This window comes from Methylobacterium oxalidis, from assembly GCF_007992195.1.
GTDB classification, from domain to species: domain Bacteria; phylum Pseudomonadota; class Alphaproteobacteria; order Rhizobiales; family Beijerinckiaceae; genus Methylobacterium; species Methylobacterium oxalidis.
Genome location: NZ_BJZU01000027.1, coordinates 1 through 57,671, shown reverse-complemented (window position 1 = coordinate 57,671; position 57,671 = coordinate 1). Strand labels below are relative to the sequence as shown.

Sequence of the window (57,671 nt, the reverse complement as noted above, 5' to 3'; positions counted from 1 at the left end):
CCCTCGACCCGGCCACGCTGCGGCGGATGCCGGCGATGGCGCGCCTCCTCGCCCTGCCCGAGTGGCAGGGCCTGCTGCGCTACGTCTCGAGCTTCGACTGCGAGCCCGTGATCACCGTGCAGGCGATCCTCTCGCACGTGGCCGAGGGGCCGCCCGACCCGCAGACGAACTTCCACATCGACACCTTCCACCCGACCATGAAGGCCTGGCTCTTCCTCACCGACGTGGCGGCGGACGAGGGGCCCTTCACCTACGTGCCGGGCTCGCACCGCCCGACCAAGCGCCGCCTCGCCTGGGAGCGCCGCCTCGCCCGCGGCGCCGCCCGCGACCCCGACCGGCTCACGGGGCGCGGCTCCTTCCGGGCGAGCCGGGACCAGCTGAAGCGCCTCGGCTACGGCGAGCCCGTCGCCTTCGCGGTGCCCGGCAACACCCTGGTGGTCGGCGACACGGTCGGCTTCCACGCCCGCGGGCCCTCGCTCCGCCCCGCCGTGCGCATCGAGGTCTGGGCCTACGACCGGCACAACCCGTTCCTGCCGGTGCCCGGCCTCGACCTGTGGTCGATCCTCGGGCTCGCCCGCTGGCGCACCCGGCTCGCCTGGTGGGTTCTCGACCGGGGCGAGCGCCTCGGGCTTTCCCGCAACGTCTGGCGCCCGGTCGGCGCCGTCACCGCCGACGCGCCGCCGAAGCTCGGCTGACGGGCTGGAGAACCGCGCCCCGCGCCGCCGCGTTGGCCTCCGGACGCGGATTCGACGGGGATCGGGAGGGGACCGTGGAGGCTGACATCCGGGACGAGGTCGAGCGGCTGCGGGTGCTCGTGGGCGCCTTCGAGACCGCCCTCGGCCACCTGTTCGAGGCGAGCCCCGGCGGGAGCGAGGCGAGGGCGCGGCTCGCCGCGGATCTCCGCGCCCTCCTCGACAGCACGAACGAGCGCCAGCCGGGCTCGCCCGCCGCGCAGACCTACGAGGCCCTGCTGCGCCGCCTCGGCGCCGCCGCGCCCGGCGACCCGTCCGGCCTCGGCGCGGTGCCGACGCCGGAGCGGGGCCTGCCCCCGTCCGGCCCGGGGGCGTGAGGGCGCCCCCGGCGTGCCGGACCATCTGAGGATGCCGCGGTCTCGCGCGCGGAACCGGTCTGTCGCGCCGAGCCGGCGACCGCGGCCGCGGACCATGCTGTAGACCCGCTCCGATGCAGCCTCTCAAGATCCTCGCGGCGCTCGCGGTCTGCGCCCTCCTGTTCTGGCTCGGCCTGCGGCTCGCCCGCCGCGCCATCGACGCCGGCATCGCGCGGGGGCGGGCGGCGGAGGCCGAGAGAGAGGCGGAGGAGCGGGGGCGGGGCGAGGGGGCGGACCGGTAGGCGCCCGCCGTCCCGGGTGCCCGGATCTCAGGCCGTCGCCCGTCCCGTCGCCGTCCCGAAGGCCTCTGCCATCCGGGCGATCTCCCCGAGTTTGGCCTCGAAGGCCGACCAGTCGTCCCGCTCCGCGATCGGCGCCCAGAGCGCCTCGACCTCGTCGATCAGCATCGTGCAGGGGTGCGCCTGCGCGAAGTAGGGATGGTCGAGGCGGCGCGGCTCGGCCGCCTCCAGGGCCTCGAGGGCGTCGAGCACCGGCGCGAAGGTCTCGCCCCCGTAGAGCTCCGCCACGGGGCTGCGCGCCGCCCGGGCGCGGCTCGCGAGGCCGCCGTACCAGTCGAAGAAGACGCGCTCGAAGGGCGCGTGGCTGTCGGCGAGGAAGCGCCAGAAGGCGCCGACGAAGCGGTGCGTCGGTTCCTCGTCCGCCGGGGCGAGGCCGAAGCGGGCGAAGAGCGCCGCCGCGAAGGCGTCCTGCAGGTGCGGCCCGAATCCCTTCAGCACCGCCTCGAGGCGCGGCTGCTCGGCCAGCGGCAGCAGGCAGTCGGCGAGCCGGCCGAGGTTCCAGAACAGGGCCTCGGGCTGGCGCCCGAAGCTGTAGAGGCCCGCCGTGTCGAAGTAGGCCGCCGTGAAGTGCGGGTCGAAATGCGGCAGGAAGCGCCAGGGGCCGTAGTCGAAGCTCTCGCCGGTGACGTTGATGTTGTCGGTGTTGAGCACCCCGTGCACGAAGCCCGCCGCCATCCACTGCGCGCCCGTGCGGGCGACGCGCCGGCTCACCGCCTCCAGGAAGGCCACCGCCCGGTCGGTCCGGCCCGTCTCGCGGATCTCGGGCATGTAGGCCGCCACGCAATGGTCGATGAGGCGGGCGATGGAGTCGGGCTCGTCGAGGGCGAGCAGCCGCTGGAAGCTGCCGATGCGGATGTGGGAGTGGCTGAGCCGCACCAGCACGGCGGAGCGGGCGGGCGAGGGCTCGTCGCCCCGCTCCAGCGCCTCGCCGGTCTCGATCAGGCTGAAGGATTTCGAGGTCTCGACGCCGAGCGCCTCCAGCATGGCGGTGGCCAGCACCTCGCGCACGCCGCCCTTCAGGGTCAGGCGCCCGTCCGCCCCGCGGGAGAAGGGGGTCTGCCCGCTGCCCTTGGTGCCGAGGTCGAGCAGGCGCCCGTCGGCGCGGTCGTGGAGCTGCGCGAAGAGGAAGCCGCGCCCGTCCCCGAGATCCGGGTTGTAGGCGCGGAACTGGTGGCCGTGGTAGCGCAGCGCCAGCGGCTCCGGGAAGCTGCCGGGCAGGGGCTCGAACCGGCCGAAATGCCGGATCCAGTCCGCCTCCGAGAGGCCGCCGAGGCCGACCCGTCCGGCCCAGTCCCGGTTGCGGTAGCGCAGGATCGCCTGCGGGAAGCGGGCCGGCGCGACGACGTCGTAGAAGGCCGGCCCCAGCTCCGCGTGCCGGCGGGAGGGGCGGTAGGCGGGCTCGGGCAATAGCGTTTCGGTCAAGACGGCTCTCGAACGGCTCGGGTCGGGTTGCGCGGGCGCGCATCGTCCCAATGCCGCCGGCCGTGCAACCGTTTCACCGGCCGCGTGCCCGGCGCCTCAGCCGCCGATCTGGCTGAGCAGGGTCACGGCCCCGAATCCGAGGACGGAGAGGACGGCGACGGCGAGCAGGATGAGCGCCGCGCGCGACTCGCGAAGTTCCGGCGACATCCCGCCCTCCCTGGCTGGCCGGCGCCCGCGACGCCCCCACGGGCGCGGGCCGGCCTTCGCGGGGATTGTCTCACCCCCGCCGGGGCCTGTCGAGGCGGCTCACGATCCCCGCCGCGGCGAGGTTGAGGGCGAGCGCCACGAAGCCGACGTTGATGTCCTGCACGGGGCCCGGCAGGAAGGGGAAGAGGCCCGCGAGCGTCAGGCCGCCGAGGCTCGTCGCGGCCACCGCGGCGACGCCGACGAGGATGCCGGCCAGCGCCCCGCGGGCGGTGAGGGGGTTGGCCCGCATCAGGCTCGCCACGAGGGCCGGCAGGAGCTGCGTCACGAAGTTGTAGCCCATCAGCAGGAGCTGCACGATGGTCTCGCCGCCGTGCAGCGTCACGCCGACGCTCACGAGGGCGAGCACCGGCACGCAGAGCTTGGCGAGCCGCGCCGTCTCGGCCTCGGTGGCGGCCGGGCGCAGGGGGCGCACCACGTTGTTGGCCATGAGCGTCGCCCCCGACATCAGGATCATGGAGCCCGGCACCAGGGCGGTGAGCACGCCGGTGGCGCCGATCACGCCGACGAACCAGGGCGGGAAGCTCTGCAGCGCCAGCTTGAACAGGGCGAGGTCGACGTCCGCCCCCGTGAGCCCCGGCACCTGCAGCACCGCCGCGAAGCCCACCATGAGCACGAACAGCAGGATGAGCTGGTAGACGGGCAGCAGCACGGCGTTGCGCCGGAAGGAGCGCGCGTCGCCCGCCGTGTAGATCGACACGAAGACGTGCGGCCACATGTAGCCGCCGAGCGCCGTCAGCAGCGTCGTCGAGGCGAACCAGGTCGGCGACTGGCCGCGCTCGGGCAGCGCCAGGAAGCCGGGCTTGGCCGCCTCGATCGCCTCGAACATCGCGGCGAACCCGCCGTAGTAGTGCAGGGGCAGGTAGATCCCGAGGAACAGGACCACGAACAGGATCATCAGGTCCTTGATCACCGCGGTCCAGGCCGAGCCGTGCACCCCCGAGACCGTGACGTAGGCGGTGACCGCCGCGGCGCCGAGCAGGATCGCGAGCGTCGGCGGGACGGCGCCGTAGGAGGCCGTCGAGACGATGATGCCGAGCCCCTTGAGCTGCAGCACGAGGTAGGGGACGAGGGCGACGAGGCCGACGAGGGCCACCACGAGGCCCAGCGTCGGGCTCCCGTACTTCGCGGCGAAGAAGTCGGGCTGCGAGAACAGTCGGTGCTCCTTGGCGTAGCGCCAGATCGGCGGCAGCAGCCAGTAGGAGACGACGTAGAGAAGCGTCAGGTAGCAGAGGATGTAGTAGGCCGGCCCGCCCTTGCCGTAGGCCCAGCCCGAGCCGCCGAGGAACGTGAAGGTGGTGTAGATCTCGCCCGCCATCAGCAGGAAGACGAGCATCGTGCCGAAGCCGCGCCCGCCCACCGTCCACTGCTCCAGGCTCATCTCCCGGCCGGCGCGGGCGCGGATCCCGAGCAGGAGGGCGCCCACGAAGGCGCCCGCGATGATGAGGAGGGCGACGCTCATCGGGCGTCTCCCGTGCCCGCCCCGGTCCCCGCCCCGGCGCCGGCCCGGTCCGCCGGGTCAGCCGCCCGGTCCGCCGCCCGGTTCTCGGGGTCGCACAGGTAGATCACGCCCATGATGACCGAGGTCATCAGCACGCAGAAGACGAGCCAGGCGAGCAGCATCGGCAGCCCGAGGACGAGGGGCGTGACGCGGTTCAGGACGAAGGGCCCGCCGAGCATGCCGAGGAAGGGCAGGAGCGCCAGCCATCTCACCCACCTCATCCGCGATCCGCTCCGTCCCGTGCCCGGCCCTCCGCCGGCGCGCGAGAATGGCGGCAGGGCCGGCCGGCGTAAACCTCGCGTCCGCCCCCGATGCACGGGAGATGCACGGGATCCGCCGGCCTCACGCGCCGGCCTCAGGCACCTTGCCGGGCGACCACGACGGCGACCACCTCCGCGGCTTCCGCGGAGCGGACCTCGGAGAGCGCCCGCAGCCGCGTCGCCCGGAGCGAGTGCAGGCGGGCCTGCTCGCGCAGGGACGCGGCGGCATCCGCGTTGCCGTGCTCCTCGTGGACGGCGGCGGCGGTGCGCAGCGCGAACGAGATCTGCTCGTCGAGGCAGGCGGCGCGGTCGAGAGTGGCGGGGTCGCTCATCGGCCGGGGCCGGCGGGCGGGCGGGCCCGGCACGGGAGAGCGGCCCGTGGATCGCCGGAATCTCGATCGGAGCGCGGAGGGTCGGTCGGCACGGACGGCTCGCGGGAGAGGGGCGGGGAGAAGCGGGCAGGTTCGGGTTCGGGTAGAAGGGATCGCGGTCCCGCGGCGACGGGATCGCGACCAGGTCTCGTGTCGGCGCGCGAGGCTCGGGGCCGGGCTCGGCGCGGGCCTCAGGCGAGGTGCCAGCCCTCCTCGATGCGCGGCATCAGGTGGTTCTCCGCCTCCGGGCTGAGGGCGATGCCGACCGCCACCGCGGCGCGGGAGGCGCCGTCCTCGAGAGCCCGCATCCAGCTCGCGAGCCCCGCCTCCTCCGCGTGGCGGCCGAGCGCGTTCTCGTAGAGGCAGTCCACGAAGTCCTCGTCGGACAGGTTCGCGTACCGGGCCCTGTACTCGGCCGAGTCGAGGAAGCGCTCGGCCGCGGCGATGTCGGACAGGCCCGCCTTCATCGCGCCCGTCCAGGCGTCGAGGCCCCGCGCGTCGGGCGCCCGGTCGAGGAGGCCGTGGTAGAGCCGCGCCGCGTCGCTCGCGTCCGCGTCGGCCGTGAACACGCCGTGCTCGAATTCGATGCGGAGATCCTGGAGGTTCTCCTGCGAGAAGGCGAAGCCGAGCACCACGTCGGCGCGCGACATCCCGTCCTCGATCGCGTCCGTCCAGTAGGCGACCCCGCCCGCCTCGCCCTCGCGGCCGAGCGCGATGCGGTAGAGGCCCTCGACGAAGGCGCGGTCGTCGTCCATGCCGTGGTGCCCCCGGCCCTCCTCGGAATCGAGGAAGCCCTCCGCCATGTCGCGCAGGGACATCCCGTCCTTGCGCGCCTGCGTCCAGGATTGCTGGCCGCCCACGTCCCCGTCGCGGTCGAGCACGGCGTCGTAGAGGAGGTGGACCTCGCCCGCGGCGCTGTGGACCTTGTGGCTGACCTCGCCGAAATGCCCGCGGTGGTGCATCTGCGGCTGGCCCGCGTAAGGGTCGCCGTCGCCCGGCGCGCCGATATGGATGTCGTCCTCGCCGTCGGCGCTGCGGAAGATGTGCTCGGGCAGGTTCCGGAGGCTCGTGTTGCGGGCGACAATGTCGGAGAAGTTCTGGCCGTCGACGAAATCCTCGTAGAAGTCGAAGTTGTCGAACCGGTCGAGATAGTAGAACCGGTCCGCCTCCTGCAGGCGGTCGAACTGCTCGTGCAGCACCACCCAGAAGGTCTCGCCGACGAGGCCGTCGTTCACGTGCCTCTCGGCGAGGCCCCCGACCCAGAGGTCGACCCGGTCGATGCCCTTGACGACCTTGGCGCCGTCGGGGCCGTCGCGCAGGGCGATGTCGGGGTTGGCCGCCTCGAAGGCCGCGAGGGCGGCGGGCTCGCGCAGCACGAGGTCCGGGTAGGCTTGGCGGAACTGCGCGATCACGGCGTCGCTGAGGCCGTTCCGGTCCTGGAAATCCTCCCAGGAGGCGTAAGGGGTCAGGTTCGCGCGGCCGGCGAAGTCGACCGCCTCCCGCACGTAGGGGTCCTGCGAGCCCGCGAGGTCCATCCGCACCTGGTTCAGGGAGCCGAGGCCGACGTCGCGCCCGCGCGCCACGTTGAAGGCGAACAGGTCCGCGTTGATGCGCACGAGGTCGTTGCGGACCGCGTCCACGATGTTGAAGTCGACCTCCTCGGCCGCCTGGCCGACGATGCCGCCGAGGACGGCGCCGGCGCCGATCTGCTCGAAGCCGGGCTGGGGCACGTACCCGCGGGGCAGGGGGCCGGCGAAGGCGCCCGGATCGTTCGTCGGGTTGAGGAAGGCGTCGAAGAGCGGCACGTCCCGGGTGGTGCCGTCCGGGTTGAGGATCGTCAGGGTCTGGCCGATCAGCGAGTGGCCGACCCGGTACACGGCGGCGGCGAACTCGTGCGAGATGCTGGCCTCGGCCTCCGGGTTGTAGCCCGCGTGGCCGTGGCTGCCCGTGCCGCGGATGCCGCCGATCAGCATGTCGGCGAACTCGTCGAAGACGACGCGCTGGTACTCCGCCTCGTTGATCATCTTGGCGGCCTCGAACACCGCCTCGGGGCTGCCCGCGAAGCCCGCCGCCTCCAGCGTCTCGACGTGGAAATTGTGGTTGCGCGCCCAGATCGTGTGCATGGCGGTGAGGGAGACGTTCTCGTTCGCCCGCCCGTCGCCCGCCACGTAGTGGTCGAGGAGGTTCATGTAGGGGTTGGTGTCGAGGAGGAGCGGGTGCCCGCTGCCCATGAAGTTCGACACGAGCCCGTTGAGCACGTCCGGGTCGAAGGCGCCGGTCGCCTCGTCGAACAGGCTGCCCGTGGCCCCGCTCGGCAGGGCGTAGGCCGAGTAGTAGTCGCGGAACGACATGGCGCCGCCGGGCAGGCTCCCGGCGCGGAACAGGGTGTCGGCGTTCCAGTGGTGCTCGATCAGCTCGCGCAGCGTCGGCAGCAGCCGGAAGCCGGGGTCGGACGGGTCGATCCCGCCCGCCAGCAGCTTCGCGCCGAAGCCCCGCGCCCCGTCGCTCTCCCGCAGGAACTGGCCGACGAGGGCGGTCGAGCCGTAGGCCTGGTTCTGGTCGACGTAGGGCGAGGTCATGTTGAGGTGCTGCGGCACGCCCTCGGCGTCGGTGCCGCTCACCGTGCCGCGGGTGAGGTCGGCCGGGTTGTCGGTGCCGGGGGCGCGGCCGGAGCCGGGGCCGCCGATCTGGATCGTGCCGTTGCCGCCCTTGGGCAGGAAGTCGAGGCCGTGGTCGAAGTACTGGCCGAAGGCCATGAAGAAGATGTTCGCGTCCTTGCCGGCCTTCGGCAGCCCGGCCTCCTGGTGCCCGAGGATGTTGCTGATCGCCCGCGCGTCGAGCCCGTCGTAGAGGGGGTTGAGGGCCCGGTTGCCGGTGGCGGCCTCGGGCGCCCCGTAATGGGCCTCCGTCAGCCGGATGAAGGGCTGCTCGGCCGAGCCCCGGTCCGGATGGGCGTGGTTGTTGCCCGTGCCGAGGAGGTCGCGGGTGCCGGCGGCGCCGTCGGTGTCGTCGTCGTCCGCGTAGGCCCGGCGGCCCTCGACGAGGTTCCTGAGCCCGGCGAGGTCGCGGGCCGTGAGGAAGAAGGCCCCGGGCGCCCGCTCGTCGCTCTCGTCGAGGGGGCTCAGCGGAAGGTCCTGCTCGATCGAAGCCATGGCAGCCTCCTGACGGTTCGGGATGTCCCCCCGCGGCTCGGGCCTTCCCGGAGCGGGAGGCGGTACGGCTTGCGCGGGGGGCGGTGTCGTCGTTCTCAACGTATCGAAAGGATTAAAGGGACGTTAAAGCGAAGTATAGATGTATTTTCTGCCTAAATCCGAAATGCTATCTCGTATTAAATCCTGGTTCTAGTACCGATTTTTCTGAGAATTGCTGTGATCCTACACCCACGAATGCTGCGAGGCGGACGGATGATCCGCCCGCCTCGCAGGTTCTTCGTCGGACGCCTCGCCGGTCGGGTCCCGGCGCCGGTCGGGTCCCGGCGCCGGTCCGGCCGGCACCGGGGCCCGTCGGGCCCGCCTCAGATGAGCTGCCAGCCGTCCTCGATCTGGGAGAGCAGGCAGTTCTGGGCTTCCGTGCTGAGGGCGATGCCGGCCGCCACCGAGGCGCGGGAGGCTCCGTTCTCGAGGGCCGCGGTCCAGCTCTCCAGGCCCTCGTCCTCCGCGTGGCGGCCGAGCGCGTTCTTGTAGAGGCAGTCCACGAAGTCCTCGTTGGAGAGGTTCGCGTACTTGGCCTTGTACTCGGCCGAGTTGAGGAAGCCCTCGGCGGCGGCGACGTCGGACAGGCCCGCCTTCATGCCGGCGGCCCAGTCCTGGAGGCCCTTTGCATCGGGTGCCCGGTCGAGGAGGCCGTAGTAGAGCCGCGCCGCGTCGCTCGCGTCCTTGTCGGCCGTGAACACGCCGTGCTCGAACACCGACTTCAGCCCGTCGAGGTTCTCCTGCGAGAAGGCGAAGCCGAGCACCACGTCGGCGCGCGACATCCCGTTCCCGAGGGCACTGAGCCAGGCGTCGACGCCCGCATCCTCGCCCTCGCGGCCGAGCGCCGTGTGGTAGAGGCCCTCGATGAAGGCGCGGTCGTCCGCCACGCCGTGGTGCCCCTTGCCCTCGTCGGAGCCGAGGAAGCGCTCGGCGATGTCGTGCAGGGACAGTCCGGCGGCGCGCGCCTCCGTCCAGTACCCCTGTCCGCCCATGTCGGAGGCCCGGCCGAGCACGGCGTCGTAGAGGGCGTAGACCTCGCCCGCGGCGCTGTGCGCGTCGTGGCTGACGCTGCCGAAATGCTCGCGCTGGTGGTACATCGAGGGGTGGTCGTCGCTCGGGTCCTCCCACTCGGTCTCGCCGCGCACCACCGGGTTGCCGTCGGTCCCGTAGGTGACGCTGTGGCCGCCGCCGGACACCGTCTCGGTGCCGTCCTCGTTCTCCGTGGTCTCGCAGGTGTCGGGCGCGAGGCCCTCGGCCAGCTCGATCACGTCCTGCTGGCGCAGCGTGCCGACGACGCTGTCGTTGCCGCCGTTGGTGCGGAAGACGACCCGGTGCTCCGAGGTGAGCCCGGAGATGTCGACCACGTCGTCGTCCTGCGAGCCCTCGAGGGTGATGGTGCTCATCAGGAGGCTGGTGCCGACGAAGGTGCCGATCGGCGTGAACGTATCCCCGCCGCCGAAGCCGGTGATGACGATCTCCTCGATGTTGTCGAGCTCGGCGATGATCGAGGCGTTGTTGGTGCCGTTGCGGGTGATCACGATCTCCGTGTTGGTGTTGAGGCCCGTGATCCCCGCGTCCGTGGCTGCGGCTCTGGAGTAGACGCGGAAGGTCTCGGCCGAGCTGTCTCCCGCGATGTGGACGGTGTCGGTGTTGGTGCCGCCGTCCATGAAGTCCCGGCCGTCGCCGACCCGCCAGAGCAGGGTGTCGTTGCCGGCCCCGCCGTTGACGGTGTCGTTGCCGGCCCCGCCCACGAGCACGTCGTTGCCGCCGTTGCCGGTGAGCGTGTCGTTGCCGCCGTGGCCGAGGATGATGTCGGCGTTGGCGCTGCCGGCCGGCGTGGTGCCCGTGTTGGCCCCGTTGATCAGGGCGTAGGTGGTGCCGGCGAAGCGCAGCTGCTCGATCGTGGTGAGCGTGTCGACGCCCTCCGCGCCGGACAGGTCGGTGACGACGAGCTGGCCCGAGCCGTTCAGCCCGAAGGTGAAGCCCCGGACGTTGCCGGCGTAGACCGCCGTGTCGGTGCCGGCCCCGCCGTCGAGGCGGTCGTCGCCCGCCCCGCCGTTCAGGGTGTCGGTGCCGCCCGCCCCGTTGAGGACGTCGTTGCCCGCGTTGCCGTTCAGCGTGTCGTTCGCCCCGAGGCCGAAGAAGCCGCTGGTGCCGTTGGCGATGTCGTCGCCCGTCGTGCCGTTGAAGGTGTTCGACACGAGCGGGATCGCGTCCCAGCGGTCGCCGACGACGCCCGTCGGTGCGGAGAACAGCGTCTCCGAGTGGCCGTCCCCGTCCGTGAAGGTCACCCCGACGCGCAGGATGTTCCCGACCTGGCTGCCGAAACCGAGGACGCCCTCGTTCGGTGTGAAGGTCGCACCGGCGCCGGCGGCGCCGGTGACGGCGATCCAGGTGGCGCCGTTGTCGGTCGAGCGCTCCCACCGGTACGAGAAGGTGCCGAGGCCGTTCTCGTCCTGGATGCCCGCCGTGTTGACGCTCAGGGGCTGGCCCTCGGTCGGCGACACCTGCCCGTTGGTCGGGGTCGGGTCGACGATCACCGGCGCGCCGGTGGCCGGGAAGTTGACGAGCTGGCGCACCGAGAAGTCCACCGTCCCGCCGTTGCCGTTCGAGAAGCGCAGCGTCTCGACGTTCCAGAGCTTGTCGACGCCGTCCGAGATCACGATCCCGGCCGAGAGCACGTCGTGCGAGACCCGGATCGAGCCGTCGCTGTTGCGGCCGAACGAGTAGTTGTCGACCACGTCCGAGTAGACCGCGACGTCGTTGTCGAGGGTCCCGGCCGGGGTGCGGCCGTCGTCCTTGACCACCTCGCGGACGATGGAGAGCTGGCCCGGATTGAGGGTGCGGCTCAGCATCAGCGCGTCGAGGGTGGTGCCGCCGAACTGCGCCACCGCGCCGGGCTTGAGCACGCCCTCCACGAGGTCGCTCTCGAGGTAGACCTTCTTGGCCATGCCGTCGGCCGTGTAGCGCACGCCGCCCTTCTCGATGAGGATGCGGACGTTGAGCCAGCGGTCGCCGTCGATGACGTCGTTGCCGCCGCGGCCCTCGATGACGTCGCTGCCGCCGCCGCCGAGGAGGATGTTGCCGTCGTCGAAGGCGATCTGCGCCTCGCGGTCGCCCGCCGTGGGAGCCGTGACCCAGTCGCCGAGCACGGCGCGCAGGCCCGCGATCCGGTCGACGCCCGCCTGGGTCAGCTCGTGCTTGACCATGGTGTTCTCGGCCGCCGCGAGGTTCGGGTTCTCGCCGACCTCCGGCTCGGCGGCCGGGTCGGGCTCGCCGCGGTTGTCGCCCTTGAGCAGGTCGTTCTGGTCCCAGCCCGAGAGGGCCTCCACGGCGTCGAAGCGGTCGCGCAGGATGTCCTGCTGGTCGGTGGTGAAGATCGGCCGCGTCAGGTCGTCGTCGGCGCCCTGATTGTGGAACTTGTGGATCGCCCAGTCGAAGCCCCACATGCCCTCGTTGCGCATGACGGACTCGCCCTGAACCATGATGTCGTCGCCGGACTCGGCGTCGAAATCGTGCTCGTTCTCGCCCGCGAACATCACGTCGTGGCCGATGATGCTGGAGTTGAAGAACAGCTCCGAGTTGTCGCCGGCCGTGGTGTCGAAGCCGTTGCCCGCCTCGATCCAGTCGTCGCCCTCGTTGCCGAGCAGGAAGTCCGCGCCCTCGCCGCCGAGGATGAAGTCGTTGCCGGTGCCGCCGAAGGCCTCCTTGCCGTCCGGTCCGGTGATGATGAAGTCCTGGCCCTGGTTGCCGAACACGAGGGCGAGGCCGGAGCCGGCGTGGATGACGTCGTTGCCCTCCTCGCCGTGGAACATGTCCACTTCGCCGATGTCGGTGCCGCTGTTGGTGATGATGTCGTCACCCTTGCCGCCGTGGATCTTGTCCACGCCGTAGCCCGCCTCGATCCGGTCGTCGCCGTCCCGGCCCCAGACCGAGTCGTCGCCGCCGCCGGCGATGATGTGGTCGTTGCCGTTGGTGCCCTGGATCAGGACGTGGTCGTTGGTGTTGACGCGGATGTAGCTCGCGACCGCGCTGTCGGCGGGATCGACCGGGACGACCTTGCCGGCCGCATCCCGCACGAAGGTGCCGTCGGCGTTCTTCAGGTACTCGATCAGGTTTCCGGCCGCGTCGCGGCGCTCCACCATCGGCCCGAGAGCCTCGAGGAAGGGGTCGTCCTGCACCGGATCGGCGTAGCCGAACTTCGCCTGGACGTTGGCGTCCATGTAGAGCGTGTGGTCCGGCGTCGAGAAGATGTCGCCGGGCAGCGCGTAGCCGGTCTCGCCGAGGTCGGTGTTGTTGAGCACCATCTTGGCGAAGGAGTTGTTCTCCAGCTCGTTGAGGAAGTTCAGGCCCTGGACGCGCGACAGGTAGTAGAACCGGTCGGCGTTCTGGAGGTTCTCGAGCTGCAGCTCGAAGATGAACGAGAAGGTCGAGCCCAGCATGCCGCCGAAGGCCATCTTCTTCTCGGCCATGCCGCCGACCCAGAGGTCGACGTCGTTGAGGCCGCCGAGCTTCGCGTCGTTGGCGTAGGCGCCCCGGGCGTTGAGGAAGGCGGCGCGGTCGGCGTCGAACGCGATCTTGGCCGGGCCCGTCAGGGTCTCGTCGCCGAACACGAGCTTCATCGCCGCGTCGCGCTTCGCTTCCGAGTTGGTCGCGGCCGTGATCGAGGCGTGCGTGCCGTAGGCCGCGACGAAGTTCACGATCGAGGCCGGGTTCTTCAGGTTCAGGGCGAAGTCGGTCCAGCTCGTGTAGGGGTCGAGCTGGCTGTCGCCGTTGGCGGCGTCCCGGAACTGCGCGCGGGCGATGTTGAGCGGCGGGATGCCGGTGTCGCGGCCGCGGGCGATGTTGAGGGCGGCCAGATCGAGCGGGATGCCGACGAGCTGGTTGCGCAGCACGTGGGTGACGAACTCGTCGATCTCGTTGCCGACCTGGCTCGTCATGCCGCGCACGATGGCGCCGGCCGCGGTGTCGTGGTCGATCGTCTCGGAGCCGAACGCCAGCGGGTTCAGGAAGGCGTCGAACAGCTTCATCGGATCCTTGACGCCGTCCGCGTCGATCTGGTCGACGGTCTCGCGCAGCATCGAGTGGCCGAACCGGTACACGACGTGGGCGAACTCGGCGAAGATCGCCGGGTTGATGTCGATCGACGGGTTGAACACGAAGACGTCGACGTCCGGCTGGACCTTGCGGGCGAACTCCTCGAACACGAGGTGCTGGTACTGCATCTCGGTGGTGAAGCGCGCCGACTGGAACAGGCGCTCGCCGTCCCACTGCAGGGCGTCGATGGCGGCCTGCGTCGTGGGCATCGCGGTGACGTCGACCCGCAGCCACTCGTTGAGGAAGGCGAGGTCGCCCGAGGCGAGGGCGATGTCCTTGACCTGCTGCACCATGTGGTTGTGTTCCGAGTGGAACACGTGGTGGACGGCCGAGAGGCCGATATTCTCGTTCCCGCGCCCGTCGCCCGTGATGTAGTGGGCGTCGAGGAGCTCGTTGTCGTAGGCGACCTTGTTGCCGCGGGAGTCGAGGCCGATGGTGTTGCCGGCCACGCTGTCCGCGTCCGCCTGGACCGCGACCATCGCGGTGGCGGGGTTGCCGTCGTGGTCGTAGAGCGTGCCCGGGACCGCGGCGTGCGCGATGTCGTCGAGGAAGGCGTGGCCGGTCCGGACCGCGTTGGCGGTCGAGATCGGGTTCGCGAGGCTGCCCTCGACGAACTGGTCGGCGTCGGCGCCGGTGCCGCCGAACTTCCCGTCGGCGCCGAGCGAGACCACCATCTGCGGCAGTCCGTTCGGCCCGCGCACGAACTCGCCGTAGGCGTCCATCCGGAAGAGCGGGATGTTCGCGACGTCGGTGTCGGAGAGCTCGATGCCGAGCTTCATCCGGGCCTGCTCCTTCACGTCCGCCCAGGTGGCGAGGCCGCGGTCACCCTCCAGCAGCTTGCCGGTGGCGAGCGGCTTGCCGTCCACCATGGCGTACTCGCGCAGGAAGAGCTGGTGCGAGGCGCTCGACGTGTAGGTCTGGTTCTGGTCGACCCACGGCGTCGTCAGGTTGTCGGCCCCCTCCGGCGCGCGGGTGAGGACCATGAAGTTCGTGGGCGAGCCCGGCACGTAGAGCGGGTCGTCGGGCTGCAGCGGGATGTAGATCGTGCCGTTGCCGCCCTTGGTCACGAGGTCGAGGCCGTGATCGAAGAACTGGCCGAACAGCGTGAACCAGGAGTTGTAGGGAGCCGACAGGCCCTCGTCCGGCGAGACGTTCGGGATGACGACGGACTGGCCATCCATCGTGATGGCGTGCTCGGCGAGGAGGTCGGCGAGCGCGTCCTCCGCGGCCTCGACCGCGACCGTGGCCGCGCCGCTGGCGTTCTGCGCCTGCGAGAGGGCCTGCTGCGCCGCCACAAGGCTCGTGGCGGCCTGCGAGGCGGTGGTCGCCGCGGTGGCGGCAACCTGCGCCGAGGCGGCGGCCGTGGTTCCGAGCGGGGTGGCCGCGCCGACCGCCGCGGTCAGGTTCGCCTGCGCCGCGGCGACGGCGGTCTCGGCGTTCTGGATCTCCGTGGCCTGCAACGCATCGTCGGTGGCGTCGGTGCGGAGCGCCGCGAGCGCTGCGTTCGCCCCGGTGACCGCCTGCTCGGCCGCGGTGACGGCGAGAAGCGCGGTCGCGTGGGCCGCCGCGTCCGCGGCGGCAACCGACTGAGCCGTGGTCAGGGCGGCCTTCGCAGCGGCGTCGGCCTGCTGGGCGGCCGTGAGCGCGGCCTGAAGCGTGGCGATCGGCTGGCCCGCCGCGGCGGCGTCGGCCTTCGCCTCGTCGAGGGCTTCCTTGGCCGCGATGATCTCCTTGAGCGCCGTGTTGAGCGCGGCGCCGGAATAGCCCGAGTGGATCAGCGCCGCGTAGACGGCGGCCGGGTTGTTCAGCGTCTGGTCGACGATGAGGTTCGAGATGATGCGGGGGTCGGCGTCGACCACGGTGCCGCCGCCGAGGCCGCGGGTCGGGGCGGGGGGAGCCCCCATCTCGCCGTAGTTCCCGTCCGTGAGCACGGTGCCGGGCCCGAACACGAGGCTGTCGTCCGTCTCGTTGCGCCAGTACGGGTCGGTGATCCGCGGGAACGGGTTGTCGGCCGCGCCCCACTGGTCGCGGCCCGCGATCAGGTTGTTGTAGCTGCCGTCGACCGTGCGCAGCCCGTAGGGCGCGAGCGGGTGGCTGATGGCCAGCGCGGCCTCGGGCGCCGTGGAGGCGACGACGTTGCCGTTCGCGTCCACGTAGATCTGCGTGAGTGCCTGCGCCTGCGCGCCGGAATGGGCCTCGGAATTCGCCTCCGCGATCTTGATCTGCCGCAGGATGAATTCGAGGTCGTGCCTGACGAGAGCAACCATAACAGCCTCCCAGAAGAGTGTCCGGGCCGCACGGCAGGCGCGAGCACACGCGCGGTCTGCACGAGTGCTTCGATGACGTGTCGGCTGACGGACAGATTTCGCCGGTCTTTCGGCCTGGAATTGCTGTTAAAGAACTTTTAACTCAGCGAATAGACACAAATTGTACCTAAGACGACAACTCTATTACTATCTAGTCCTCCGGATTAGTACGAGAATTTCTCGACATTCGTCGGATTATCGGCCCGGACCGGACGTCAAACCATGAGGCGAGGTGCGTGCCGTGGCGGCGCGGTGGGCCGCTGCCGCGCGCGGGAGATGCCCGGGACGGCGGCGGCAGCGCCGGATTCGGATGCCGGGCCAGGGGTTTGTGCCGCCTCGTACCCGCCCGCCCCGCGGCCCCCGTCCCGCGCCGCCACGGGCAGGCCCGGGATCCCGGAGCGCCGCCGCGGGCGGGACGGTACGGTCCCGACGCTTCCGCAACCCGAGATTCTGCGCGCCCGAGCCCGGGACTGACGGGCCGCCCGGGCCCGCTCATCCTGCGTTAGCGTTAACGGGGTCAGAGATCGGGAGGGGCGGGGCCTCGCCAGGACGGTTTCCGGTCATGCGCGGGGAAGAGTCGCTCTTCGTCTCGCGCGCCGTCCTGTTCGCGGTCAGGCAGGTCGAATCGTCGCGATATCGGCAAGGTGAGGGCACTGTTCCGGGCCCGGGAAGACGCGTCGCGGCCCGAGATCATCTCGGGGGCGCGATTCCGTGATCGGGGAGGGCAGGGGTTCTGCTGTCCCCGGCCCGTCGAATCCTTAGCCGGCGGCGTCATGTGACCGTTACATGGCGCCTCTACCAGCGCGAGCATACCCGTCGGCGGGTCTCTGGGGCAGCCTCGCCCGAAGCCCGCCGGTCCGGACCCCCTCTCCCGTCTTCCCGCGCTCACGGCGGCGGACGCGCGCGCCGCGTCCCCCGTCGTCGCGCCGGCCTGCTTGCGAGACGCCCTGGATGCCCACGACGCTGACCGCCGGCGACATCGCCATCATCGGCTACGACGCCGACAACCCGGACGACTTCGCCTTCGTCGTCCTGCGGGACATCGAGGCCGGCACCGTCATCAACTTCACGGACAACGGCTGGCGGGCGGCGGGCGGATTCCGCCAGAACGAGGGGGTCTACGCCTACACGGCGCCGGCCGCGCTCGCGGCGGGCACGGTGGTCCACCCGACGACCGACACGGCGGGGAGCGCCCCCGTCTTCCAGGCCCCGAACTTCGCGCTGAACGCGGGCGGCGACCAGATCATCGCCTACCAGGGCACGGCGGCGAGCCCGACCTTCCTCTACGCCGTCGATCTCGCCGACGGGAACGCCGCCTTCGCGGACGACGCCACCGACGCCAGCACCTCGGCGCTCCCGCCGGGCCTGACCCTCGGCACCACCGCCGTGGCCCTGCCCGCCGACAACGGCCGCTACGCCGGCCCGAGCACCGGCGGGCGCGACGCGCTGCTCTCGGCGATCGGCGATCCCGCCTCCTGGAGCCTCGACGACGGGAGCCGGGTGGGAGCGCCGAGCTACACGAACTTCACGGTGGGGTCGGCAAGCCTCCCGACCATCACCATCGCGGCGACCGACGCGACGGCGGGCGAGGGCGCCCCGCAGGACACCGCGACCTTCACCCTCACCCGCACGGGCGACGCGAGCCAGCCCCTCACCGTGGCCTACACGGTCGCCGCCGCGGCCCGGAACGGCGCCAGCCCGGGCACGGACTTCACCGGCCCGAACGGCGGCCTCTCGGGCAACGTCACCTTCGCGGCGGGCGCCGGCACCGCCACGCTGACCTTCGCGGCGCTCGACGATTCCGCGGCCGAGGGCCGCGAGAGCTTCACGGTGAGCCTCGGGGCGGGCGCCGCTTACGCGCTCGGCGCGGCGGCCTCGGCGGCGGCCGCCATCGTCGACGACGAGCCGGGCCCCGCGGCGCCGGGCACGGGCTCGATCGCGATCCTGCCGCGGGCGGACTCGCTCGCCGGCTCGGCGACGGCCCCGGTCGGCACCGGCAGCCTCGACCTCGTGCGGCTCTCGACCTTCGCGGCAGGCACCGGCAACGCCGAGAGCGTGTCTTTCGACCCCGGCACCGGACAGCTCTACATCACGAACGCGGGCGGGAACCGCATCGACATCGTGCGGATCGGGGCGGACGGCAGCCTCGCCAAGACCGGCGAGATCCCCCTCTCGGGCCTGACCGGCTACGGCGCCGTCAACGCGGTGGCCGTGAAGAACGGCGTCGTGGCGGTGGCCTACGAGAACGCGACGCGCACGGACGACGGCTACGTCGCGCTCTTCGACGCCGCCGGCACCCTGCAGACGCTCGTGCAGGTCGGGCCGGTGCCGGACCAGCTCACCTTCACGCCGGACGGCGCGCGGCTCCTCGTCGCCAACGAGGCGGAGGCGATCTCGACCGCCCTCAACCCGAACGGCAGCGTCAGCATCATCAGCCTCGCGGGCGGGGCGGCCGGCGCCACGCTCGCCTCCGCGGTCACCTTCGAGGCGCTGAACGGCTCCGAGGACGCCCTGCGCGCGGCCGGCATCGCGATCTACCCCGGCACGGCGGCGGCGGCCGACATCGAGCCCGAGTACATCGCCGTCTCGGCCGACGGGACCCGGGCCTACGTGACGCTGCAGGAGGTCAACGCCGTCGCGGTGATCGACCTGACCGATCCGGCCGCGAGCCGCCCGATCGCGCTGCTGCCGCTCGGCGGCGTCGACCACGCGCTTGCCGGCAACGCCTTCGATCCGAACGACCAGAACGGCATCTCGCTGCGTAACGCGACCATCACCAGCGTCCTGCAGCCCGACGCGATCGCGAGCTACACGGTCGGCGGCGTCCGCTACTTCATCACCGCCAACGAGGGCGACGGGCGCGTCGGCACCGGTTTCGCGGACCAGGACGTCAACCGCCTGAGCAGCGCCGCGGTCGTCCTCGACCCGACCGCCTTCCCCGACGCGGCGGCGCTCAAGGCCAGCGACCTCGGCCGGCTCAACGTCCTGACCAAGTTCGGCGACACGGACGGGGACGGCGACCTCGACCAGCTCTACGGCTTCGGCGGCCGCGGCATCTCGATCTTCCGCGACAACGGCGACGGCACCATCACCAAGGTCCGCGAGACCGGCGGCGAGTTCGAGGCGATCACCGCCCGCGACGTGCCCGCGATCTTCAACCAGAACCAGGGCGCGGGCGTCCCCGACAACCGCTCCGACGACAAGGGACCGGAGCCCGAGGGCGTCACGATCGGCGTCGTCGACGGCCGCACCTACGCCTTCGTCGGCCTGGAGCGGATCGGCGGCGTCATGGTCTACGACGTCACCGACCCGGCCGATGCCCGCTACGTCGCCTACGAGCCCCCGGCCTCGGCCGCGGATGCCGGCCCCGAGGTCGTCACCTTCATCAGCGCCGCCGACAGCCCGACGGGCAGGGCGCTCGTTGTCTCGGCCAACGAGGTCGGCAATACCACGGTGCTCTACGAGGCGCAGGGCATCACCAGGATCCACGAGGTCCAGGGCTCGGGCGCCGCGAGCGCCCTCGTCGGCCGCACCGTCACCCTCGACGCCATCGTCGTCGGCGACTTCCAGAACGGCGACGCGGACGGGGCCCGCAACCTCGGCGGCTTCTACCTGCAGGAGGAGGGCGCGGACCAGGACGGCGACGCGGCGACCTCCGAGGGCGTCTTCGTCTACGAGGGAACCGGCAACTTCCTGTCGAACGTCGCCGAGGGTGACCGGGTTCGCGTCACCGGCACGGTGACCGAGTTCAACGGCGAGACGCAGATCACGGTCACCGCGGTCTCCGGCATCCAGATGATGCAGGCCGGCGCCCTGACGGGCGCCGGGGTGAGGGCCCAGGCCGTCGCGGTGCAGCTCCCGGCCGCCGGCACGGTCGGCACCGGCGCGACCGCCCAGCCGAACCTCGAAGCCTACGAGGGCATGCTGGTCACGCTGCCCCAGACCCTGACGATCACCGAGCAGTTCAACCTCGACCGCTTCAACGAGATCCGCCTCGCCGCGGGCGGCCGGGTCGAGACCTTCACGAACGCGTACGAGCCGGACGCGGCCGCCTACGCCGCCTACCTCGCGCAGAGCGCCGCCCGCTCGATCGTCTACGACGACGGCCTCAACAGCCAGAACCAGCCGATCGGCAACCTCGCGGGCTTCGGCCCCTACGGCACCGCCGCGGCCCCGCGCATGGGCGACACCGTGACGGGGCTGACGGGCGTCCTCGGCTACGGCCCGTCGAACGCCTACCGGGTCCGGGCGATCGAGGACGGCGACAACAGCTTCGTGCGGACCAATCCCCGCACGTCCGCGCCCGACGACACGGGCGGCACGCTCAAGGTCGGCAGTCTCAACGTCCTCAACTACTTCAAGACCCTCGACAGCGACGGCTCGGCCACCGGCGTGAAGACCGCGATCGGCCTCGACCCGCGCGGCGCCAACACGGCCGCCGAGTTCGGCCGCCAGACCGAGAAGCTCGTCAACACGCTGATCGCGACGGGCGCCGACGTGCTCGGCCTCACCGAGCTCGAGAACCAGTTCCGACCGGGTGACCCGGGCAACGCGCTCGAGTACCTCGTCGGCCAGCTCAACCTGAAGGCGGGGGCCGGCACCTACGCCTACGTGAACCCCGGCGCCCAGCTCGATCAGGGCCAGTTCCTCGGCGGCGACGCGATCGCGGTCGGCTTCATCTACAAGCCGAGCAAGGTCAGCGTGGCGATGAACACCACGATCGAGAAGCTCGACGACGCGGACGTCGCCGCCTTCGACCCCGCGCTCCTGCAGCAGAGCACGATCGGCGCCATCTTCAACGGCACCAACACCAGCCGCGCCTCGCTCGCCGTCACCTTCCACGAGATCGCGACGGGCGAGGATTTCATGGCCGTCATCAACCACTTCAAGTCGAAGAGCGGGGCCGGCACGGGCGCCGACGCCGACCAGGGCGACGGGCAGGGCGGCTGGCAGCAGCAGCGCGAGCTCGCCGCCAAGGCGCTCGCCGAATGGGTCGCGCTGAAGCCCACCGGCACGCAGGACGGCGACACGATCCTGCTCGGCGACTTCAACGCCTACCTCAAGGAGGACGCCCTCGACCTCGTGAAGGCCGGCGGCTTCACAAACCTCGCCGAGGACCGCCTCGCGGACCCCTACTCCTACGTCTTCGACGCCGCCTACGGCGCCCTCGACCACGCCTTCGCGAGTGCCAGCCTCAACGCCCAGGTGACCGGCGTCACCGAGTGGCACATCAACGCCGACGAGGCGGACGCCCTCGACTACAACCTCGATTTCGGCTGCGACCCCAGCTACTTCGAGGCCGGCGTCGTCGCCCGCGAATCCGACCACGATCCCGTGCTCGTCGGGCTCAGGCTCGACCAGGCCGCTCCGCGCCTCGTCTCGGCAACCCCCTCCGACAACGCGACCGCGGTCGCCGCGGGCGCCGACATCGTGCTCACCTTCAGCGAAGCGGTGCGGGCCGGCAGCGGCAGCATCACCCTGACGGACGGGGCAGGGGACGTCCGCACCATCGCCGTCACCGACGCCGCGCAGGTGGCGATCAGCGGCACCACCGTCACCATCAACCCCGCCGCGGATCTGCGCCCCGGCGCCGCCTACGACGTGATCGTGCCGGCCGGCGCCCTCACCGACGCCGCCGGCAACGCCTTCGCGGGCCTCGCCCAGGACCGGCTCGACTTCACCACGCAGGGATCGACCCCGATGCCGTACACGCTCCAGATCCTGCACGCCTCCGACTGGGAGGCGGGCCTCCTCGCGACGCAGCGCGCGGCGAACTTCGCGGCGATCGTCGACAAGCTCGAGGACTCGACGGCGAACTCCATCACGCTCTCCACCGGCGACGGCTGGATCCCGAGCCCGTTCTTCATCGCGGGCGCCGACCCGCAGCTCGCCGCGACCTACAACGGCATCTACAACCAGCTCTACGGGCTCTCGGGCGCCGCCGCCTACGCGCGCCTCGCCCCCTCGGTGGGCCGGGCCGACGTCACCATCCAGAACATCGTCGGCGTGCAGGCCGCGGTGTTCGGCAACCACGAATTCGATTCCGGGCCGACCGAGGTCGCCAACATCATCGGCGCCAATCTCGGCACCGCGGCGGGCGCGGCCGACGATACCTGGGTCGGCGCCCAGTTCCCCTACCTCTCCACGAACCTCAACTTCTCCCGCGAGGCCGCACTCTCCGGCCTCGTCAACCCGAACGTCTCGGAGGCCGGGTTCGCGGCGACCGGGCCGACCTCGACCCAGACCGGCACCGGCGCCGACAAGATCGCCAAGTCCACGATCCTCGTGGAGAACGGCGAGCGGATCGCCTTCATCGGCGCCACGACGCAGCTCGAGCCGCTCCTGACCTCGCTCGGCAACGTCACCGTCGACGGCTTCAACGGGCAGGACAACATCCGGCTGCTCGCCGACCAGATCAACGCCGAGGTCGACCGGGTGCTCGCGGCCAATCCCGGCCTCAACAAGGTGATCGTCGGCACGCACCTGCAGCAGCTCGCCAACGAGCAGGCGCTGGCGCCGCTCCTGCGCAACGTCGACGTGCTGATCGGCGGCGGCTCGCACACGCTGCTCGCCGACGGCGACGACCGGCTCCTGCCCGGCGACACCACGGGCGGCGGCTACCCGCAATTCTACACGAACGCGAGCGGCCAGACCCTCGCCCTCGTCAACACGTCCTCCGAGTACGCCTATGTCGGCCGCCTCACCGTCACCTTCGACGACCAGGGCAACATCCTCCGCGATTCGGTGAACCCGGCCACGAGCGGCGCCGTCGCGGTGGACGACACGACCGTCGCGCAGCTCTGGGGTTCGACCGCTGCCGCCTTCACCCCGGGCAGCAAGGGCTTCCTCGTCCGCGAGATGATCGAGGGCCTCGACGCCAACAACGACGGCGTGCAGGAGACCGTCGGCATCGCCGACATCATCCGCCAGCAGGACGGCAACATCCTCGGCCGCACCAGCGTGTACCTCGAGGGACGCCGCGGCGAGGTGCGCACCGAGGAGACGAACCTCGGCAACCTGACGGCCGACGCGAACCTCTGGTACGCCAAGCAGTTCGACGGTGCCGTCACGGTCTCGATCAAGAACGGCGGCGGCATCCGCGACTCGATCGGCTCCTTCTCGACCGCGGGCGGGAGCGCCGCGGAGCTGCCGCCGGCCGCCAACGCGGAGGCGGGCAAGCAGGCCGGCGACATCTCTCAGCTCGACGTCACCAACTCGCTGCGCTTCAACAACAATCTCGCCCTCGTCACCGTGACGGCCTCGGAGCTGGAGCGGGTCCTGGAACACGGCGTCGCCGCTGTGGCGCCCGGCGCCACGCCCGGCCAGTTCACCCAGATCGGCGGCATCCGCTACGCCTTCGACGCGACGAAGCAGTCCCAGACGCTCGACGCCAACGGCAACGTCACCCGCGAGGGCCAGCGGATCGTCTCGGCGGCGATCGTCGACGAGAACGGCTTCATCCTCGACACGCTCGTGCAGAACGGTCAGCTCATCGGCGACGCGAACCGGCCGATCCGGGTGGTCACCCTCGACTTCCTCGCCACCGGCACCGCGGCGGCGCCGGGCCTCGGCGGCGACAACTATCCCTTCCCGGCCTACGGCGAGAACAAGGTCGCGCTGCGCGACGCCGCCCCGATCTCGCTGCCCGACACCGAGACCTTCGCGGCCCAGGGCTCCGAGCAGGACGCGCTCGCCGAGTATCTGAAGGCGTTCTACGCGACGAACCCCTACGGCCAGGCCGATACCGGCCCGGCGGGCGACACCCGCATCCAGAACCTCGCTCTTCGCGCCGACACCGTCCTGCAATCGGGCGTCGCGAAGACCGGGACGGCGGGGGCCGACACGCTCCAGGGCACGGCCTTCGCCGACCTCCTGCGCGGCGGCGCGGGCGACGACACCATCGTCAACAGCGCGGGCAACGACATCCTGATCGGCGGCCAGGACGCCGACGGCTCGCCGGGCAACGACACCCTGGTCTTCAACTCGGCCCTCGCCGACGTGACGGTGACCCGCGAGGGCGCCTTCACGTTCGTGACCGGCCCCGAGGGCCGCGACGCGATCGCGGGCTTCGAGCGGGTGCAGTTCACCGACACCACCGTGGTTCTGCGGGACGGCGCGCCCGGCGTCGACGACCTCTTCTACCTCGCCGCCAACAAGGACGTGCTCCGGGCCGGGATCGACGCGGACGCGCACTACGCGGCGTTCGGCTGGCGCGAGGGGCGCGATCCGAACGCGCTGTTCTCCACGAACGGGTACCTCGCGGCGAATCCGGACGTGAAGGCGGCCGGTCTCAACCCGCTCCAGCACTACCTGCAGACCGGTGCCCGCGAGGGCCGCGACCCCTCCGTCGCCTTCGACAACGAGGCGTACCTGGCCAGGAACCCGGACGTGAAGGCGGCCGGCCTCAACCCGCTCCAGCACTACCTCGAGTTCGGCCAGGCCGAGGGCCGGACGACGTCCGAGGCGATCGGGCGCGCCTCCGGCATCCGCGGCGGCTTCGACGCCGAGTACTACCTGCTGGCCAACGCGGACGTGGCGCGCACCGCCTCGGCGGCCGGCGGCGACAGCTTCGCGTTCGCCCGCTCGCACTTCGAGAACTTCGGCTGGAAGGAGGGCCGCGACCCGAACGCGGTGTTCGACACCAAGGGCTACCTCGCGGCCTACGGCGACGTGAAGGCGGCGGCGATCAACCCGCTCTCGCACTACGACGCGTTCGGCTGGAAGGAAGGCCGCGACCCGGCCGCGGACTTCGACACCTCGTCGTACCTGTCCGCCTACCGGGACGTGGCGGGGGCGGCCGTCGACCCGATGCAGCACTACCTGCAGGCCGGCCTCTACGAGGGCCGCTCGGCCTTCGCCGACGGCAAGTTCCAGGTCGGCGGCATCGGCTGAGCCGGTTCCCCGCCGCCTCGACGCGGCCGCCGGCCTTGCGGGCCGGCGGCCGCACGCGTTTGGGCACACCGATGCACCGGCCGCCTGCCGGAAACCCGGGGCCGAACCGGGCGGGACGAACCTGTCCCCGAACCTCGGACAGCCCGGATCCCGCCGATCCTCATGCGATCCTTATAAGATCGGCCTCCTCTCCCTCTCGAACCCTCACGCGGTTCCCGTCCACATTCGGGCTCGGGCCGGCCAATCGCGGCAGAACCGCGACGGACCGGCCGAACGGGTACGGACGCATCATGCTCGATATCGCCTTCATCGCCGCGAGCCTCGCCTTCTTCGCGCTCGCCGCCGGCTACGCCTCGCTCTGCGAACGGCTCTGAGGCAGGCGGCCATGACCCTCGATCTCGCCCTCGGTGCCCTCGTGACCGCGGGGCTCCTCGTCTACCTCACCTACGCCCTCGTCCGCCCCGAGCGGTTCTGAGCGGCCTGACGGACCGATCTCCATGACACTCAACGGCTGGATGCAGATCGCGCTCTACTGCGCGGTCGTGCTGGCGCTCGTGAAGCCGCTCGGGGCCTACATGACCCGTGTCTTCAGCGGCGAGGGCACCGTCCTCTCGCCCGTGCTCGCCCCCGTGGAGCGCGGGCTCTACCGCGTCGCCGGCGTCGATGCCGGCCGGGAGCAGACCTGGCTCGGCTACGCGGGCGCGATGATCGTCTTCAACCTGCTGGGGTTCCTCCTGCTCTACGCCATCCTGCGCCTGCAGGCGGTGCTGCCGCTGAACCCGGCCGGGCAGGCGGCGGTCGCCCCGGACCTCGCCTTCAACACGGCCACGAGCTTCGTCACCAACACGAACTGGCAGTCCTACGGCGGCGAGACCACGCTCTCGTACCTGTCCCAGATGCTGGGCCTGACGCACCAGAACTTCGTGTCGGCCGCCTCCGGCATCGCGGTCGCGGTGGCGCTGATCCGCGGCTTCGCGCGGGCCTCCGCGAAGACGCTCGGCTCGTTCTGGGTCGATGTGACCCGCGCGAGCCTCTACGTGCTGCTGCCGCTCTGCGTGATCTACACCCTGTTCCTGGTCTCGCAAGGGATTCCGCAGACGCTGTCGGCCTCCGTCGAGGCGACCACGCTGGAGGGCGCCGTGCAGACCATCGCGGTCGGCCCCGTGGCGAGCCAGGTCGCCATCAAGATGCTCGGCACGAACGGCGGCGGCTTCTTCAACGCCAACGCCGCGCACCCCTTCGAGAACCCGACCGCCCTGTCGAACTTCGTGCAGATGGTCTCGATCTTCGTGCTCGGCGCCGCGCTCACGAACGTGTTCGGCCGCATGGTCGGCGACGAGCGCCAGGGCTGGGCGATCCTCGCCGCCATGGGCCTGCTCTTCGTCGCCGGCGTCGCCGTCACCTACTGGGCCGAGGCTAACGCCTCCGGCGTCCTGTCGAGCCTCGGCCTGACCGGCGGCAATATGGAGGGGAAGGAGATCCGCTTCGGGCTCAGCGCCTCGGCGCTGTTCGCGGTCATCACCACCGCCGCCTCCTGCGGCGCGGTCAACGCCATGCACGACTCGTTCACGGCGCTCGGCGGCCTCGTCCCGCTGCTCAACATGCAGCTCGGGGAAGTCATCGTCGGCGGCGTCGGCGCCGGCCTGTACGGCATGCTGGTCTTCGTGATCGTGGCGATCTTCGTCGCCGGCCTGATGGTCGGGCGCACGCCCGAGTACCTCGGCAAGAAGATCGAGGCGCGCGAGGTGAAGATGGCGATGCTCGGCATCCTCTGCCTGCCGCTGGTGATGCTGGGCTTCACCGCGCTCGCGAGCGTGCTGCCGGCGGGCCTCGCGGGCCCCGCGAATGCCGGCCCGCACGGCTTCTCGGAGATCCTCTACGCCTACACCTCGGCTGCGGCCAACAACGGCTCTGCCTTCGCCGGGCTCTCCGCCAACACCCTGTTCTACAACACCACCCTCGGCATCGGCATGCTGGTGGGCCGGTTCTTCGTGAAGATCCCGGTGCTCGCCATCGCGGGCTCGCTCGCGGCCAAGAAGCGGGTCCCGGCCTCGGCGGGCACCTTCCCGACCCATGGCGGCCTCTTCGTCGGCCTCCTCGTCGGCGTGGTGCTCATCATCGGCGGCCTGACCTTCTTCCCATCGCTGGCGCTCGGCCCCGTGGTCGAGCACTTCGCCGGTTCAGCCGGCCAGACCTTTCCGGCGGGAGGCTGAGATGCCGCGCGCCCTGCCCACCCGGCGCGTCCCGCGCCATCACCTGATGCCGCATCGGCCCGCCCAGCGACGTGGCCAGGCCGGCGCCCCGCCGCTGCGGACCTCCGACCTCGTGCTGGCGCTCCTCGGCGTGGCTTTGCTCGGCGGTCTCGCCCTCGCGGCGGCCCTCACCCTGGCCGCCGGCGCGACCGCCCCCTGAACCGGCATGGCCCGGCGCCGCTCGCCGGGCCACCCCGCCCCCCCGGACAATCGAACCCATGTTCCGCAAGACCTCATCGCTCTTCAGCGCCGCCCTCGTCGGGCCCGCGCTCCTCGGCTCCGTCAGGAAGCTCGATCCCCGCGCCATGATCCGCAACCCGGTCATGTTCGTGGTCGAGGTGGTGGCCGCCCTCACCACCGTGCTGTTCGTCCGCGACCTCGCCGCGGGCGGGGCCGACCTGTTCTTCTCCGGCCAGATCGTCCTCTGGCTCTGGTTCACCCTGCTCTTCGCCAACTTCGCGGAGGCCCTGGCGGAGGGCCGCGGCAAGGCCCAGGCCGACAGCCTGCGGCGCACCCGCACCGAGATGACCGCCAAGCGGCTCACCGGCCGGGGCCGCGATTTCGAGACCGTGCCCGGCACGAGCCTGAAGGTCGGCGACATCGTGCTGGTCGAGGCCGGCGACCTCATCCCCTCGGACGGCGAGGTCGTCGAGGGCGTGGCCTCCGTCAACGAGGCGGCCATCACCGGCGAGTCCGCGCCGGTCATCCGGGAATCCGGCGGCGACCGCTCGGCCGTGACCGGCGGCACGGAGGTGCTCTCGGACGCCATCACGGTGCGCATCACGGCCGCGGCCGGCTCGACCTTCGTCGACCGCATGATCGCCCTCGTCGAGGGCGCGGCGCGCCAGAAGACGCCGAACGAGATCGCGCTCAACATCCTGCTCGCGGGCCTCACCATCGTGTTCGTCTTCGCGGTGGCTTCCATCCCGAGCTTCGCCACTTACGCGGGCGGCTCGATCCCGGTGATCGTGCTGGTGGCCCTCTTCGTGACCTTGATCCCGACGACCATCGGCGCGCTCCTGTCCGCCATCGGCATCGCCGGCATGGACCGGCTCGTGCGCTTCAACGTGCTCGCCATGTCGGGCCGCGCCGTGGAGGCGGCGGGCGACGTCGACACGCTGCTCCTCGACAAGACCGGCACGATCACGCTGGGCAACCGGCAGGCGACCGAGTTCCGCCCCGTGAGCGGCGTGCCCGAGCAGGATCTGGCCGACGCCGCCCAGCTCGCCTCGCTCGCCGACGAGACGCCGGAGGGCCGCTCCATCGTGGTGCTGGCCAAGGAGCGGTACGGCATCCGCGCCCGCGACATGGCGGCCTTGAGCGCCAGCTTCGTGCACTTCACGGCGCAGTCGCGCATGAGCGGCGTCGACCTGGAGGGCTCCTCCATCCGCAAGGGCGCGGTCGATGCCGTCATCGCCGCCGTCACGGCCCAGCCCATGGCGAGCCGCGGCACCGGCGCGGCGCTCGCCTATCACCCGGCCGCTGAGACCGAGGCCGTGGGCGAGGTCCGGGCCATCGCGGAGGAGATCGCCAAGGCCGGGGGTACCCCGCTCGCCGTGGCCAGGGACGGCCGCCTGCTCGGCGTTGTCTACCTGAAGGACGTCGTGAAGGGCGGCATCCGCGAGCGCTTCGCGGAGCTGCGCCGCATGGGCATCCGCACCGTGATGATCACCGGCGACAACCCCATGACCGCGGCCGCCATCGCGGCGGAGGCGGGCGTCGACGACTTCCTCGCCCAGGCGACCCCCGAGGACAAGCTGGCGCTGATCCGGCGCGAGCAGGCCGAGGGCAAGCTGGTCGCCATGTGCGGCGACGGCACCAACGACGCGCCGGCGCTCGCCCAGGCCGATGTCGGCGTCGCCATGAACAGCGGCACGGTGGCGGCCCGCGAGGCCGGGAACATGGTCGACCTCGATTCCGACCCGACCAAGCTCATCGAGATCGTCGGCATCGGCAAGCAGCTCCTCATGACGCGCGGCGCGCTGACGACCTTCTCGATCGCCAACGACGTCGCGAAGTACTTCGCGATCATCCCGGCGATGTTCCTGACGCTCTACCCCCAGCTTCAGGCCCTCAACGTGATGGGGCTCGCCTCGCCGCAGAGTGCGATCCTCTCGGCGATCATCTTCAACGCGCTCGTCATCGTGGCGCTGATCCCGCTCGCGCTCAGAGGCGTGACCTACCGGCCGGTCGGCGCGGCCTCGCTCCTGCGCCGCAACCTCCTCGTCTACGGCCTCGGCGGCGTGCTGGTGCCCTTCGTCGGCATCAAGGCCATCGACCTCGCCGTCACGGCCCTGCACCTCGCGTAAGGTCCCAAGGAGACAGCCCATGTTGAGCCAGCTTCGTCCCGCCCTCGTCCTGCTCCTCGCCCTGAGCGCGGTCACGGGGCTCGCCTATCCCCTCGCCATGACCGGCATCGCCGGAGCGATCTTCCCGGCCAGGGCGGCCGGCAGCCTGGTCGAGCGCGACGGCAGGGTCGTCGGCTCCGGCCTGATCGGGCAGAGCTTCGCCGGCGCGGGCTACTTCCACGGCCGTCCCTCGGCCACGACCGCGCCGGACCCGGCCGACGCCTCGAAGACCGTCCCGGCGCCCTATAACGCGGCGAACTCCATGGGCTCGAATCTCGGACCCACGAGTGCGGCGCTCGCCGAGCGCGTGCGCGGCGACCTCGACGCGCTGCGGGCCGAGAACCCCGGACAGCCGGTGCCGGTCGACCTCGTGACGGCGAGCGGCTCCGGGCTCGATCCCGACATCTCGCCGGAGGCCGCCCTGTTCCAGGTGCCGCGCGTCGCCAGAGCGCGCGACCTTCCGGAGGACAGGCTGCGCGATCTCGTGGCGGGTCAGGTCCAGGGCCGCACCCTCGGTCTCCTGGGCGAGCCCCGGGTCAACGTGCTGGCGCTGAACCTCGCCCTCGACGCCCTCGCCCGGCGCTGAGCGCGCCGGTAGGATCGGGCATGCCCGAGACCGGCCGCGATCCCGAACGTCCCTCGCCCGACGCGCTGCTCGATGCGGCGCGCCGGGAGGAGGGCCGGCGCGGCCGGCTCAAGGTCTTCCTCGGTGCCGCGCCCGGCGTCGGCAAGACCTATGAGATGCTGACCGTCGGGCGCGCCCGGCTGAGAGCCGGCGCCGATGTCGTGGTCGGCGTGGTCGAGACCCACGGCCGTGCCGAGACCGAGGCCCTGCTCGACGGCTTCGCGGTGATCCCGCGCCGCCGGGTGCCCTACCAGGGCGCGGTCCTCGAGGAGATGGACCTCGACGCTCTTCTGGCACGCCGCCCGGCACTCGCCCTGGTGGATGAGCTCGCCCACACCAACGCCCCGGGCTCGCGCCACCCGAAGCGCTACCAGGACGTCGAGGAGCTGCTCGACGCCGGCATCGACGTGCTGACGACCCTCAACATCCAGCACGTCGAGAGCCTGAACGACGTGGTGGCCTCCATCACCCGGATCCGCGTGCGCGAGACCGTGCCGGACGGGGTGCTCGACCGGGCCGACGACATCGAGGTGGTCGATCTCAACCCGGACGACCTGATCCAGCGCCTCAAGGACGGCAAGGTCTACGTGCCGTCGAACGCCGCGCGCGCCCTGAGGCATTACTTCTCGCGCGGCAATCTCACGGCGCTGCGCGAGCTGGCGCTCCGGCGCACGGCGGACCGGGTCGACGACGAGCTCCTGAGCCATATGCGGGCCAACGCCATCGCCGGGCCCTGGGCGGCGGGCGAGCGCGTGCTGGTCTGCGTGAACGAGGATCCCCGTTCGGCCGGCCTCGTACGCTACGCCAAGCGGCTGGCCGACCGCCTGCACGCGCCCTGGACGGCGCTCTCAGTCGAGGGGACGCGGTCGGCCTCCCTGAGCGAGGCGCAGCGCGACCGGACCGCCGAGGCGCTGCGGCTCGCGGACCGGCTCGGGGGTGATGCCGTCACCCTGCCGGGCGGGCGGCGCATCGCCGACGACATCCTCGCCTACGCGCGCTCGGCCAACGTGAACCACATCGTGGTCGGCAAGGCGACGCGCTCCTGGTGGTTCGAGCTCCTGCACGGTTCGGTGGTGCACGAGCTCGTGCGCCGGAGCGGCGCCATCAGCGTCCATGTCGTGGCCGGGGAGGCGGCTCCGGCCGAGGGGCAGAGGCGGCGCGCGGTCGCGACCGCCGCTCCCGCACCGGCCTTCGACCTGCGCGCCTACGGCCTCGCCGCGCTCGTGACCACCGCCGGCCTGGGCCTTGCCCTGATCCTCGAGCCCTCTGCGGGCGTCGAGAACGCCGATCTCGTCCTGCTCACCGCCGTCGTGGCGGTGGCGGTTCGCCTCGGCCTCGGCCCCTCGCTCGCCGCGGTGGTGCTGGCCTCGCTCGCCTACAACTTCTTCTTCCTGCCGCCGATCTACACCTTCACCATCGCCGACCCGACCAACGTCGCGGCCTTCCTGCTCTTCACCCTGGTCGCGGTGGTGGTCTCGAACCTCGCCGCCCGCGCCCGCCTGACGGCGGTGATCAGCCAGGCGCGCGCCAGGTCCACGGAGCGGCTGTTCGGGTTCTCCCGCAAGCTCGCGGGCTGCGGCACCCTCGACGACGTGCTCTGGGCCACCTCCGCGCAGGTCGCGGCCATGCTGAAGGTCCGGGTCGTCCTGCTGCTTCCGGAGGGGAAGGCCGTCACGGTCCGGGCCGGCTACCCGCCGGAGGACAGGCTGGACGAGGCCGACCTCGCGGCGGCCCAGTGGGCCTTCGACAACGAGCGCCCGGCCGGCCGCGGTGCCGACACCCTGCCCGGTGCCCGGCGGCTGTTCCTGCCGATGCGCACCGGGCGCAGCACCCTCGGCGTGATCGGTCTCGACGCGGACGGCACGGGCCCGATCCTGACGCCGGAAGGGGGCCGCCTTCTCGACGCGCTCGCCGACATGGGCGCCCTCGCGATCGAGCGCGTGCGGCTCGTGGAGGATCTCGACCGCGCCGAGCGCGCCGCCGAGACCGACCGGCTGGCCCGGGCATTGCTGACCTCGATCAGCCACGACCTGCGCACGCCGCTCGCCTCCGTGCTCGGGGCGGCCAGCACGCTGCGCGACCTCGACGCGGCGCTGCCGCCGGAGGCCAAGGCGGACCTGCTGGCGACCATCATCGAGGAATCCGAGCGGCTCAACCGCTTCATCGCGAACCTCCTCGACATGACGCGCCTGGAGGCCGGGGCGGTGGCGCCGAACCTCGCGCCGCAGGACGTCTCCGAGACGGTCGACACCGCGCTCCGACGGCTGGACAAGGTCCTCTCCGGCCACACGGTGGCGGTCGAGGTCGAGCCCGGCCTGCCGACCCTCCGGCTCGACCCTGTCCTGTTCGAGCAGGTTCTGGTCAACCTCCTCGACAACGCCGCCAAGTACGCGCCGGGCGGCTCGACCGTGACGGTCCGGGCCCGCCGGGACGGCCGGTCCGTGCGCATCGAGGTCGTGGACGAGGGCGACGGCCTGCCGGAAGCCGACGTCGAGCGGGTGTTCGACAAGTTCTACCGGGTGCGCAAGAGCGACCGGGTCCGGGCCGGCACGGGGCTCGGCCTCGCCATCTCGCGCGGCTTCGTCGAGGCGATGGGCGGCACCGTGACAGCCGCCAACCGGCCCGGCCGGAACGGCGCCTGCTTCACCGTCATCCTGCCGCTCCCGCCCGGGACCGCGTCCGAGGACATCGCCGCATGAGCCCGACCATCCTCGTCATCGACGACGAACCCCCGATCCGCAGGCTGCTGCGCACCGGGCTCACCACCCAGGGCTACGCCATCCTGGAGGCGCCCGATGGCCGGACCGCGCTCGAGTTCCTGGCGCGCCAGAAGGCGGACTTGATCATCCTCGACCTCGGCCTGCCGGACATGCGGGGACACGACCTGCTGCGGGCGATCCGGGCGGGATATCCCGATCTGCCGGTGGTCGTGCTGTCGAGCCGCGACGACGAGGGCGGCAAGGTCGAGGCCCTGGACCACGGCGCCGACGACTACATGACCAAGCCCTTCGGCATGGGCGAGTTGCTGGCGCGCCTGCGCGCGGCGCTGCGCCACCAGTTGGCCGCCCGTGGCGAGCGCCCGATCTTCCAGGTCGACGGCCTCAGCGTCGACCTCGTCCGGCGCATCGTGAGGGTCGACGGCGCGGAGGTGAAGCTGACACCCCGCGAGTACGACTTCCTGCGGGTGCTGGTTCTGAACGCCGGCAAGGTGATGACCCACGCGCAGCTGATGCACACGGTCTCGACGTCGTCCGACCCGCAGTACCTGCGCGTCTACATGCGCCAGCTGCGCCAGAAGCTGGAGGCCGACCCCGAGCGCCCGCGCATCCTTCTCACCGAGACCGGCGTCGGCTACCGCCTGCGGGCCCCGGACGACGAGCCGAGTCTCAAGTCGCGGGCGGCCAGCGACACGGCGCCGGCCGGCTCGGAGACGAGCCCCTGATGCGCATCCCGGCATGTCGCTGGCCGCCGCGATGACCATCGACGAGATCCTCGACTCCGCTCGACGGTTCTGACGCCGGAGGAGGCAATCATCGTCGCTTTCCGTGGGCACACCGCTGCCGCTGGACGGATGTCTCTGCGGCCTTCAGCCCACGATCCCGCACCTGACCCGCTCGAGCCTGCACCGCTGCCTGGAGCGGCATGGCAACAGCCGTCTGCCGGACGTCGATGGCGACGAGCCTCGGAAGAAGCGCTTCGCTCACTACCCGATCGGCGGCTTCCACATCCACATCGCGCCGATCAGCACGCAGGCAGGCAAGCTGTCCCTGTTCGGGGCCATCGACTGCAGGTGCACATTTCTCCGGCGGTGTCATCGCTGGTGCTCTCTTCGGCTGGGCAGCGGAGGCGGCAGCCAACACGCCCACGGCCCGCACAAACGCGCTCACGGAAGAGCCCAGCGGAGTCCTCAAAGGAGCTGCCGGAACGGAAGGGCTGCTCTCAGGGCAGCGCTCCGGAGAACCGGCGCGCATGGCGGAGGCCCTCGGAGGCGTGCCATGAGGGCTGCAGCCGGGCGGTTGGACGAACGGCAGATCAGTGGAGCCGCGATGTCAGCCCTAATGTTCTCCGTGCGCGCCGCCGAGGGTGCCGATGTGCATCGGATGGAAGCGACACGCACGAGCCGCGGCGTGCGCTTCACCTGCACCTGCTCGGACGGCACCGAGGGCCGCCATTGCGAGCACCGGATCGCGCTGCTCCTCGGCGACGCATCCGCGCTGGTCGAGGTTGACCAGGAGGCAGTCAAGGCGTTGGGAGAGATGACGAAGGGCTCGCACCTGCTGCATGCCGTTCACATGCTCGCTCAGGCCGAAGCCGCCGTGGCGGAAGCCGAGCTTGACCTTGAGCGGGCCAGGCAGGTCATCGCCACGATCCTGAAGGGTTGAGAATATGCCCCGCTGGCTCCCACTCGTGACCACCGCGCTCGTCGCCATCGTGGCGGTGATCGGCATCGGTCTCTGGGTCTCGAACGCGCGCGACCAGCGGCGGGCGGAGAACGGCGGGAAGCCGGCCATCCCGGCCTGCGAGCCGCAGAACACCGTGGGCAAGGTGATCCTGCCGGACTGTCCGAGCCCCGCGTTCCCGACGCCGAGGACACCGTGATGGGCCGCTCGCTTCCTCTCATCGCCGTCGCGCTGTTCGTGGCCGTGGCCGTTGGCGTCGCGGTGTTCTGGGGCTTTGGGCTCTTGAGGAGTGCTCAGGATGATGCCCCTGGCAAGCCACCTGTCACTGCCTGTGATCCGCCCGGGTATGACAAGGGACCACGCCCCGCGGAATGCCCGCAGGCAGTCCCGCCAACGCAGCGCGCGCCCTGAGCGTGCCGGAGCCGCGTTCACGCGGCCTCGACTCCCGGCAGGCCGAGCGGCGTGAGGCGCGGGAGCGGAGGTTTGCCGTCCCGCGGGCGGAGGAGGTCCAGGCAGCGGCGCTTGAGGTCGACGAAGCCCGGGTCGGTGACGAGATCGCGCCCGCGGGGACGGGCGAAATCGAGCGGGATGTCCTCGAGGATGCGGCCCGGCCGCGCGGACATCACCAGCACCCGGTCGGCGAGGAACAGCGCCTCGTCGATGTCGTGCGTCACGAACACCACGGTGGTGGGCAGCCGCGTCCAGATGTCGAGCAGAAGCTCCTGCATCATCAGTCGGGTCTGGGCGTCGAGCGCCCCGAAGGGCTCGTCCATCAGGAGCACCCGCGGCGCGTTGATGAGGACCCGCGCGATCTCGACCCGCTGCTGCATGCCGCCCGACAGTTCGGCCGGGTAGCGCTCGGCGAAGTCCGCGAGACCCACCAGCGCGAGGAAGGCGCGCGCCTGCGCGAGCCGCTCACCCCGCGCGAGCCCGCGCATCTTCGGCCCGAAGGCGACGTTGTCGAGGGCCCGCTTCCAAGGCAGCAGGGTGTGCTGCTGGAAGACGATGCCCCGCTCCGGGTGCGGCCCAGCCACGGTCTCGCCGTCGAGGCTGACCCGGCCGCGGCTCGGCGCGAGGTGGCCGGCGAGGGCACCGAGCAGGGTCGATTTCCCGCATCCCGACGGCCCGAGGAGGCAGACGAACTGACCGGCGGGGATCGTGAGACGAACGTTCTCGACCACGTCGAAGGCGGCCTCGCCCTGTCCGAGGCGGATCGCGACGTCGGCGAGCTCGATGCGGCCGGCCCGCCCGGCTTGCGTGGCGCGGGCGGTCATGAGCGCACCCCCGCTCGGGCCCAGGGCATCGCGAGGCCGCCGGCGGCGCGCACCAGGGCGCTCGAACCCATGCCGAGCAGGCCGATGAGGAGCATGCCGACGACGATGTCGTCGTAGTTCTGCAAGGTGTAGGACTCCCAGGTGAAGTAGCCGATCCCGTACTGGCCCGAGATCATCTCGGCGGTGACGAGGCAGAACCACGCCGTTCCCATACCGATCGCCGCGCCCGTGACGATGCTCGGCGCCGCGGCCGGGATCACGACCTCTCTCAGGATCGCCGACCGGCCCGCGCCGAGGCTGCGGACGGAGGCCACGAGGCGAGGGCTGGCGCCCTCCGCGCCGTGCACGGTGTTGAGGAGGATCGGGAACAGGGCGCCCGTGAAGGTGATGAAGACCATCGACAGCTCGGAGGACGGGAACATCAGGATCGCCAGGGGGATCCAGGCGACGGCCGGGATCGGGCGGAGCACCTCGAGGGGCGGCAGCAGCAGATCGCGCGCCGTGCGCGAGCGGCCGATGGCGAGGCCGAGCGCGACGCCGGCGGCGAGCGCCAGGAGGAAGCCGCTCAGGACCCGCACGAGGCTCGCGCCGACATGGGCGCCGAGCTTCGGCGACTGGGCGAGCGCCGCGGTGGCCCGCGCCACGTCGAGCGGCGTCGGCACGTTGCGGAAGGTCACGAGCCCGAGGTCGAGCCTGTAGCTGGCGGCGAGGTGCCAGGCGAGGAGGCCGAGGCCGAGCGCCCCGGCCCGCAGCGCGAGGCGCCGGACGGGAAGGCTCGGTCGAAAGGTCCCGGCCGGGCGCCCCGTTCCGCTCCGGGCCGGCAGGGCCGGAGCGGCCGCGTCTATCACCGCGCCGCTCATCGGGCGCTCAGCCGGGCCTCGCCCGCGCGGGCGGCCGCGAAGTCGATCACCTCGCCGCCGTGCGCCCGCGCGAAATCCTCCGCGTCACCCTTGAGCAGGAAGGCGCTGAGGCGCCGCTCGCGGTCCCGCACGTACCAGGCCTGCGCAGCGAACAGCTTGATGCCGCTGTTGCGATCCTGCGCGTAGACGACGCGGGCGCTGCCGCCGGCCTTCTCCAGGTCCGCGAGCGCGGCGAGCGCCGCCTCGGGCGAGGCGTAGGGACGGACCTTGCCTTCGCCCTTCACCCAGAGCTCCGCCACGCGGGACACGTCGGCGATCGGCCTGCCCGCCGCATCGGGCGCGCTCAGGGGGGACTGGGCGTAATCGGAAAGCCGCGCGGCGTAGTCGATTCCGGCCTGCGCAGAGGCGGCGCGGATGAAGCGGTCGTCGACGAAGCGGTCGACATCGATGTCGCCGTCGGCCTTCTTGAGGAGCTTCAGGGTCTCGATCGACGTCTTCAGCGCCTGACGGTACTCCGGCTTCCAGGTGAGATCGCGGGTCTGCAGACCGAGCGGTCCGTGGAAGAGGTAGGCGACCTCCGCCTCGATGCCGGTCACGCGCTCGATCAGCTCGGAATATGTCTCGGGCTCGGCCGCGATCAGGCGGTCCGCCTCGATGGCGGCGCGCAGGTAGGCGGTGACGATCTCGGGGTAGCGCTCGGCGTAGGCCGCGTCGGCGAGGGCGCCGTGGAAGGTCGGCGCATCCGCCTGCGAGCCGTCGTAGATCTTTCGGGCGATGCCGCGCCAGGGAAAGAGCTCCGCGAAGGGCACGAAGTCGGCGTGCGCCTCGATCTTGTTGGCCTTCAGGGCGGAGCCCGCCACCTCGGGGGCCTGCGTGATGATGGTGACGTCGCGCTCCGGGTCCCAGCCCTGCGCCTTGACGGCGCGCAGGAGCAGGCCGTGCGCCGTGGAGGCGAAGGGCACCGAGATGGTCTTGCCCTTGAGATCGGCGAAGGACTGCACGGGGGAGGCGGTGGGCACCACGACGCCGTTCCCGCTGCCCCGGACGCTGCCGGACAGGACGCTGATGAACAGGCTCCGGCGCCCAGCCTTGGCGAAGGCGGCCCCGTTCAGGGAGCCGGGGAAGTCCGCCATCGCGCCGAGATCGAGCTTGCCGGCGACCATCTCGTTGGTGAGCGGCGCGCCGCTCGTGAAGTTGCGCCACTGGATGTCGTAGGTGACGTCCTTGTACCGGCCGTCGCGCGGCAGAAATTTCTCCAGAAGCTTCAGCTCGCGGATCAGGAGGCCGCCGGTCGCGCAGTTGATGGTCGTGTCCTGGGTGCCCACGGCGACGCGGATGGTCTCGGCGCGCGCCGCATCGATAGCGGAGGCGGCGAGTAGGCCGGAGGTCGCCAGCAGGGCGGCGGCGAGGCGTCGGAAGGGGATCACGCGGGGACTCCGTCGGCTGGGGGATGGCCGTGGCAGCGGGCGGGAGGCGGCGCGCCGCGCTGCCGGCACGCCTCGAAAGTCGTCCGCGGGCAGCGTTTGAGACCAGCAATTAATTGCATTCTGCGAGTAAAGCCGGCCTCTGACATGCAATGACAATCGTGCTTCGGAACAAAGATCTCTGGTTAAAAGCTTGATCGGAAGATTATTCTTCCTGAGCGTCCGGATTTGGAATGGCCCGAAACGGCTGCCGAGCGATAATGAAGCGCTCCGTGGACGGGGCCGGATCTCACGCGGCGTTCCGCCCGACCTGCATCAACCCCGGACCGCAGCCTCCCATGCCGCCGACGCTCGTCGCCCTCGCGCCCACCCGCACGCCGGCGCCGCTGATCGCCAGCGCCCTGTTCCTGAGCGAGAGCGGCGTGGGTTTCGACGACGGGGCCGCTTTCCTCGACCGGCTGACGCCCGGCGAGGCCGCGCGTTTGCGGGAGGCCGGCCGATCACTGAGCCTCGTGCCGGGGCAGAGCGTCTTCGAGCAGGGCGAGCCGCATGCGGGCATCTTCCTGATCGAGGAAGGCCGCGTGCGCGTCTTCTACACCGGCCCATCGGGGCGGCAGATCACCCTGGCCTACTGGACGCCGGGTCACTTCATCGGCTGCCCGAGCCTGACGGGAGGCGGCAGCCACCAGTGGTCGGGGCAGGCGATCGAGCCCTGCCGCGTCCTCGCGCTCTCCGCGGCGACCCTGCGGAACCTCGTCCGCCAGATGCCGAACTTCGCCCTGTGCCTGATCGAGGCGCTGGAGGCGAAAGGGCGCTGCTACACGGCGATGGCCCAGATGCTCGGGACGCGCTCGGTGATCGAGCGCCTGGCACAGCTCCTCCTGACCCTCGGCGACCTCTACGGGCGGCGAGAGGGCGCGGCGGTCGTGATCGAGCGCCGGATCACGCACGACGAGATCGCGGCGCTTGTGGGATCGACCCGCCAGTGGGTGACCATGATGCTGCGGCGCTTCCAGCAGGAGGGCGTCGTCGCTGTCGACAAGGCCTGCATCCGCCTGACCAGGCCGTCCCGGCTGCAGGACATCGTCCAGGGCGAGAGCTGAACGGGGCGGCTCGCGCGCAGGGCGGGCGCGCCGCCCGGCGGGATCCTCACGGCGAGAGACGCAGCTGACCGCCCGCGAGAAGCGCGAGGGTGGCGCCCGCGAACATGGCGGCACCGAACACCCAGCCGGAGACGGCGCCGGTCATGAAGCCTGATAGAAACGGGCCGACGCTGCAGTCGAGGCCGGTCATCGCCCCCGGCCGTGGTCTCCGGCGTGATGGATCGATGGACGCGCGACGCGTGTCCGCCGTGCGGCCATGCTTCGGTCACCGAACTCTCGCGATGGGCGCTGCTGCGGAACCTGAGCAGATCCGCAGGACGTCCGAGCTGCCTCAGCGCCCGGGCGAAGCCCCTCACCGAATGCAGGTCTCAAGCTATCCGCGGACCGCAGATTCATTATCGTCAAGGATAGCGCCGCGCGTCAACGGAGCGGTATTCTGTCCTGCTGGAACGGCGGGAACGAACGCCCTTGGAATTCAGTGACGATGCGGAAGATTATCTTGCAGGCGAGTCCGCGCCGGAGGGGCGGGCACTCGATGGGCGGGTGAGCAGGCGATGGGCCGCCATGCCGGCGAGCATCGCACCGACGAAGACGAGGACCGGGAGCGCGCCCGTCGACAGGGCGGCGACCGCCGGTCCCGGGCAGAAGCCGGAGAGGCCCCAGCCGATCCCGAACAGGACGGCGCCGCCGATGAGAGGCTGGTCGATCCGCCGTCCAGTAGGGATTGCGAAGGCTGGCGCGAAGGTTGGCGCACGGAGCCGGCGGGAGACCGCGTAGCCGAGAGACGAAACGGTGACCGCGCCGGCGAGCACGAAAGCGAGACTCGGGTCCCAGGTGCCTGTCACGTCGAGGAAGCCGCGCACGCGGGCAGGATCGAGCATGCCCGACAGGGACAGGCCGAACCCGAAGGTCAGGCCGGCGCCGAGCGCCGCGAGGATCTGGGCGGTGGGCCTCATGGGACGATCCCTTTCGCGAGGACGACCGTGAGCATGCTCGAGGCCAGGAAGGTGAGCACGGCCGCGATCGAGCGCGGCGACAGGCGGGCGAGCCCGCACACGCCGTGTCCGCTGGTGCAGCCGGACCCGAGGCGGGTGCCGAACCCGACGAGGAGGCCCGCCACCGCGAGGAGCGGCAGCGACGCGTCCAACCGCATCTCGGGCCAGTGCCCGGCGAGGACGGCGAAGGCGGGCGGCCCGAGGATCAGGCCCACCATGAAGGCGAGATCGGCGGCCCAGCGCGGGTCCGATGGCCGTCCGAGACCGGCGACGAGGCCGCTGACCCCGGCGATGCGCCCGTTGAGGAGGAGCAGCATCGTGGCCGACAGGCCGATCAGGACGCCGCCGGCCAAGGCAGGAACGTAGGCACCCATGACACCTCCTCCGCTCGCGGCGCGGCCCGCGCCGCGCGACCCGAAACATGTCCGGCGTAGCGCCACGGAGGGCCGGGAACAAGGCTTGCCAACGCTCGCCAGGTCTGTAATTATTCAGTAATAGCAATGACTTAGTGGCTTTTTCTCTGTAGAGCCTCCTCCGCGACCGAAACCTTCTCCCTCGGTCGCGGGCACCCGGAAGTCCCTTCTCGCCGGCCTGCCCGGCCCATCCCTCACCCCCCTGCAGACGATTCGGCCGAGCCCCTCGGCCCGCTTCTCAAGGACGATCCGATGCCTTCAGCGACGATGACGCGCGGCGATCAGGTGGTGTTCGAGCGGCTCGACGTCGCCGAGGTGCTGGGGATCTGGCGCCATGCCAGGGGCCGCATCGTCAGCATCCACGACCAGGGCGGCCGCCCGCGGACCGTCGACGTCAAGTTCGAGGGGCACGAGATCCTGAGGCGCTACCTGCCGGACCTGTTCCGGCGGGTTCAGTAATCGAATGCCGCGCCGATCCGATCCCGCCGCCAGGGTCGGGATGCGAGCCGGCGGGCTGCCAGGGCCCCGACCGTGATCGCGGCGATCGCGATCCAGCCGCCGCTGCGCGCGACGAGCCGCAGCACGGCGGAGCAGGACGTCTGGGCGGAGCTTCGCGCCGAGGCGGAGGCCGCTCTGATCGAGGAGCCGCTCTACGCGGGCATCATCCAGGCGACGGTGCTCGACCAGCGCAGCCTCGCCCAGGCCCTGGCTTACCGCCTCGCGCACCGCCTCGGCGACGGCGACCTGGCCCGCCTCGCCATGCGCGACCTCTGCCTCTCCGCCTTCGAGGCCGATCCGCTCGCGAGCGGCCACGCAGTGCGCGATCTCGTCGCCATCCGCGAGCGCGACCCGACCTGCCGCCGCTATCTCGACCCGTTCCTGTTCTACAAGGGGTTCGCCGCGCTCGAAGGCTACCGCGTGGCCCACTGGCTCTGGCATCAGGGCCGCGCCACACTGAGCCTCCACGTCCAGAGCCGGATCTCAGAGGTGTTCGGCTGCGACATCCACCCCGCCGCCCGGATCGGCTCGGGCGTCTTCATCGATCACGCCACCGGCGTCGTCATCGGCGAGACGACGGTGATCGCCGACGACGTCTCGATCCTGCAATCGGTCACCCTTGGGGGAAACGGCAAGGAGAGCGGCGACCGCCACCCCAAGATCGAGCGCGGCGTGCTCCTCAGCGTCGGCGCGAAGGTGCTCGGCAACATCCGGGTCGGCGAGGGCGCCAAGGTCGCGGCTGCGGCCGTGGTGCTGCACGACGTGCCGGCGCACACGACCGTGGCGGGCGTCCCGGCCCGCGTCGTCTCCCGCCTGCCACTGGACGAGGAGCCGGCGCTCAGCATGGATCAGTCCTTCGGCTTCGGCGACGGGATCTGAAGCTGCGTCCGGGCGGGGAAAAAATATTCTCCGCGCGATCCGCCGAGATTCTTCCTCTCGCGAGAGCGAGGCGGAGATGAATATGCCGGATGAACTCACGACGACAGTACACAACTCTGCTTGCTCGTGAATTGATGCTCAATAATTCCAAGAAAACTCAAATATTTGGAAATTACGTTCATTGACCGCTCGGTCGAGCCGAGGATAGACCGTCTTAACACGAGATAAGGTTTGGCTCGGCCGAGCTTGGCGCAAGATGATCGGTGCGCTTCATCGGGTACGTCACGGTTGCAATCAGTTCCGGCGTAGTCGCTCGACTGAGCCGGTCTCGATCCATGCTTGAATGACCTTCCCCGCGCCTCCGGAATCGTCGGGCCAGTCGCCCGGTCCGGGGACGCCGAAACCTGCCCTGAGCAAAACGGAGACGACGGACGATGAGCGGACCGGGTTTGAGCGTGAGCGCCTCCGCGGCACGCAATCTAGCGACGGCGACAGTCACCTCGGTCCAGAACGCGGCCAACACCCCGCGCTGGCTCCTGCGCCTGCTGCCCTTCGTCGACGTGCCGGGCGGGGTCTATCGGGTCAACCGCCGCGCCGTGGTGCTGGCCAAGCCAGGCCGCATCGACTTGGCGCCGGAGGAGGCGGGCCGGGTGATCCGGCCCGGATCCCTGCGAGCCGTGCCGCTGTTCAGCCGGCTCGGCGACGCCGAATTGGCGACCCTCGCCGGCAAGTTCACCGAGAGCCATCATCAGGCCGGCGAGGTCATCCGAGAGGAGGGCTCGGGCGACCGCAGCCTGACGATCGTCGCCAACGGCACCGTCGAGCTCAGCCTGTCGGGCCCCTACAAGGGTCGGGTGCGCCAGGGCCTCGCGACGCGCGGCGACTATTTCGGTGACAGCGCGCTCGCCGGCGAGGCCGGGCCGGCTCCGGCCGTGAAGGCGCTCTCGGCGGTGACGCTCCTGACCCTCGACCGCGCCGCCCTCGAGGACGAGGCGATCCGCTCGCGCATTGCCCAGCACGTCGAGGAGCGCGACCGCCTCAAGGGCCATACCAACGCGTACGGCGAGCAGGGCATCGAGCTTCTGGCGGTGCATGCGGGCGAGCCGCGCCTGCCGACCACCTTCGTCGACTACGAGCTCGACCCGCGCGAGTACCATCTCTCGACGATCCAGACGATCCTCAACACCCACACGCGCGTCACCGACCTCTACTCGAACGAGATCGACCAGCTTCGCGAGCAGATCCGCCTCACGGTGGACGCCATGAAGGAGCGCGAGGAGTGGGAGCTTCTGAACAACTCGCAGTTCGGCCTGTTGCACGAGGCCGGCTCGCGCCAGCGCATCCCGACCCGCGGCGGCCCGCCGACACCGGACGATCTCGACGAACTTCTGACGCTGGTCTGGAAGAAGCCCGCCTTCTTCGTCGCGCACCCGCGCGCGATCGCGGCCTTCGGACGGGAGGCGACCCGCCGCGGAGTGCCGCCGGTGGTGGTGCACCTGTTCGGCGCGCCCTTCATCACCTGGCGCGGCGTGCCGCTCGTCCCGAGCGACAAGCTGCCGATCGACACCGATCCGGTCACCGGCGCGCAGACCACCTCGATCCTGCTGCTGCGGGTCGGCGAGGGCGAGCAGGGTGTGGTCGGCCTCCAGAAGTCCGGGGTCACCGGCGAGATCGAGCCCGGCCTGTCGGTGCGCTACATGGGCACCAACGACCACTCCATCGCCTCGCACCTCGTGACGCGCTACTTCTCGGCCGCCGTGCTGGTCGAGGACGCGATCGCCCGCCTCGATAACGTGCTGCTGGGCAACTACCATGACTATGCCTGACGCGTCGGCCTTCGGCCTGCCGACGGGCAGCCCCGGCGAGCTGGCCCACGCGGATCTCGTCGGGCGCCTTGCCCGCGAGATCTACGGGCAGGGTCAGGCGGCGAGCCAGCCCTTCGCGCCGGAGCTGCCGGGCGGCCCCCAGGTGCCGCAGGGTTTCGAGAGCCTGCGGCAGGGACCCGGCGGGGCAACGCTGCCGAGCGCCGACCTCGGCGTCCCATCCGCGCCCGCGGCCGGTCTGCCGCAGGGCCTTCAGCCGGACGCGTCCGCGCTCGCCGCCCGCTCCTTCGGAGCGCCACCCGTCGGCCTGCCGGGGGGGACGGGGGCCTCCGCGCCGAACCCCGCGCCCGCGGGTCCGGTCTCGTTCGACGCGGCGGCGATCCCCTCGGTCCATCCGCTCTCCGACCCGTTCGGCTCACGCCGGACCCTGCCCGAATTCTCCGTGCCGAGCGTGCCCGAGGTGGCCGCCGCGCTGCCGGGCGGCCGCGACCTGCACCGCCAGATCGCGGCCGATCACCCGCGGGCGAACGCCTTCGCGCAGGCGCTCGCGCCGCAGCTCGTGCCGGCCGGCCCGTCGCGCCGCGGCGTCGACGCGGCGCAGGAGAGCTTCGGGCGCACGGGACGCCTCTCGCGGGCGCCGGAGGCTGCGCCTGCCTCCGACTACTACTTCCTGGCGCCCGCCACCGCGCGGCCGCCGCGGACGACGCCCGCGCGAGCCCGCGTCGAGCCCTCGCGCCATCCCGCACCCGCCCCGCGCGTCACCTCGCACGGATCGAGCCCCGTCGCCGCGCCCTTCGACGTGGAGCGGGTACGCGAGGATTTTCCGGCCCTCCACCAGAGCGTCAACGGCCACCCCCTCGTCTGGCTCGACAACGCCGCCACCACCCACAAGCCGCAGAGCGTGATCGACGCGACGAGCGAGTTCTACGGCCGCCACAACTCCAACATCCACCGGGCCGCGCACACGCTCGCCGCCCGCTCCACGGACCTGTTCGAGGGCGGCCGCGAGAAGGTGCGCCGGTTCCTCAACGCACCCACCAAGGATGACATCGTCTTCCTGCGGGGCACGACCGAGGCCATCAATCTCGTCGCGAACTCGTACGGGCGCGCCCATATCGGCGCGGGAGACGAGATCATCGTCTCGACGATCGAGCACCACGCCAACATCGTGCCCTGGCAACTCCTCAGCCAAGAGACGGGCGCGACCCTGCGGGTGATCCCGGTCAACGATCGGGGCGAGATCATCTTCGAGCAGTTCGCCGCGCTCCTGTCCGGCCGCACGAAGATCGTCTCGGTCACGCACGTCGCCAACGCACTCGGCACGATCAACCCCGTCGCCGAGATCATCCGCCTCGCCCACGCCTACGGGGTGCCGGTGCTCGTCGACGCGGCCCAATCCTCACCGCACATCCCCCTCGACGTGCAGGCGCTCGACGCCGACTTCCTCGTCTTCTCCGGCCACAAGGTGTTCGGGCCGACCGGGATCGGGGCACTCTACGGCAAGACGCACCTTCTGGAAGCGATGCCGCCCTGGCAGGGGGGCGGCCACATGATCGAGGACGTCACCTTCGCGCGTACCGTCTACAAGGGCGCGCCCGAGAAGTTCGAGGCCGGCACGCCGGACATCGCGGGCGCCGTGGGGCTCGGCGCCGCCCTCGACTATCTGGAGAGCGTCGGGCTGCCCGGCATCGCGGCCTACGAGCACGACCTGCTCGAATACGCGCAGGACGGGCTGGCCGAGGTGAGGGGCCTGCGCCTGATCGGTTCGGCCCGGGAGAAGGCCAGCGTGATGTCCTTCGTCATCGAGGGTCACGAGAACGAGGCGGTGGCCCACCACCTCGACGCGCACGGCATCGCGGTGCGCTCAGGGCATCACTGCGCCCTGCCGGCGCTGCGCCGGTTCGGCGTCGATCAGTCGGTGCGCGCCTCGCTCGCCTTCTACAACACGCGGCAGGACGTCGACGCCTTCCTGCGGGCCCTGCACACGCTGCCGCACCGATAGCGCGCTCTCCCGCGCGACCCGGGGTGCGGGCCGCGCGAGGAGGCCCCGTCCGCACCCCGCCGGATTCCGGGCAGGCACCGGATAAGGACACCGCGGCAGAGACAGGCTCCGATGCCCGCAGACGAAACGACTTCTGCCGGCGCAGGCCGCCTGAACGTTGTTGTTCAAACGGGACCAAATACAGGACTTTTTTCTCTCGGACGCAGGCTACCTTCGGTTGTGATCGTAGGCGCGGAAGGCGCGGGGACAGGCGGACGACATGGCGAGAAACGTCGACAGGCGCGACTTCCTGAGAGCCTCGGCAGCGTTCGCCGCGGGTGCGGCGGCCGGCTTCTCCTGCATCGAGATCGCCAGTGCCGCGCCCATCGAGGTGCCGACCGTCGACAGGCTGAGCCTGCGCGTCCTGATCGACTCGGCGCACGACCAATTCCTCAAGCCGAGCACGGTGCAGGGCGTCCTCCACCAGCCGCCGGGCAGCGGTCGCGGCAGCGATTACCGCAAGGTCCTCCACAACCAGTGGGGGCTGTCGCTCTTCCTGGAATCGCAGCGCGCCGAGGAGGCCCGCACGATCCTGCTCGATTTCGGGTACAGCCCGGAGGCTCTCCTCAACAACATCGAGATTCTGAAAGTCGATCCGTCGAAGGTCGATGCGCTGATCGTCAGCCACGGCCATCACGACCATTACGGCGGCCTGACCGGCTTCCTCAACCGCTACCGGAGCACGCTCGCGCCCGACCTCACGCTCTACGCGGGTGGCGAGGACAATTTCTGCCACCGGCTGAGTCCCGCTGGGGTGCCGGGCCAGTTCACCGATTTCGGGCAGCTCGACCGGCGGGAGCTGGCGGCGCAGAAGATCCGGACCGTGCTGTGCGAGACGCCCACGGTCGTGGCCGGGCACGCCTTCACGACCGGGCAGATCAGGCGCACCTCGATCGAGCGGATCCTGCCGAACACCTTCGTGGAGCGTGGCATCAAGGAGGGCCTCGGCTGCGACGCCACGCACTACTCCCCCGCCGAGCTTCAGGGAAAGGTCATCCCGGACGAGCACGTCCACGAGCACGCCACCTGCTTTCACGTGAAGGGCAAAGGGCTCGTCGTGATTAGCTCCTGTGGCCATGTCGGGATCGTGAATTCGGTCCGGCAGGCGCAGGAGGTCTCGGGTGTCGAGAAGGTCCACGCCATCGTCGGCGGCTTCCATCTCGGCCCGGCGCCCAAGGACTACTTGACGCAGGTCGTCGCCGAGATCCGCAGGCTCGAACCCGACGTCGTCGTCCCGATGCATTGCAGCGGCCTGAACTTCGCGCTCGAGGCGCAGGCGCAGATGCCGGAGCACGTCATCGTCCCGACGACCGGCAGCCGGCTCACCTTCGGTGCGTAGGTCCGCCGCGCTCGTCCTCTCGGGTCTGCTCGGCTGCCTCTGCATACCCGCCGCGCGAGCCGAGGAGGCGCCGAGCCGCTCCGCCGCCGAGCTGATGGATGTGCTGATGTGGAACCGCGAGCCCGTCGGCGGCCCCTTCGCCCTCATCGATCAGGACGGGCGCACCCGCAGGGACAGCGACTTCCGCGGCAAGCTGCTCCTCGTCTATTTCGGCTTCACGTCCTGCCCCGACGTCTGCCCGACCGATCTCCAGGAGATCGCGCGGGCCGTGAACATGCTGGGTGCGGCGGGGGATGGGATCCAGCCGGTCTTCATCACGCTCGACCCTGAGCGCGATACGGCCGCGCTCCTGGCGGAGTACGTCCCGAATTTTCACCCGCGCCTGATCGGACTGACGGGGCGCCCCGAGGCGATCCGGCAGGCTGCCGACGCCTACAAGGTCTTCTCCGAGCGGGTCGCGCGGCCCGACGGCAGCTACACGATCGATCACTCCGCCTTCGTCTACCTGATGGATCGCGCCGGCGGCTACCTCGGGTTCTTCCCGCCCCGCACCTCGGCCGAGCGGATGCTGGCGATCATAGGGCCGCATCTGTCGAGGGCGGCCCTCGACCTCACCCAGACGGCACCGTCGAGCGAGGGGCTGCTCGACACCCGCTTCTTCGAGACGGCACCGGCCGAATCTCGACGAGCCGGTAGGCTTGGCGCTGGAGCGGCCGCTCCTTGACCGGCTTGCCGCCTCCCGCCGCGAAGACGGCCAGGAGGTCCACCGGCTTGTAGGCGCTCGCGGCGCCCGTCCGCCCCGCGAGCGCCCGAGTTCCAGGCTCCCGACATACGACCAGAGCGACAGGAAGCCGAAATCGCACTCGATCTCGGGGGCCGGATCGGATGCGCTCACGCGGTTGAACCCTCGCGGCCGCGGGCGGCATCAGGCTCCGCGCGCGAGCTCGGTGGTGATGTGCTTAACCGACGGCGTAACGATTGCCACGAACTGCGCCTCCCGCAGGCGCCGGAACGCGTCCGCGCCCTCCAGGTAGCCGCGCGCACCGAACTGGAGCATGGCGGACTGCGCGGCCTCCAGCGCCAGGAAGGACACGTCGAGGCGCAGGCGCAAGGTTTCGAGGAAGGCTGCGCGGTCGGTCGCCTCGTGGGTGCGGGCGGCCGCCGCGACCCGCTCGCGCAGGGCCGAAGCCCGCGCCTCGATCGCCTCGGGCCCGAGGGGCAGGAACTGCGCCTTCACACGTCCGGCCGCATCCGCGCGCATCAACGCGGCGGCGCCGCGGGCGAGCCCGAGTCCCATGCCGGTCTGCAGCAGCACGAAGCCGTTGCGGATGCGCGGCACGAAGGCGCCCGCATCGTGCGCGATCACCTCCGCGTCGGGCAGGTACGCGTCGCGGATCATCACCGTGTAGGTGCCGGTGCCCTCGAGCGCCACGAAGCGGGCATTCGCGGCGATCGAGACTCCCTCGCTGCCCGCCTCGAACAGACCCATGGCGCGCTTGCCCTCGGGCAGGGAGAAGATGCCGGCGAAGCGATGGCGAGGGCCGAGGTTCGAGACCCAGGGCAGGCGCCCGCGCACGCGGTAGCCCGCACCCTCCCGCACGCCCTGGAGCGCCAGCGGCTCGATACCGGAGAGCGCCTTCATCGGATTCGACAGGCCGGTGCCGCCGAGGCTGTCGCCGGCCGCCGCCGCGGCGAGGTGGCGGCGCGCGCCGGCCTCCCCCGAGCGAGCGAGGTACCAGACCAGCGCGTCCTGGCACCACATGCAGAAGGCGGTGGAGAGGCAGGCTTCGCCAGCCTCCGCCATCGCGTCGACGGCGCCGAGCAGTCCCTCCGGTCCGCCCTCGACATGGCGGTCGTAGGCCCCGGCCGCGCCGAGCGCGCGCAGGACGCCCGCCGGATAGGCGCCCGCGTCGATCGCGCCGACCTGGGGGCGAAGATCCTCGCGCACCACATCCGAGACGGCACGCGGAGCGTCCGCGATGCGGGCGGCGGCGGTCGCGGCCATCGCGATCTCAGGCCCGCGCCAGGGTCACGGGAACGGGGTTCCTCACGGTGTTGAGCACCGGAGACCACTGGGCGGCATGGGCCACGAGCTCGTCGAGTTCGGCCGGGCTCGCCCCCTCGATGTCGAGATGGGCCTTGAGCCGCACGGCGGTGAGCCCGACCGGCTTCTCCGAGAGGTCGCCGGTGCCCCAGACGGAGGTGATGTTGATGTCGCCCTCGCTCTCGACCTCGATGCTGCGCACGGTCCAGCCGCGAGCCACCGCGTTGGCCTGGAGGCCGACGGCGACGCAGGTGCCGAGTGCGGCGAGCAGCGCCTCGGTCGGGTTCGGGGCGGTGTCGTCGCCGAGAAGCGCCGGCGGCTCGTCGACGATGTGGGCCTCGAGGTTGCGGACGTAGTTCAGGTGGCGGAAGCGGCGGCCCTCCGCGACGGTGCGCGCGCGCACGGTCTTCACCACGCTCGGGTCGGCGCGGCCCCTCTCGGAGAGAGCCTTCAGGGCTCCGGCATCGATCGTCTCGAAGGTCTGCACGATCTCGCGGGCGGTCTCTCTCGCGGCTTGAGCGCTCATGGTCGGTCTCCTCAGGTGGCAGGGATCCAGCGGGCCCGGGCCGCGAGACGGCCGAGGGCGGCGTCGAGGGCGTAGCCGATCAGGCCGATCAGCAGCACGAGCGCGGCGAGGCGGTCGTAGGAGAGGGTGTCGCGGGCGTCGTTGATGGCGTAGCCGAGGCCGCTCGTGACCCCGAGATACTCGGCCGGCACCAGCACGATCCAGGCCACGCCGAGCGCCAGCCGCAGGCCCGTCAGGATGTCCTGGGCGACGGCCGGGATCACGACGGACCGCAGCGCGCTGAGCCGGCCCGCACCGAGATTGCGGGCGAGGGTCAGCCAGACGGGATCGACCCGCTTCACCCCGGCCGCCGTCGCGAACAGGACCGGCCAGATCGCGGCCGCGGCGATCAGGAACACGATCGCTCCATCCCATGTCGGGAAGGCCAGCACCGCGACCGGCATCCAGGCGAGCGGCGAGATCATGCGCAGGAGCTGGAACGGCGGCTGGAGGGCCCGCTCCAGCAGCGGGGAGGAGCCGATCAGGAGCCCGAGCGGCGCGCCGAGCAGGAAGGCGCAGGCGAGGCCCTGGCCGATCCGAGCGAGGCTCGGGCCTGCGGCCCGCCACGCCTCTCCTGTGGCGATCAGGTCGCGGAAGGTGGCGAGCGCAGGGCCCGGCGCGAAGCCCGCGAAGGCGGCATAGGTCGGCACGCTCTCGAGGACGAGTCCGGCCGCGTACCAGAGCCCCAGAAGGCCGGCGAGCCCGGCGAGCGGCGCCAGCCGGTCCACGGCCGGGCCGAGCCCGCGCTCCGGCGCGAGGCTCTCCTCGACGGCGAGAGCCGCCTCGATCGCGCTCCCGCTCACAGGCTCAGGATCTCCTGGCGGGTGAGCGCGGCGGCATCCCCCGCGCCGGCCCATTCGGGGTAGCGCTTGAGCGCGGCCGCCACGAAGCGGTCGTCCACGAGGTCGCGCGCCACGAAATCCGGGTCGAGGCCGTTCAGGAAGGTCGCGTCGCCCTCGACCACGGTCCGGCCCATCGCCTCGACGATGAGCTTCGTGGCGGACGGGTAGGGCCAGGGCTGGAAGTCGATGCGGGAGGCCGACCACTCGGGGTGGCGGATCGCCCCGCTCGCCTCGTAGGCCGCGCCGTAATCGGTCATGGCCTTCACCACCACGTCGCCCGGCATCGGCAGGTAGCCGCGCCCGTCCTTCGAGATGAGGCGCGCGACCTCCTCGCGGTTCTTGGCGCAGTAGGCCTGCGCCCGCACGATGGCGTCGACCGCCTTGCCCGTCCATTCGGGGTTGCCGGCGACCTGCCGCTCGTGCGCGACGACGACGCAGCAGGGATGGTTCTTCCAGATATCGCCCGTGAAGCGCAGCATCCGCGCGCCGGCCTTGATCTCGCCGAGCGCGTTGAAGGGCTCGGCGACGATGTAGCCATCGATCTTGCCGGCCGCGAGCGCCGCCGGCATCTCGGGCGGAGGCAGGATCTGCAGGGCACACTCGCCCGGACCGGCCTCGCCGCGGATCACCGGCGTGACGCCGGATTCCCGGAGCGCGAATTGCAGCACGACGTTGTGCATCGAGTACCAGTAGGGCACCGCGACGCGCCTGCCGGCGAGCGCGCGGAAATCGGTGATGCCGCTCTTTCCGCCCACCACGATGCCCGAGCCGTTGGTGTGGGCCCAGGCCAGGATCTTCACCGGGAAGCGGTTGTTGTAGCGCATCCAGACCGGGATGGGCTTGAGCAGGTGCGCGAGGTTGAACTTGCCGGCAGCGAACCCCTCGACCAGGAACGCACCGGCGTCGGCTCGGCGACCTTCAGCCCCGCCTCCTCGAAATAGCCCTTGGCGTGGGCGACGAGGAGCGCGGTCGCATCGGTGATCGGGAGATAGCCGATGCGCACGGTGTCGTCGTCCGCCGCGTGCGCGGCGCCGGACGAGCGGGCGAGGCCGGCCCCGCCGAGGAGCGCGGCCAGACCGCCGCGCGCCAGCGCGTCCAGGGTGGCGCGGCGCGTCCAGTCGGCGCGCGCCCATTCGTGCATCCACAGGGCGGAGAGGTCGTCGGGAGCGGTCATCGTCGGAGCTCGGGGGTTGGGTCTCAGGCCGCAGCGCGGCTCGACGGCACCTGGGAGGGGCCGAGGCGGCGGCGCAGCTCGGCCTGCGCGTCGACACCGAGGGGGAGGTCGGCGACAACCCGCGCGGGCCGCCCGCCCAACACGACCGCCCGCTCGGCAAGCGCCTCGACGTCGGCGAGGTCGTGGGTGACGAGGATGAGCGTCAGGCCGCGCTCCCGCGCGAGCCGCAGCACGTCGGCGCGCAGGTTCGCCCGCATCTCGGCGTCGAGGGCCGAGAAGGGCTCGTCGAGGAGCAGGATCCGCGGGGCGCTCGCGAGCGCGCGGGCGAGCGCCACCCGCTGCTGCTGTCCGCCCGAGAGCTGGTGCGGCTTGGCCGCGGCGCGCTCGCCCAAGCCGAGTTCGTCGAGGAGGCGGCGCGCTTCCGCCGTGCAGCCGGTCCGATCGCGCCCGAAGCGGCCCGTGAGCCGAGCGGGCAGAAGCACGTTGTCGATGACGTTCGCCCACGGCAGCAGCGCGGGGCGCTGGAACATCACCGTGCAGCCCGGCACCGGCCCCCTCACGATCTCGCCCTCCACCTGCACGCGGCCCGCGGAGGGTGCGACGAGGCCGGCGAGGATCTGCAGCAGCGTCGACTTGCCGACGCCGGAGGGGCCGAGAATGCCGACGCGCTCGCCCGGCTTCACGGCGAGATCCACGCGGTGGAGGACCGGGCTTGCACCGTACCGGTAGGCGAGGGCCTCGAGCGTGATGAGAGGGGGAGTGGGCATCGGTCCTCGAAACGGGGTGCCGCCCGGCCGATCCGGCGCATGTCGGCCGAGGAAGGGCGCCGGTGCGCTACCTGTCGCTCAGGATGAACGTGGCCACGCCCCAAGATCAATGAAACCGTAATTCAAAGATCGGGCGGCTTCGGAGAAGACGTTCTCGTATTACAGCGCGCCGGAGAACGTTGCGTCGCGCCCGCTTCGACCGCCCTCAGGGCACCCGTGCCTGCAGGTCCTCCTGCCCGGCGCGCGCCGGACTGCTGGCCCTGTCCGGAAAGTGGTGGGTCCCGACCAGGGCGGTGACGACGCCAGCCGCGCGCAGCACGTCCGGCTCCGGCGTCCAAATCGCTTCCGGGCGGACAGCGAGCGCCCGCGCCACGAAGTCCGGGGTGAGGCCGGCGTTCAGGTACGCCGTCCGCTCCGGCGCCGCATCGACCGACCGTGTCGCGTCGAAGAAGCCGACCTCGAAGGGCCCGTGGAAACCGAGACGGCCACCGGCCGCGAGATAGCGTCCGCGACCGCGCACGTAGGCGAGGGTGCAGGCCGAGGCGCAGACGTCCGGCACGTAGGTCGCGAGGCCGTGGGCGGCGACGACAGCGCCGAGGGCCAGCGCCTCCCCGACCAACCCTCCGTCGCTCGTCAGGTGGATCCGCGCGATCTCGGGATGGGCCGCGAGCAGCGAGGCGACACGGTCCGCGACGCCCTCGGTCAGGTCACCTGTCAGGCGCAGGTCGCGCCCGTCCGGGCCGACCTCCAGGCGAGCCTCGACCGCACCCTCGTCGCCGACGGAGGCCCATCTCGGGGCGGGAGAGGCACCGGACAGGATCTCGACCCGGTTCGGTGCCTCATCTGGCAGGTCCGGCCGTGCCGCGGCGAAGCAGGCCGGCCCGCTGCCGAGAAGGATGAGGATGCCGATGGCGAGCGAACGGAATCGACCTCTTGCCGGGAGCCTGAACCGCATGGCCGACCACTCCACCCGAACCCGTCCGATGCATCCATTTCCTGCACGCGGCCGAGACCTCTGCGTAATTTCGCCTCGATTGAAAAATGCTACGACATTCGAAGAAAATGTGCTTCCAAAGTTGTGTGCGGCTGCGGAACGTCCGTGCGTATCCTCAGCCCTTCGTGGAACGCTGCCGCTCCGGGCGGGCGAGCCCGCTCAGGTCGGCTGCCCGAGGATGCCCAGGATCTCCCGGCGCAGGCGTACGAGCTCCGGATCGTCGCGATGGCGCGGATAGGGCCGGTCGATCGCAAGGTCGGCGCGGATGGCGGCCGGGCGGTCCCCGAGCACGATCACGCGTTCCGCGAGGACCAGCGCCTCCTCGACGTCGTGGGTCACGAGGAGCGCGGTGAAGCGCTTCTCCTGCCAGAGGTGCAGGATCTCCGCCTGCATGGCGAGGCGGGTCAGGGCGTCGAGCTTGCCGAGCGGCTCGACGAGCAGGAGGAGCCGCGGCTCGTTGACGAGCGCCCGGGCGAGCGCCGCGCGCTGGGCCATGCCGCCGGAGAGCTGGTGCGGGTAGACGTCGGCGAAGCCGTCGAGAGCGACGAGCCGCAGGGCGGATTCGACCCGCTCGACCCTGCCGCGTCCCACGCCCTGCGCCTCGAGGCCCAGCGCCACGAAGCCGCCGGGCTCCACCGCGCGCCCGACGCGGTCGAGCACCGGCAAGGCCGCGCCGCGGATGTCGAAGGCGTGACTGACGGCCTCGACCGTCAGCCGGGCCCCGATCCTCCCGCCGGGAAGCCCGACGGCTGCCTGCGGCGCGGGGCGTGCCTGCGTCGCGCTCACCATTGCACCAGCCCCTTCTGCCAGGAGAGCACCCGGTCGCGAAGGCGGAACAGCAGGGTGATCAGGCCGGAGCACATCAGCGCCATCACGATCAGCGCCGCGTACATGTTCGCGTAGGCGGCCCAGCCCTGCGCCCATTGCAGGTACCAGCCGAGACCCGACTTCACGCCGAGCATCTCGGCCACGACCAGCACCGCGAAGGAACCGCCGAGGCCCATGAACAGGCCGACGAAGACGTGAGGCAGCGCGGCCGGGATCGCCACCCGCAGCACGAGGAAGGTGGGCGAGGCGCCGAGCGTCCGGGCGACGTCGAAATAGGCCTTGTTGACGCCCGCCACCCCCGACCAAGTCAGCACGGTGACCGGGAAGCCCGTGGCGAGCGCCACCAGGAAGGTGCTGGCCGACCACGAGGATGGAAAGACGAAGAAGGCAAGCGGCAGCCACGCGGTCGCCGGCAGCGGCCCGACGAAGCGCAGCACCGGGTGCGCCCAGTATCCCACCGCCCGGGACGAGCCGATGGCGACACCGAGGGTGAAGCCGAAGGCCGCCCCGACGACGTAGCCGCCGGCGAGCAGCTTCAGAGAATTGAGAATGCTTCCGCCGAGCTTCGGCCAATCGTCGAGCTCACCGACGACGAGTTCCTGGCGCTCGGCCCGGACGCGTTCCGCACCGCGGCGGGGCACACCCTGCCGGTCGAGCCGAAGACCGACAGCTTCGGGCGCCTCGGCGGCCGCGTCGTCGCGGTGGACTACGGGATCGGCAAGGCTCCACCGCGGGCCCCGGCCCCGGTCATCATCGCAGCAGAGGGAACCCGGCCATGGGGGCTGATCCCGCCTCGGAGGCTCACGATGCCGATCGTGGTTGAGGGGCCGCTGCCTGAGGGCTGGATCCTGCTGCCGATGCGCCGCGCCGACGGCACGGTCGACCTTCCGTTCAAGGTCACCCGCAACGGCGAGACCACGGGCCTGACCCTGACCCTCACGCGGGAGGTGCGCCGGCATGCGTGGGCCTTCCTCGCCGGGGCGGGCGATGGGGCCGAGCGCACCTTCGGATGGGAGATGGAGCAATGACGGAGCCGCGCGAACCCGGCCGCACGGGCTACGAGGCACGCTTCACCGGCTTCCCGCTGGGCCCGCGCGGGATCTCACCGGCCTGGGAAGATCTCGGGCCGGAGGCGCGAGCGATATGGGCGGGCGTCGAGGCGGCCGTGCTCCGGACGTTTCTGGAGCCCACCAAAGCGCTGGTTGAGGCCCGCGCGGCGGAACGCCGAGCCGTCGCCGCCGAGGCGGTGAACGAGGCCCTGGAGGCCGGGAGGCGGGCAACCAGCGCCATCAACCGCCTGGAGGCTCTGGCGATGGGGGAGGGGGCCTGAGCCACGGGCGAGATCACCGTCTGGCCGAGGCTCAGGCCGACGGCCACGGCCGCGAAGTACTGCGACATGTCCTTGAACGCGTTCGAGCGCTCCTGCCCCTGTCACGCCGATCTCCCTGTCGGCCGACGCCCGGCCCGACCCTCGCCAGCTCCGCTACGACCAGGAGGCGCTGAACGCCTGGATCGACGCCCTTTCGGGGCGCCGGCAGGAAAACCTGAGGCTGAGGATTGGGAGGCCAAGGTGCTCGAATGACCGCCCGGATGAAGATCGCGGTCGTGAGGCGGATCGTCAGCAAGAAGGTCGGGAAGTCCTGTTTTGACCACCGGAACACCGGCACCAGGATCAAGGCGGAGCACGGCACGGCCGCCTTCGCCGTCGAGGTCGAGCGATTGGACCAGGTCTCCAAGGCGACGACGGCCACGAAGGAAGCGCTCGGGCACCTGATCGATGCGTATCGGAAGACGCCCGAGTTCCTGAATCTGAAGCCGGTCACCAAAGGCGACTACGAGCGCGTCCTGTGGGCGTTCGAAGGCGAGGGGGATGCCGCTCTCCCGGATCGACCGGCCGACCGTGGCGGAGCCGGGCCGTCGCCAAGCGCAAGCGCCGGTTCGCGAACTACGTCGTCCAGGTCCTCTATCGCATGTTCGGGATCGGGATGGATCTCGGCCTGATGGAGGCGACCCCGGTCGCGCGGATCAACACGGTGAGGACGCCGATCGGGGAGCGCCAACGCAGAGGGCGGACATGAGGCGCTCGAACGCCCGCGTCCTGGCGGACCTGCACGGCCCCTACCGTCCAGCGAGACGGAAAAATCCATGGAAAAACCCGCCGAAGCGGGTCCATCAGATTGGGCTAAGTGATTGAGATGAAGGTGGCTGGGGGACCTGGATTCGAACCAGGACTAGAGGAGTCAGAGTCCACCGTTCTACCGTTAAACTATCCCCCACCAAGGGCCGACATGCTGCGTCGGGCTGGATGTCCGCGCACGCTGGCCGATGCGGCCCCTGCGGCGCGGGAGGGCACGAGATAGGCTGAATGCCATCTGCGGTCAACCGTCCTGATGGCGGCTTTTGCATCGCAGCGCCGATCCTCCGATGCCTCGCTGTCGCGCCGCCGGATGGCGCCGGGACGGGCAGCCGCTATGTACGACGCTCAGCGGGATCGAGAGGGAAGGCGGGATGAACCCGGTCGCCATTGCCGTCATGCTGGGCATCGCCCTCGGGTTCCTCGGGCTCATCCTCTACGCCCTGCACATCGGCCCGCCATGGCTACTGGCGGCGCTCGTGATCCTCGTCATCGCGGGTTTCATCCGCTGGGGCCGTCTCGGCTGACGAGCCGATCACACGCCAAATTAACCCTCATCGAACAGGATGAGCGACCTGCCAAGAGACCGGTTGCATGCTGCGCCGCTATTCCTCGACGAACCTGAACGCTTCCGGACCTGGGCCGGGCGGCACCGACGATCTGATCGTCGGCATACGTCGCCTCGTGCGCCATCGCGGCTACGAGCGAGACAAGATCGTGAGCGCGTTGCTCAAGCAGTTTCTGCCGAAGATCGGCGGGGCGGCCTGGGCAGGGGAGGCCGCGCTGCGGCGGGACCTCGTCGCCGCTCGCCTCGACGAGAAGGCAATCGCCTACCTTGTGGCGTGTGCGGGCGGCGAGCTCCAGATGGCGCACGAACGCAGCGTGGGCTGAGTTCGCGGCAAGCAGGAAGGGCGGCCACAAGATCTCGATCGAGGTGTTGACGGGCCGGAACTGCACCCTTATATCGCTGCTCATCGGCGCCGGCCGCGAAAGCGAGCGGGCACCGAGACGTCTTCCGAACAGTTTGAATGGAATGATCCGGTGAGAGCTGGGGAATTCTTCCGTTCTGTCCGGCAAGACGGTGCCCGATCGACCGCAAGGTGGAGCGGGTAGGAGTCAAAGCTGGTTTTTCGGCGGTGCGAAAAGAATTTTGGCGCCGCAGCAAAATCGGAGTTGACACCGAGCAGGCGGGGCTCTAAACGGCCTCCCACCGCTGAGACGGACGGCCAAGGCCGACCCCGGCATCGCGGTTCTCCCAGGCAGGCAAGCGGAATGTGGGGCAGGCGCCCGACGTCTGCATCTGCTCGGGACAGGTTTCTCCTCCTCGTGAGGGGTGCT

Annotated in this window: 42 protein-coding genes, 1 tRNA gene and 5 pseudogenes (1 of these 48 running past the window's edge); 26 read left to right on the top strand and 22 right to left on the bottom strand. The window is 71.2% G+C overall.

The window, feature by feature from the left end; translation table 11 throughout:
- The 3 genes from MOX02_RS08190 to MOX02_RS31085 all read left to right on the top strand — a co-directional run.
- Positions 1 to 695: the 3' portion of a phytanoyl-CoA dioxygenase family protein gene (locus tag MOX02_RS08190; protein ID WP_147025315.1), read on the top strand. Its footprint begins 385 nt before the window's first position; only the last 695 of its 1,080 coding nucleotides appear in the window; its start codon lies beyond the left edge, outside the window; its stop codon occupies positions 693 to 695.
- 74 nt (positions 696 to 769) lie between these two features.
- Complete coding sequence (locus tag MOX02_RS08185; protein ID WP_238179723.1) at positions 770 to 1,069, top strand: heme oxygenase-like domain-containing protein; 300 nt, start codon at positions 770 to 772, stop codon at positions 1,067 to 1,069.
- A gap of 113 nt (positions 1,070 to 1,182) precedes the next feature.
- The gene (locus MOX02_RS31085; RefSeq protein WP_170267733.1) at positions 1,183 to 1,350 is read left to right on the top strand and encodes a hypothetical protein; all 168 of its coding nucleotides are present in this window, start codon (positions 1,183 to 1,185) and stop codon (positions 1,348 to 1,350) included.
- Between the two features lie 27 nt (positions 1,351 to 1,377).
- Here MOX02_RS31085 and MOX02_RS08180 read toward each other — a convergent pair whose 3' ends face one another.
- The 7 genes and pseudogenes from MOX02_RS08180 to MOX02_RS08155 all read right to left on the bottom strand — a co-directional run bounded on the left by MOX02_RS08180 (position 1,378) and on the right by MOX02_RS08155 (position 15,780).
- Positions 1,378 to 2,829 carry a protein adenylyltransferase SelO gene (locus tag MOX02_RS08180; RefSeq protein WP_373866725.1) on the bottom strand — a complete coding sequence of 484 codons (1,452 nt, stop codon included), beginning with the start codon at positions 2,827 to 2,829 and terminating at the stop codon, positions 1,378 to 1,380.
- 277 nt (positions 2,830 to 3,106) lie between these two features.
- Positions 3,107 to 4,555, bottom strand: a complete 1,449-nt coding sequence (locus MOX02_RS08175) for a sodium:solute symporter family protein (protein WP_147025314.1) — start codon at positions 4,553 to 4,555, stop codon at positions 3,107 to 3,109.
- Entirely contained in the window at positions 4,552 to 4,815 is a 264-nt protein-coding gene (locus MOX02_RS08170; protein ID WP_147025313.1) for a DUF3311 domain-containing protein, read from the bottom strand. The genes MOX02_RS08175 and MOX02_RS08170 overlap by 4 nt, the downstream gene beginning before the upstream one ends.
- A 134-nt stretch (positions 4,816 to 4,949) precedes the next feature.
- Entirely contained in the window at positions 4,950 to 5,186 is a 237-nt protein-coding gene (locus MOX02_RS08165; RefSeq protein WP_147025312.1) for a hypothetical protein, read from the bottom strand.
- Between the two features lie 230 nt (positions 5,187 to 5,416).
- Positions 5,417 to 6,187 (bottom strand): DUF4214 domain-containing protein, encoded by a 771-nt coding sequence (locus MOX02_RS33130; RefSeq protein WP_238179737.1) that lies wholly within the window; start codon positions 6,185 to 6,187, stop codon positions 5,417 to 5,419.
- 21 nt (positions 6,188 to 6,208) lie between these two features.
- Positions 6,209 to 8,326 (bottom strand): annotated as a pseudogene (locus tag MOX02_RS08160) (peroxidase family protein); the annotation flags it as partial.
- Positions 8,327 to 8,739: 413 nt separating this feature from the next.
- Positions 8,740 to 15,780, bottom strand: a complete 7,041-nt coding sequence (locus MOX02_RS08155; protein ID WP_147025310.1) for a peroxidase family protein — start codon at positions 15,778 to 15,780, stop codon at positions 8,740 to 8,742.
- Positions 15,781 to 16,770: 990 nt separating this feature from the next.
- Between MOX02_RS08155 and MOX02_RS08150 the strand changes: the two genes are divergently transcribed.
- The 11 genes and pseudogenes from MOX02_RS08150 to MOX02_RS08100 all read left to right on the top strand — a co-directional run bounded on the left by MOX02_RS08150 (position 16,771) and on the right by MOX02_RS08100 (position 34,535).
- The gene (locus MOX02_RS08150; RefSeq protein ID WP_147025309.1) at positions 16,771 to 24,711 is read left to right on the top strand and encodes an ExeM/NucH family extracellular endonuclease; all 7,941 of its coding nucleotides are present in this window, start codon (positions 16,771 to 16,773) and stop codon (positions 24,709 to 24,711) included.
- A 385-nt stretch (positions 24,712 to 25,096) separates the two neighbouring features.
- Entirely contained in the window at positions 25,097 to 25,186 is a 90-nt protein-coding gene (locus MOX02_RS08145; RefSeq protein ID WP_017484418.1) for a K(+)-transporting ATPase subunit F, read from the top strand.
- Positions 25,187 to 25,208: 22 nt separating this feature from the next.
- Positions 25,209 to 26,924: a potassium-transporting ATPase subunit KdpA gene (gene kdpA / locus MOX02_RS08140; RefSeq protein ID WP_147025308.1), complete on the top strand. Its 1,716-nt coding sequence runs from the start codon at positions 25,209 to 25,211 to the stop codon at positions 26,922 to 26,924.
- Position 26,925: 1 nt separating this feature from the next.
- Positions 26,926 to 27,123, top strand: coding sequence for a hypothetical protein (locus MOX02_RS08135; protein ID WP_147025307.1), 198 nt, complete (start codon positions 26,926 to 26,928; stop codon positions 27,121 to 27,123).
- Between the two features lie 58 nt (positions 27,124 to 27,181).
- Entirely contained in the window at positions 27,182 to 29,272 is a 2,091-nt protein-coding gene (gene kdpB / locus MOX02_RS08130) for a potassium-transporting ATPase subunit KdpB (protein WP_147025306.1), read from the top strand.
- A 19-nt stretch (positions 29,273 to 29,291) separates the two neighbouring features.
- Positions 29,292 to 29,897, top strand: coding sequence for a K(+)-transporting ATPase subunit C (locus MOX02_RS08125; RefSeq protein WP_147025305.1), 606 nt, complete (start codon positions 29,292 to 29,294; stop codon positions 29,895 to 29,897).
- Positions 29,898 to 29,917: 20 nt separating this feature from the next.
- Positions 29,918 to 32,635, top strand: coding sequence for an ATP-binding protein (locus MOX02_RS08120; protein WP_147025304.1), 2,718 nt, complete (start codon positions 29,918 to 29,920; stop codon positions 32,633 to 32,635).
- Positions 32,632 to 33,378, top strand: a complete 747-nt coding sequence (locus MOX02_RS08115) for a response regulator (protein WP_147025303.1) — start codon at positions 32,632 to 32,634, stop codon at positions 33,376 to 33,378. The genes MOX02_RS08120 and MOX02_RS08115 overlap by 4 nt, the downstream gene beginning before the upstream one ends.
- Before the next feature lie 54 nt (positions 33,379 to 33,432).
- Positions 33,433 to 33,721 (top strand): annotated as a pseudogene (locus MOX02_RS08110) (IS481 family transposase); the annotation flags it as partial.
- 210 nt (positions 33,722 to 33,931) lie between these two features.
- Positions 33,932 to 34,318 (top strand): hypothetical protein, encoded by a 387-nt coding sequence (locus tag MOX02_RS08105; RefSeq protein WP_147025302.1) that lies wholly within the window; start codon positions 33,932 to 33,934, stop codon positions 34,316 to 34,318.
- A 4-nt stretch (positions 34,319 to 34,322) separates the two neighbouring features.
- A complete protein-coding gene (locus MOX02_RS08100; protein WP_147025301.1) occupies positions 34,323 to 34,535 on the top strand; it encodes a hypothetical protein in 213 nt (70 codons plus the stop codon).
- A gap of 229 nt (positions 34,536 to 34,764) precedes the next feature.
- On the opposite strand, the gene MOX02_RS08095 is transcribed toward MOX02_RS08100, so the two are convergent.
- The 3 genes from MOX02_RS08095 to MOX02_RS08085 are packed head-to-tail and all read right to left on the bottom strand — an operon-like array spanning position 34,765 to position 37,897.
- Positions 34,765 to 35,610 carry an ABC transporter ATP-binding protein gene (locus MOX02_RS08095; RefSeq protein WP_147025300.1) on the bottom strand — a complete coding sequence of 282 codons (846 nt, stop codon included), beginning with the start codon at positions 35,608 to 35,610 and terminating at the stop codon, positions 34,765 to 34,767.
- On the bottom strand, positions 35,607 to 36,470 hold the full coding sequence (locus tag MOX02_RS08090) for an ABC transporter permease (protein ID WP_147025299.1): 864 nt from the start codon (positions 36,468 to 36,470) through the stop codon (positions 35,607 to 35,609). Before MOX02_RS08090 ends, MOX02_RS08095 begins: the two co-directional genes overlap by 4 nt.
- Positions 36,467 to 37,897, bottom strand: a complete 1,431-nt coding sequence (locus MOX02_RS08085; protein WP_373866724.1) for an ABC transporter substrate-binding protein — start codon at positions 37,895 to 37,897, stop codon at positions 36,467 to 36,469. The genes MOX02_RS08090 and MOX02_RS08085 overlap by 4 nt, the downstream gene beginning before the upstream one ends.
- 335 nt (positions 37,898 to 38,232) lie before the next feature.
- Between MOX02_RS08085 and MOX02_RS08080 the strand changes: the two genes are divergently transcribed.
- Positions 38,233 to 38,997 carry a Crp/Fnr family transcriptional regulator gene (locus MOX02_RS08080; RefSeq protein ID WP_147025298.1) on the top strand — a complete coding sequence of 255 codons (765 nt, stop codon included), beginning with the start codon at positions 38,233 to 38,235 and terminating at the stop codon, positions 38,995 to 38,997.
- A gap of 46 nt (positions 38,998 to 39,043) precedes the next feature.
- On the opposite strand, the gene MOX02_RS31080 is transcribed toward MOX02_RS08080, so the two are convergent.
- The 3 genes from MOX02_RS31080 to MOX02_RS08070 all read right to left on the bottom strand — a co-directional run bounded on the left by MOX02_RS31080 (position 39,044) and on the right by MOX02_RS08070 (position 40,366).
- Positions 39,044 to 39,187: a hypothetical protein gene (locus tag MOX02_RS31080; RefSeq protein WP_170267729.1), complete on the bottom strand. Its 144-nt coding sequence runs from the start codon at positions 39,185 to 39,187 to the stop codon at positions 39,044 to 39,046.
- 304 nt (positions 39,188 to 39,491) lie between these two features.
- Positions 39,492 to 39,953 carry a YeeE/YedE family protein gene (locus MOX02_RS08075; protein WP_147025297.1) on the bottom strand — a complete coding sequence of 154 codons (462 nt, stop codon included), beginning with the start codon at positions 39,951 to 39,953 and terminating at the stop codon, positions 39,492 to 39,494.
- A complete protein-coding gene (locus MOX02_RS08070) occupies positions 39,950 to 40,366 on the bottom strand; it encodes a YeeE/YedE family protein (RefSeq protein WP_147025296.1) in 417 nt (138 codons plus the stop codon). The genes MOX02_RS08075 and MOX02_RS08070 overlap by 4 nt, the downstream gene beginning before the upstream one ends.
- Before the next feature lie 291 nt (positions 40,367 to 40,657).
- Between MOX02_RS08070 and MOX02_RS08065 the strand changes: the two genes are divergently transcribed.
- The 6 genes and pseudogenes from MOX02_RS08065 to MOX02_RS08040 all read left to right on the top strand — a co-directional run.
- On the top strand, positions 40,658 to 40,864 hold the full coding sequence (locus MOX02_RS08065) for a hypothetical protein (RefSeq protein WP_147025295.1): 207 nt from the start codon (positions 40,658 to 40,660) through the stop codon (positions 40,862 to 40,864).
- Between the two features lie 72 nt (positions 40,865 to 40,936).
- Positions 40,937 to 41,782 carry a serine O-acetyltransferase gene (cysE, locus tag MOX02_RS08060; RefSeq protein WP_147025294.1) on the top strand — a complete coding sequence of 282 codons (846 nt, stop codon included), beginning with the start codon at positions 40,937 to 40,939 and terminating at the stop codon, positions 41,780 to 41,782.
- 434 nt (positions 41,783 to 42,216) lie between these two features.
- A complete protein-coding gene (locus MOX02_RS32655; protein ID WP_147025293.1) occupies positions 42,217 to 43,608 on the top strand; it encodes a family 2B encapsulin nanocompartment shell protein in 1,392 nt (463 codons plus the stop codon).
- Complete coding sequence (locus MOX02_RS08050; protein ID WP_147025292.1) at positions 43,595 to 45,607, top strand: family 2A encapsulin nanocompartment cargo protein cysteine desulfurase; 2,013 nt, start codon at positions 43,595 to 43,597, stop codon at positions 45,605 to 45,607. The genes MOX02_RS32655 and MOX02_RS08050 overlap by 14 nt, the downstream gene beginning before the upstream one ends.
- 259 nt (positions 45,608 to 45,866) lie before the next feature.
- On the top strand, positions 45,867 to 46,985 hold the full coding sequence (locus tag MOX02_RS08045) for an MBL fold metallo-hydrolase (protein WP_147025291.1): 1,119 nt from the start codon (positions 45,867 to 45,869) through the stop codon (positions 46,983 to 46,985).
- Positions 46,978 to 47,580 (top strand): annotated as a pseudogene (locus MOX02_RS08040) (SCO family protein); the annotation flags it as partial. The gene MOX02_RS08045 and the pseudogene MOX02_RS08040, both read left to right, overlap by 8 nt.
- Before the next feature lie 330 nt (positions 47,581 to 47,910).
- Here MOX02_RS08040 and MOX02_RS08030 read toward each other — a convergent pair.
- The 8 genes and pseudogenes from MOX02_RS08030 to MOX02_RS07995 form a co-directional block, all read right to left on the bottom strand.
- The gene (locus MOX02_RS08030) at positions 47,911 to 48,990 is read right to left on the bottom strand and encodes an acyl-CoA dehydrogenase family protein (RefSeq protein ID WP_147025290.1); all 1,080 of its coding nucleotides are present in this window, start codon (positions 48,988 to 48,990) and stop codon (positions 47,911 to 47,913) included.
- A gap of 7 nt (positions 48,991 to 48,997) precedes the next feature.
- Positions 48,998 to 49,555, bottom strand: coding sequence for an OsmC family protein (locus tag MOX02_RS08025; RefSeq protein WP_147025289.1), 558 nt, complete (start codon positions 49,553 to 49,555; stop codon positions 48,998 to 49,000).
- An 11-nt stretch (positions 49,556 to 49,566) separates the two neighbouring features.
- Positions 49,567 to 50,397: an ABC transporter permease gene (locus MOX02_RS08020; RefSeq protein ID WP_147025288.1), complete on the bottom strand. Its 831-nt coding sequence runs from the start codon at positions 50,395 to 50,397 to the stop codon at positions 49,567 to 49,569.
- Positions 50,394 to 51,577, bottom strand: a pseudogene (locus MOX02_RS08015) (ABC transporter substrate-binding protein). Before MOX02_RS08015 ends, MOX02_RS08020 begins: the two are co-directional and overlap by 4 nt.
- Positions 51,578 to 51,633: 56 nt before the next feature.
- Positions 51,634 to 52,377: an ABC transporter ATP-binding protein gene (locus tag MOX02_RS08010; RefSeq protein WP_147025287.1), complete on the bottom strand. Its 744-nt coding sequence runs from the start codon at positions 52,375 to 52,377 to the stop codon at positions 51,634 to 51,636.
- Between the two features lie 205 nt (positions 52,378 to 52,582).
- Entirely contained in the window at positions 52,583 to 53,332 is a 750-nt protein-coding gene (locus MOX02_RS08005; RefSeq protein ID WP_147025286.1) for a hypothetical protein, read from the bottom strand.
- Between the two features lie 198 nt (positions 53,333 to 53,530).
- On the bottom strand, positions 53,531 to 54,160 hold the full coding sequence (locus MOX02_RS08000; protein ID WP_147025285.1) for an ATP-binding cassette domain-containing protein: 630 nt from the start codon (positions 54,158 to 54,160) through the stop codon (positions 53,531 to 53,533).
- Positions 54,154 to 54,780: pseudogene (locus MOX02_RS07995) on the bottom strand (ABC transporter permease); the annotation flags it as partial. The pseudogene MOX02_RS07995 and the gene MOX02_RS08000, both read right to left, overlap by 7 nt.
- A gap of 225 nt (positions 54,781 to 55,005) precedes the next feature.
- On the opposite strand from MOX02_RS07995, the gene MOX02_RS07990 reads away from it, so the two are divergent.
- The 3 genes from MOX02_RS07990 to MOX02_RS07980 all read left to right on the top strand — a co-directional run bounded on the left by MOX02_RS07990 (position 55,006) and on the right by MOX02_RS07980 (position 56,200).
- Positions 55,006 to 55,227 carry a hypothetical protein gene (locus MOX02_RS07990; RefSeq protein WP_147025284.1) on the top strand — a complete coding sequence of 74 codons (222 nt, stop codon included), beginning with the start codon at positions 55,006 to 55,008 and terminating at the stop codon, positions 55,225 to 55,227.
- Positions 55,224 to 55,529 (top strand): hypothetical protein, encoded by a 306-nt coding sequence (locus tag MOX02_RS07985; RefSeq protein ID WP_147025283.1) that lies wholly within the window; start codon positions 55,224 to 55,226, stop codon positions 55,527 to 55,529. Before MOX02_RS07990 ends, MOX02_RS07985 begins: the two co-directional genes overlap by 4 nt.
- Positions 55,530 to 55,789: 260 nt before the next feature.
- Positions 55,790 to 56,200, top strand: coding sequence for a hypothetical protein (locus MOX02_RS07980; protein ID WP_147025282.1), 411 nt, complete (start codon positions 55,790 to 55,792; stop codon positions 56,198 to 56,200).
- 201 nt (positions 56,201 to 56,401) lie between these two features.
- Here MOX02_RS07980 and MOX02_RS07975 read toward each other — a convergent pair.
- Positions 56,402 to 56,475: transfer RNA gene (locus MOX02_RS07975), tRNA-Gln, on the bottom strand.
- 232 nt (positions 56,476 to 56,707) lie between these two features.
- Between MOX02_RS07975 and MOX02_RS07970 the strand changes: the two genes are divergently transcribed.
- Both MOX02_RS07970 and MOX02_RS07965 read left to right on the top strand, forming a co-directional pair.
- Positions 56,708 to 56,860, top strand: coding sequence for a DUF4175 domain-containing protein (locus tag MOX02_RS07970; RefSeq protein WP_147025281.1), 153 nt, complete (start codon positions 56,708 to 56,710; stop codon positions 56,858 to 56,860).
- 67 nt (positions 56,861 to 56,927) lie between these two features.
- Positions 56,928 to 57,224: a hypothetical protein gene (locus tag MOX02_RS07965; RefSeq protein ID WP_147025280.1), complete on the top strand. Its 297-nt coding sequence runs from the start codon at positions 56,928 to 56,930 to the stop codon at positions 57,222 to 57,224.
- Positions 57,225 to 57,671: the final 447 nt, after the last annotated feature.

Bases quoted from the DNA above. Each gene is read 5' to 3' on its own strand.
- kdpB (WP_147025306.1), top strand. From the start codon at position 27,182: ATGTTCCGCAAGACCTCATCGCTCTTCAGCGCCGCCCTCGTCGGGCCC.
- MOX02_RS08165 (WP_147025312.1), bottom strand. From the start codon at position 5,186: ATGAGCGACCCCGCCACTCTCGACCGCGCCGCCTGCCTCGACGAGCAG.
- MOX02_RS08005 (WP_147025286.1), bottom strand. From the start codon at position 53,332: ATGCGGTTCAGGCTCCCGGCAAGAGGTCGATTCCGTTCGCTCGCCATC.
- MOX02_RS07970 (WP_147025281.1), top strand. From the start codon at position 56,708: ATGAACCCGGTCGCCATTGCCGTCATGCTGGGCATCGCCCTCGGGTTC.
- MOX02_RS08105 (WP_147025302.1), top strand. From the start codon at position 33,932: ATGAGGGCTGCAGCCGGGCGGTTGGACGAACGGCAGATCAGTGGAGCC.
- MOX02_RS07990 (WP_147025284.1), top strand. From the start codon at position 55,006: ATGCCGATCGTGGTTGAGGGGCCGCTGCCTGAGGGCTGGATCCTGCTG.
- MOX02_RS08150 (WP_147025309.1), top strand. From the start codon at position 16,771: ATGCCCACGACGCTGACCGCCGGCGACATCGCCATCATCGGCTACGAC.
- kdpA (WP_147025308.1), top strand. From the start codon at position 25,209: ATGACACTCAACGGCTGGATGCAGATCGCGCTCTACTGCGCGGTCGTG.
- MOX02_RS08070 (WP_147025296.1), bottom strand. From the start codon at position 40,366: ATGGGTGCCTACGTTCCTGCCTTGGCCGGCGGCGTCCTGATCGGCCTG.
- MOX02_RS08050 (WP_147025292.1), top strand. From the start codon at position 43,595: ATGACTATGCCTGACGCGTCGGCCTTCGGCCTGCCGACGGGCAGCCCC.
- MOX02_RS08025 (WP_147025289.1), bottom strand. From the start codon at position 49,555: ATGAGCGCTCAAGCCGCGAGAGAGACCGCCCGCGAGATCGTGCAGACC.
- MOX02_RS07985 (WP_147025283.1), top strand. From the start codon at position 55,224: ATGACGGAGCCGCGCGAACCCGGCCGCACGGGCTACGAGGCACGCTTC.
- MOX02_RS08080 (WP_147025298.1), top strand. From the start codon at position 38,233: ATGCCGCCGACGCTCGTCGCCCTCGCGCCCACCCGCACGCCGGCGCCG.
- MOX02_RS08125 (WP_147025305.1), top strand. From the start codon at position 29,292: ATGTTGAGCCAGCTTCGTCCCGCCCTCGTCCTGCTCCTCGCCCTGAGC.
- MOX02_RS08065 (WP_147025295.1), top strand. From the start codon at position 40,658: ATGCCTTCAGCGACGATGACGCGCGGCGATCAGGTGGTGTTCGAGCGG.
- MOX02_RS08095 (WP_147025300.1), bottom strand. From the start codon at position 35,610: ATGACCGCCCGCGCCACGCAAGCCGGGCGGGCCGGCCGCATCGAGCTC.
- MOX02_RS08090 (WP_147025299.1), bottom strand. From the start codon at position 36,470: ATGAGCGGCGCGGTGATAGACGCGGCCGCTCCGGCCCTGCCGGCCCGG.
- MOX02_RS08115 (WP_147025303.1), top strand. From the start codon at position 32,632: ATGAGCCCGACCATCCTCGTCATCGACGACGAACCCCCGATCCGCAGG.
- MOX02_RS08045 (WP_147025291.1), top strand. From the start codon at position 45,867: ATGGCGAGAAACGTCGACAGGCGCGACTTCCTGAGAGCCTCGGCAGCG.
- MOX02_RS33130 (WP_238179737.1), bottom strand. From the start codon at position 6,187: ATGCACCACCGCGGGCATTTCGGCGAGGTCAGCCACAAGGTCCACAGC.
- MOX02_RS08030 (WP_147025290.1), bottom strand. From the start codon at position 48,990: ATGGCCGCGACCGCCGCCGCCCGCATCGCGGACGCTCCGCGTGCCGTC.
- MOX02_RS32655 (WP_147025293.1), top strand. From the start codon at position 42,217: ATGAGCGGACCGGGTTTGAGCGTGAGCGCCTCCGCGGCACGCAATCTA.
- MOX02_RS08170 (WP_147025313.1), bottom strand. From the start codon at position 4,815: ATGAGGTGGGTGAGATGGCTGGCGCTCCTGCCCTTCCTCGGCATGCTC.
- MOX02_RS08000 (WP_147025285.1), bottom strand. From the start codon at position 54,160: ATGGTGAGCGCGACGCAGGCACGCCCCGCGCCGCAGGCAGCCGTCGGG.
- MOX02_RS08155 (WP_147025310.1), bottom strand. From the start codon at position 15,780: ATGGTTGCTCTCGTCAGGCACGACCTCGAATTCATCCTGCGGCAGATC.
- MOX02_RS08145 (WP_017484418.1), top strand. From the start codon at position 25,097: ATGACCCTCGATCTCGCCCTCGGTGCCCTCGTGACCGCGGGGCTCCTC.
- MOX02_RS07980 (WP_147025282.1), top strand. From the start codon at position 55,790: ATGAAGATCGCGGTCGTGAGGCGGATCGTCAGCAAGAAGGTCGGGAAG.
- MOX02_RS08135 (WP_147025307.1), top strand. From the start codon at position 26,926: ATGCCGCGCGCCCTGCCCACCCGGCGCGTCCCGCGCCATCACCTGATG.
- MOX02_RS08010 (WP_147025287.1), bottom strand. From the start codon at position 52,377: ATGCCCACTCCCCCTCTCATCACGCTCGAGGCCCTCGCCTACCGGTAC.
- MOX02_RS07965 (WP_147025280.1), top strand. From the start codon at position 56,928: ATGCTGCGCCGCTATTCCTCGACGAACCTGAACGCTTCCGGACCTGGG.
- MOX02_RS08175 (WP_147025314.1), bottom strand. From the start codon at position 4,555: ATGAGCGTCGCCCTCCTCATCATCGCGGGCGCCTTCGTGGGCGCCCTC.
- MOX02_RS08100 (WP_147025301.1), top strand. From the start codon at position 34,323: ATGCCCCGCTGGCTCCCACTCGTGACCACCGCGCTCGTCGCCATCGTG.
- MOX02_RS08075 (WP_147025297.1), bottom strand. From the start codon at position 39,953: ATGAGGCCCACCGCCCAGATCCTCGCGGCGCTCGGCGCCGGCCTGACC.
- MOX02_RS08120 (WP_147025304.1), top strand. From the start codon at position 29,918: ATGCCCGAGACCGGCCGCGATCCCGAACGTCCCTCGCCCGACGCGCTG.
- MOX02_RS31080 (WP_170267729.1), bottom strand. From the start codon at position 39,187: ATGACCGGCCTCGACTGCAGCGTCGGCCCGTTTCTATCAGGCTTCATG.
- MOX02_RS31085 (WP_170267733.1), top strand. From the start codon at position 1,183: ATGCAGCCTCTCAAGATCCTCGCGGCGCTCGCGGTCTGCGCCCTCCTG.